Here is a 56,901-nt window from a genome sequence, read left to right as displayed (position 1 = left end):
GGTACAAAGTAACACACCTGCGCCTCTTTTTCGTTCTTCCTCAAGTAGCTTTAAAAAATCCCGCACCGCCGTCGGATCCAATCCAATGAATGGCTCATCCACAATATATATCGAAGGTTTTGCTAAAAAAGCAAGCATTAGCATTGCTTTTTGCTTCATGCCTTTTGAAAACTGTCCCAAGTATTCATGTTGACTTTCTTCCATTTGAAATACATGCAAAAGTTTTAATGCCTCATCCTTCCACGTCTGTGACAATTCCTTTGTAGCAGCAAGCAATTCCATATGCTCCCATAATGTAAGATAATCGTAATATACAGGCTGCTCTGGAACATAGGCATAGTTACTCACCGTAACTTCTCCATCCATATGTGGGAGCATACCTAAAATTCCTTTAATGGTTGTACTTTTTCCAGCACCATTTGCACCTATTAACGCGACTAATTCTCCTGCTTGTACGGAGAAAGCTACATTTGTAATAATTGCCTCTGCTTCCTTGTAGCCAGCAGAGCGAATATGTACCTCAAGCATATATATCTCCCCTTTGGATGATTTTACCACTTTATTATAGCATAAAGACTATATGAATCTTATAATTTTGTGAATTTGTATAATAACAAGACAACATAAAAAAGAGTGACTCACGCCACTCTTTTTATTTCACTAGCTTGGTTGTCACGTATCGTACCAAAACTGATTTTCCGGCACCTCCGAGTACACCGACAGCTTTTTGACCGGCACCTGTGCTGTATAGAAACTTCCGTAAAAAGCTGGGACCAGTTAAACAAAAAAACATAAAACCAAATCCTATAATAAAATCTTTTAAATCTGCTGCATCTCCAATTGTATTAAGCGCAAGCCAAAGCGTCATCATTTGTAAGCTTTGTGTAAAGATGGTCGCAATGGTTTCGCGCCACCATACGCTCCATATATTCATATCTTCATTGACAATTGACCAAGCTGCCAATGGGCTCATAATTAATATAATGAGCAATTCCACAGTACGAATAATATACTGAATAGCTAGCAGTAAGAAAATAATTGCCATTGCCAAGCCTGAAAATAAAATCGCCGTCGATACAGTACCAGGAACGCCAACAAATTTGGAAAAAGCATCAATCGTAACACCTTTATCTAGAAAAATTTGTACAATTGCATTGTTAAATGGAAGCAATACTTCTTGCAAAATAAATGGTGCCAATACAGCTAGCACCCCTCCTAAAAAAGTCCGCACGATAATGGTTTGTACCCCTCTTTGACTGTACCCCCCTACTTTCTCAATAATCAACTTGAACATATTGAATGTAAAAAACACACCGCCAAGCGTAACAGAAATCATAAAGATGATATCATATGCCTCTGATACGTACGTATATTTTGATAGATCTGTCGGAGCGAACAAATAGATTTTTAACCAACTAAAGGCAGCATTCGCAATATCATTCATCAATTCATGTAATAATTCCTTTATATACTCAATTGGACTTTTCAGCATCATTGCCGGCCCCTTTACAGAATTTGCGATATGAGAAAGCCCATGCAGGACTTTAGTCCGCCTTTAGGCATGGGATGAAAGTATCGCTTTTGCTACGCAAAACATGGTACAATATCCACATAGACAAGTATAAGTCTCTAAAACAAATCGTTCTCTGAAAACTGGATATTGTATGAGGTTCGACAGCCTAATACAAGCTGTCGGTAAAACGATATGTGTCGTCACGCACAAGACGCTAAAACGCATATGAGAACTCAAAATCTGTACGGTATGGTCACAGTACCGTAGCCATAGGTGCTATACGCACTGCCTATGGAGGGGTGATGGCACACCCTAATCTCAAAGACTGTTCAAAACAGAAATGAACTGCGAACGCTTCGTCATTTGAGAATCCCACTGGCGTTAGCCAGCTTGCCCCTTTAGGGGTGGGAGTGTCAATTTGGAATATCAGCGATTACGCGTACCTCATCTACTAGCCACACCTTCTCCTTGTGCATAGATAACTCCAAATAATGGGTTGTATCAATAGATTTGCCTTTTACTTGAATGGTACGCTCCACCACCGCAATACTTTTTGTTATCCCTTCTCGCTGTTTACTAACAAAAACAGAGATATTACGAATGCGTATATTGGCTTCTTTCTTTGACTCTCCCGGCGGTATTACAGAAGCAACTACTTGCTCTGTTGCGTATGTGGCTAAAACTTCATAGTTTTTATTGTACAAAGCTTCACAGAATGAACGAGCCGTTTCTTCTACACTTGGCGTTTGTTTTACAACCACTTTCTCTTCATACAGACAAAAGTAAAAGACCCAAGCGGATATAATACAAATGAGTGGTACAGTGAAAATTAACCATGTAAGCCATCTCACTGCTTTTCCCCTGCCCTTCCGTACGCGTAGATTTTTTCACGCCAAACCGCTTTATGTAAATCACTGTATTCTACGCCCGCACTATTGCTGTTATACATCATACCGTTTCCTACGTAAATACCGACATGACTGATAAATGCATGGTCGCTTGTACCGGTAAAGAATACCAAATCTCCCGGCCTAAGCTCCTGTTCAGAAATACGTTTTGTATATTGAAATTGCTCTTGTGCTGTTCGCGGCAAATAAATACCAGCCGCCGCAAAGGCCCATTTTGTAAGACCGCTACAATCAAAGCTCGTATCCGGTGTTGCACCTCCCCAGCTATACGGCCAGCCTTTATATTTGAGCGCTTCTGCCATCACTGCTTGAAATGTGTCTCCCGGCCCTTGCAAATATTTCATAACCTTTTTAGCATACGTATAATCGCCGTAACAATGAGGTGTTCGCCAGCCACAACTCGCTGATGTGGCATGTGATAGGGAAAAATGCTTGCGTAACTCTTCCGTACCAATACGTCCCTGTTCCTTCACATAATAAAGCCAACCCGGTCCGTAGTTGTAGCTTTGTATAATAGTGGCAAGGTCTGTAATACCAAGCTTTCGAGCTGTATCGAGCATACTTTTCCAATGCTTTACACCTTGCCGAATGCTCACCTCAGGGTCAGTTATGGCGCCGGGAGGTAAACCAGCTGATTCACTGCTTTGCATAATATCTGCCAATTTTCCGCCGCTTTCTTGCATCATAATTGCAAGTAATATAGGTACATGTTGTTCTTCAAGACCGGCATCTTGTACAGCCATTCGCATAACCGGTTCCCATACCGATACGCTAGTTGTCTGTGGTTTACTTTCCGACAATTCACTACCGCCAAACAGTAAAATAAAGCCAAGCATACAAGTGAAAATCCCGCCTACCAATAGCTCTTTCCAATATTTCAAAACAACAAAGCCCTTAATCATGCATGACTCCCGAATCGTTCTGCATATTGCTGCGGATCGATGACACGCAGCTCTTCCGGTGTGACATCAACTCTCATGTATACACGATGATTGCCAGCAACGTAAATACCCTCTCCTTGTTTACGACGACCAATGATTGCTTCCTCTTCTTCCGAAAGGGGTAGTACATCATGCTCTTTTAAATCACGAATATCATTATCTTGTAGTCCTAAGAGCAGCATACCGATGCTGTTATTCAAAATTGCCTTTCCAGCTGCTGCACCTAGAAAATCAATCGGTTGCTGCGAAGCGACGATAGCTTCTCCTTCATATTTACGGATACGTTTATACACATCGAGCAAGAATAGGGCACTTTTCTCACTGCGCATCAGCAAATGTGCTTCATCTACATACAGCTTTTTAGGTGTTGTCGTATCACGGGTAATTTCCTCCCATAAAAACGACAATACATGAAACATAACAACCGGTTGACTATCGCCGTCCTGTTGCAAATCACGAATATCAAAACAAATAAGCGGATTATGCAAATTAACGTTCGTTGCACCATTAAAAAGCTTGGCGTTCGTTCCTTCTGTATACGTTCGTAAAATTTCCCGAAAATCCCGCAAGCGCTCATACCCTTCCTCAATATGATGATACAGGTCGCTCAGCGTTGGAAAATCCTTAGCATTCCTTCCTGCAAACTGTGTATGTTCAGTAATATCATATTGTTTATACACAGCAAACAAAGCTCTCTCCAAAAGTGCACTTTCGAGTACACTCATATTTGGATAAATAAGCTTAAAAAATATTTTTAATCGCTGCATCTTTAAAAATAAAACACTACCACGCATATCATCGTCAGTTATATCATGTAAGATATGAAACGGATTAATAACATGCTCGGTATTGTTGCTAAGCCGAATGACTTGACCGCCAATTTGTTTTACAACACGCGCAAATTCACGTTCAGGATCAATGAGAAAAAAGCGGGTGTCTTCTCGCTCAAGTACCCATTGCCGCAGCAGATGCTTTTGCATGAAAAAGCTTTTGCCCATTCCTGTCGTCCCTAAAATAAGCATATTCCGAGACGGAAACATTTTTTTATCATTCATATCAACTAACACAACGTTATCGGTATGCATGTTTTGCCCCATAATAATACCGCTTTGCATAAATAATTCGCTCTCATCAAAGGGAAGCATAGAAGAAACGGCTGCGGCATGCATATTTTGATGTGTATAATGCGGCAAAGTAATGTCACAAATTGGGAGTACGCTTTTAAACGCATGCATCATATTGTCTCTAGCCGGTGCTACTGAAAGACCTGTTTGCCAAATGATGCTCTGCAGACGCTCTGTCAATCGCTCTAGCTCTTCCAGACTCATCGCCTGCAAGTGGATATATGTATGCACGAGGAAAATCGTTTTATGATTATGTGCAAGTAATATATCCAGCATATGTTCTGCGCTTGTCTTCTTCTTTTCCGTTTCCTTACGCCGAACTGGGGAAAGTGGTTGATCCAGCCTTGCTTCATACTCTTCTATAGATTGATTTAAATGACGAATCATCTTATCGCTGGCAATTGGTACAATATGTGTACTAATATTCATATTTCCTGAAAAGCGATATAATTTGGTAAGCCAATTGCCACGAACACTTCCAGGGTAATCAACAACAAGTAAAGTGCGTGCATAATTGTTGCCAAGTATAATATAATCCCGTTGCTCTTCAGCAACCCCAGGCGCGATTTTATTTTTTAAATCTGTGCATGTTCCTATATATAACTCAAGCTCTGACAACTTCTTGCCCGAAAAAACCATATGTGTTCCCCCCTGTTGTATACGGATGAAAGATATGTTCAATCGGACTGTGCTGTGACCCTTCGTAATTAAACAAGGTATGAAGATACCTTGCAATCTCTAAGTCATTGGCTTCTCGTGCCATAAGACCTATTTCTTCTAAGCCCGTCTTCACATGCTTTTTCTTTTGCTCAAGTACAAGCATCCCCTTCTCATAGCACTCCTTCGTTGTACCCTCTATGGATTCGCTCATCATTACGTAGCGCTGTCTTTGAATGATAGCCGCACTCGTTTCTATCCCCTTTGCATATGCGATATATCCCTTTAATAATTCCTGCTTCATTGTGCTCTCAGCTTGTTTAGCTTCTAGTGATTTAATATAGCCCCCCATATCCACTGGCTGTGAAACAATGGCTGTTTGCAGAGGAAATGATAAACTCCTTAAAAACAACTCGTACTTTTGCATGGTCTCATTTAATTCACGATGACTCATTAAATCTAAATTGAAAGAAGAGACGCGAAGGAGTTGAACAAGTCGAAAATTCTCAGTTACAATAATGCCCCCATCAAGCGCCCGAACCGGAATAAGATTTTGGACGCTCTGTTCCTTTCCGCGTTGTTTCCATCGTTTCCACATATATACTCTCCTTTCGATAGTAATACACTCGTTGTCTATTAAAAAAACGCAAACACTCCCGCGCATGATGCCAAAACGGAATGTTCTCTCGAACAGGTCTTACATACACAAGAACAGCTGAAACCATGAGTGTAATTGTAATGATTGGGATTTTAATGTACATAGAAATTGGCATCAAGAATATTGGAATATCCAATAAGAGAGATGGAACAAAACAAAGTAAATCTCGCAATGTCACATGTGGTAACACTTCAAATTGTCCATTTACATTTCCAGGAATGGTATACTCTTGTTTCTCTTCCATTCTGTCACCCAAGTAAACTTAAGAACCACTTCATAATAACCCCAGCACTCATCACCACAGCAACAATAATCAACGTATCTTTCATTCCTTTTTTGTACTCACCTTTTTTTCCAGAAGAAGTGGACATCGTATACATCACACCCATTGCCATAATAGCTGCCGTTCCAATAGACGGAGCAACCACCATAAAAAAATTAATAAGACCATTCGCAACATTTTTTACAATTGTGGTAGGGTCATCTGCAGCCCATACCGACTGAGGAACCAATCCGATACAAAACAAAAATATAAACACTAGTAAACGCCGGTACGTATTCATCGCTGTTCTCCTTTCGGCAGGGTATGCTTATCCAGATACTCCTCCAAAGCACGGGCTACAACATGATAAATAAAGCGATCATGCAGACTGCAATACACATCAAGCCGTTTTTTCAGCTCAATTGGGATTTCCGCATTCAATTTTTTCGTTTCCTCCTGTTTCATGCGTGTTCTCCCTTCTTTATAAGAAATCTTCCTTTCTTCCTCTATGTATATCCATGTCAGTCCACAAAGACAACTTTTATAGCACAGCTTCTTTTCGTAAAATCTCGACATAACTTTCTACGATAGAAAACTAGTAACATTTTTCAATAATATTATTATGTTAACTGTATTCAAATAGACAGAAGCAGGTATGGTATGTTTGACCAACAAGCGTTCGTATCTTATAAAACTGTACATATTAAGCGAATTGTCCTTCCTCTTTCTTACGCTTATAATAGACGGCTTTTTTCTAAAAGATTGCTATTTTTAAATAAGTTTCTTTGTTTCAGGTTGGTTGAAGCAGAAGGTGCGAGACTCCTGCGGGAGCAGCGGGTCAGGTGAGACCTCACAGGCTGTAAGTCGAGGAGGCTCACCGCACGACCCGCGGAAAGCCAGCACCCTGGAGCGGAAATCAGCCACTCACGACTACTTGCTACATCGCAACAAAGTTTGCGAAAACAGCCTAATAGAAAAACCGCCTCCTGTTACGAGGCGGCTAGTTACTATAAGTCACGGCGAAGTGCAGCCAGTACGTTAATTCGTGTTGCCTTTAGCGCCGGACGGAATCCGGAAACCAGCGCAACAAATAAACTAATTCCTACCGCAATTAAAACAAGACTCATTGGAATATAAGATAGCGTAAAATCAATTTCTCCTTGTGCTTCACCGAGCTGTCGTAACACGATGGGTAAAAGTATATTCACACTCCAGCTTACCGCATACGCAATTAAAATACCAAATAATGATCCAACGATACCGATAAACGCACTTTCCATTAAAAATAATCTACGAATTAAACCAGGATCAGCACCCAAAGACTTCATAATTCCAATTTCTTGCGTTCTTTCAGTAACGGCCATTGTCATTGTATTGAAAATGCCGATAGAAGCAATTAAAACAGCAATGGTACCAATAAAAATCAGACCGATTTTAAAAATAGTGAAATACAAGTTCATTTGATCCAGCTCTTCACTGACAGAGTATACATAAAAGCCCTTTTCCTTTAAGCTCTCCGTAATGCCCTGCACCTTATCCACAGATGTTGCATACAGCTTATAGTTCGGCATAAATAACTCTTGTTCTGTAACTCCTTTGCTTTGGAGAAACGATAGAATATCAGTTTTTGCTGTATCAGGTAACAAGATTGCATCATCCTGCATCCAATCTTTGGCTGGTTTTTTTCCTATCCCTACAACACGTAGCTTATATTCTTTTTTATCTTCAGTACCTTCTTTTGGATTCTTTATAGTCAGAGTAAAACTTTTATTGAGCAACTCACCTGTATACCCCTCAGGCTGTACAGGCTTTTCTGACATAGGAGTTTCTAACGCTTTTCGTTCCTCTTCGCTTAATAAAGCTTTGCCAAAATTGTATCCAACAATTACTTCATCTGCTGCTTCTGGCAACCTTCCTTGCGAAAGCTCGAGATTGGATTTTTTTTCTTCTTTCATATCCGAAAATCGAACGGGCATAAAACCAGTACGACTTTCCCATTGCACTTCTGTTGCCCCCATAAATTCTTCTCTAAATACAGTTGCTTTTATATTTTCTGTAGCTCGTAATACATCCAAATCTGCCTGCGTAAACGTACCACCATCTTGTTTACCATGTATACTAACTTCTGTTAAGGTTTGCGTTGAAAGCATTTCCTGTGTGGCACTCTTTTGAATCCCGAATCCGATGGATGCTAGCACAACTAAAAAAGCACATCCAATAGTTGTCGCAAAAATCGTCATAAATAAACGTAATTTGTTTTTCTTCATATTTTTACCGGCAAATGCTAACTGATCTTTAAGCTTCAAGAAGAACACCCTCCTTTACAAGCTGACCGTCAGCCAAATGCAACTTGCGATGTCCAATAGACGCTACTTCTTCATCATGAGTAATCATGACAAATGTAATGTCTTGTTCTTCATTTAACTCGCGAATGAGCTTTAAAATCTCTTTCTCCGTTTCAGAGTCCAAACTGCCCGTCGGTTCATCTGCAAAAATGATAGATGGCTTTGTCACGAGTGCACGAGCAATACTAACACGCTGTTGCTGTCCGCCTGAAAGTTCGTTTGGAAAATGATCTTGTACCTCCGTCAAACCGACACGTTCTAAAATTTCGGTTACACGTTCCTTTCGATTTGTCATCCCTTTTAATGTAAGCGGTAATTCAATATTTTCATAGGCGGTTAAACCAGGGATCAACTGAAAATTTTGAAAGATAAAACCAAAATGGTCCAAACGAAACTTGGCCCACTGCTTTTCATTAAACTTCGTCACATCTGTCCCGTCAATGCGAATAGAACCCGTATCAGGAGAAATAAATCCGGAAAGTAAATTTAGCAGGGTCGATTTCCCCGATCCACTTTTGCCGACAATCGTCACAACTTCACCTTTATGTATCGTTAACGAAACCTCTCGTAATACAGAAATGATTTGTTCTTTTCCTTTTCTTCCAATGCGAAAAGAATGTGATATATGTTTCATTTCAATCATGCATACTACTCCCTTCTATTTACGACAATGTCTTTAACATATTTAAACTTGCTACTTCAAAACCAAGGCTTTCATACAAATTACGAGCAACCGTGTTATAAGAAAACACATGTAGCGCTAAATGCATCATACCTTGTTCTTTTACCCATTCTTCTAGCAAAGTCATGGTCATGCGGCCATAACCTTTTCCCCGTTCTTCTTCTACTAATCGAATGTTGTATAAAAACGCTCTTTTTTTCTCTTGATCCAGAAAAACCCATACATTCCCAACCTGTTTTTCACCCACTACATCAAATAAATAATGATGCTTTGTCAGGTGGCCATCTGGTAATAACTTATTGATTTGTTCTTTCGAGCGCTGCAAAGCTTGCTCCTCCGTCAACAACATGCTTTTGGCAATACTTTGGGCGTAGCTTTGAATTTCTTCCTGTAAAAATACTTGAAATGTCTCTTTCGTCATAGGTTGCAGCGATAATTGCATAGATAATTTCTCCCTTCTTTTTTCGACAACCTATCTTTAATTCTCCATATTTTGCTAAACACCTCTTTCTAGAACAGCACATTATTAATTGTGTATCACGCGTCGCTATCAAGTTACTTTTAAAGCAACACCATGTATGTAGTGTAAGAGATAAATCTTAATATCTATTTAGGGAATTTCTTAAGAGTTTCTTAAGGAAAGGCTCCGTTAAAGCTTGCTGCTGATTTCCGTTACAGATGCTCGCTTTCCGCGGGGAGTCAGGGACCTCCTCAGCGCTATGCGCCTGCGGGGTCTCCCTTTGACTCATTTTGCCCGCAGGAGTCTCGACCCCTTTACTCCCATCAACAAGTGAAAATAATCAACATTAGGCTTTAGCACAGTCTAAGAAAAAAGAAACATTTAAAACCTGAAATTTGTTTACATACCTGTTTTACTGCTAAACTGTAGCTAATTATATCGTGTACACGAGGTGAAGTTTGTGAAAAAATGGTTGATTGGATTGTGTCTCTTACTGATGGTAGGCTGTAAAACACCGCCTTCTACTCCTAGCATCAAACAACCCCCGGAAACCTTTAGGATAGAAGAGAAAATCATGGACATTGATGGACAAACGATTTACTTTAAGAAAATTGGGGACGACAAGCCGCCGCTTTTAATGCTTCATGGCTACGGCGGCTCATCTGACGGCTTCAAAAAAATTTACCCCGCTTTGGCAAAGCGTTTTACCATTATTTCTGTTGATATATTAGGGTTTGGAAGATCTTCTAAGCCAACTGACTTCCGCTACTCCTTTCCTGCACAAGCAAATATATATTATAAACTTATGCTTAAATTAGGGTACGTGAAATTTTCAACCCTAGGACACTCTATGGGTGGTGAGATTGTTATGAATTTAAGTTACCTTTATCCAGAAGCGGTAACGCATCTAATTTTATCTGATGCACCAGGAGTCGAAACACTTACTACAGGAAAAGGCAGTAAAAAACCGAATCTCAGCACCGAGCTTACTACTGTTTCTGATATGAAAGCATATGATTTGAATCAGGTTCGCAATAATCGTAACGATAATGCCCATCATATTGAGCTTCATAAACAACGTTCCCGCCGTCTGCAAATTCCCGCAAAAGAGCTTACTGTTCCAACCCTCATTGTTTGGGGGCGAAAAGACAGCAGCGTGCCATGGCAGGATGGCGAAACATATGATCGCTTGCTTCCAAACAGCGAGCTGCGCATTATTGAAGAAGGCTTTCATGCACCATTTCGTCAAAAACCTGATGAATTCATTGCTTATATAGATGAGTTTTTTGCGATGTATCCAAATACAAAATAAAAAAGCCAAACGATGGCTTTTTTATTTTATAGCAAACAACCTGCTCACATTTGTTTTTCAAATAAGGTATTTCGATTGTTGTACTTGGCAATTTTATTTAATACAAAGATATTTCCGACCAATAAAACCACTCCTATAATGAATAATATGACGGGATTTAATAGTAATAGCCCAGTCGCCTGTGCAACAACTAAAGCAATGATTGGAATGACAACAGTACTACCGAGCTGCTGTGCTGCCTGAAAACTTTGTACACGTGCCGATATTAATACGTTAATTAAAATTGTTAGCAAAGCCACAAGGGGTGCTACCCAAAATACAAGGAGCAGCCAATTTGCATTTGGAAAGATACGCGACTCAAACATACCTATCGTCGCCAATGTAATGACTATACCGAATAACAGAAAGCTTACAAAGGAAATCAAAACTGCCGGAATGAATGCAGACAACACTTTTCCGATAAATAGCTCCTTTATTCTAATTGGCGCAAACAAAAGACTCTCTAGTGTACGACGCTCCTTTTCGCCTACAAAGCTGTTGGCGGCGACCATCATGGCGTTAAGACACGGAATCAACAAAAACAAGGAACCAAGCATATAATTTGTCATCACATATACAATTTGATGATTCATACTCGGTAATTCTTCTAGCATCTGCCTTGTTTCACCTTGCGGTAAAGCGCCCATAATCGTTTTCACAAACATTTCAATATCTTTATCAATGGGTGCGTATTTCGCCGTTAGGGTTAATACAAGCGGCAAAATGACGCATACAATAAACGGCAACAGAACCATCCCCAGCCAAATCTGACTATTGGACGTAATGGCCTTCATGTCTTTTTTTGCAATCGTCCAGATTACCGTCCTATTCATGTTTTCCCCTCCTGATTGCAAAATACAACGATTCTAAATCACGATTTTCAATTTCCACCTGATGTACCCATGTTTCCTTTGTCAAAGCAGCAAGCAAGTTCGTAATTGCATCTTTACTTGGTAACTCGAAACGCACTGTTTCATGATTTACTCTTTCGTACGAATAGCCAGCATATTGTCCTGACCCAGCCAAGCCAGTTTCAACTTTAACGCTAATTTGCTGCACATGACGTGCTTCCAGCTCAGATTTTGTACCACTTTCCAAAATGCGTCCTTGCTCCAAGAATAAATATGTATCGCACACCGTCTCCATTTGATGCAAAATATGTGAGCAAATCAAAATAGTCGTGCCCTCTTCCTTGCTAAGCCTACGAATATACTGCATAACAAGCTGAATGCCTTCTGGGTCCAATCCATTTGTTGGTTCATCTAAAAACAATAAAGATGGTCTATGCAAAATGGATTTAATCATCCCGAGGCGCCGCTTCATCCCGGTGCTGTATGTTCCGACCTTTTTATGCTGATGATTCGCTAACTGAAATTCTTCTAATAGCATTTGTATTCTTCTTTCGTCATACATTCCGTATAGCTTTGCAAAAAATTTCAAGTTTTCAAGTCCACTCAGCTCGTAATATAAGCCCGCACTTTCCGTTAAAATACCACTCATGCGCCGAATTTCATGTCCGTTTGTAACAGGATTCCAATTTCCAACAAGGATGCTGCCTCCATCTGCATCAATAACGCCATTTAACAATCGAATAATGGTCGTTTTACCAGAACCATTCGGTCCAAGTAACCCAACCGTCTCTCCCTCTTTCACAGCAAAACTAACATCTTGTAAAACAAGCTGCTCTCCATAGCTTTTCCTTATGTGTTCAGCTGTAATAAACAAACCTCTCAACCTCCCGCGTCTTGCTTCATTCATCTTTCATATACGATGTTAATGAGTATTTCTCGTGTTATTTCCAACCTAATTATACCATTAAATTACAAATATTTATCACAAACATCACCTTTTTCCAATATAAAACATTCACTTTACAGTATATACTATAAATATAGTGAAAATACACGTAAGGAGGTACACTATGACAAGCTCTTTATCTATAAAAAAACTATGTTGGTTCGCAGCGTTCACGGTTCTCATTGTTAGCTCTAACATTCTCGTTTATCAATTAGAAGCGCTTCAACCTGTTACACCCGCAGTTGCCGTTGGTTCTCTCCTTGACTTTATTGTTGTTATCCCTTTACTCACGTACTTCTTTGTTATACGAAAACGATATTCGTTAAAATATATTCCCCTTGTTGCAATTGTTGGCTATGGTATCGCTCATCTTATTATTCCTGCTCATCACCTTACATCTTATTCTTTTCTCAGGTATATTTTATTTGCAGGAGAGGGCGCGTTTCTCCTATTAGAACTATACATTTTATACAAAATTATTACCAAAATCCCTCGTGTTATAAGGAGTTTTAAGTCACAAACGAATACATTAACATTTGAGCAACGACTAGAATCCTCCTCTGCCGCACACTTAAAATCTTCTCGGATACTAGATGTGTATTACGCAGAATTAGCTATGGTGTATTATAGTTTATTTTCTTGGCGAAAAGCTGTATCGCCAGCACCGCTTCAATTTACGTATCATCAAAAAACCAGTATGATTGCACTATATGTTATGCTAATTCATGCGATGGTAATTGAAACAGTTGGACTGCACTTTATCCTTCACAGCATCAGTCCTGTTCTATCTATCGTAACGTTAGTACTAAATGTATACACCGTTTTGTTTTTCCTAGCACAAATACAAGCTACGCGTTTGTGCCCGTTTACGATTACACAACATACACTTCACCTGCAGGTGGGTCTAACTAAAAGGCTGACTGTTCCCCTTTCTGAAATCAAACAAATCGTGCGTTACGACGGACCGGAACGTTTGTCCAAGCAAGAAGAAAAAACAGTATTTGATGGCTTAGCACCTGATTTTATTCGTGAGAAACCCGCATTCGAAATTGAATTTTATACACCACAACAGGCTAAGCTCATGTATGGCTTTACAAAAGCAATAACGAAGGCACATATTCGCCCTGACGATCCGGAAGCCTTTTACACAGCTCTTACTAAAAAACTTAAAGAATTTCAAAATCTATAAAATTCGGGGATTCTGTATAGAATCCCCAGGCTGTGGAGAAAGTGTTCTCCACAGCCGTTTTTTATGTTTATGACTTCTTTCCACTGTGCAAACTGATTAAAAAGGAGAGAAGGAGAGATTTGATATGATGGGTGCACTGAAAAATCACCGAGATGAGCGTGTTACGACTTCAATCGAAGAGCTTGTTCCACAAGATCACTTTTTACGAGCTGTAGAAGCCACAATAGATTTTGCTTTTATTGAGGAAAAGCTTCGCCCGTATTACTGCGAAGATAATGGGCGTCCTTCCATTCATCCCATCACTTTATTCAAGATGATTTTTATCGGTTACTTTTATGGAATCCGTTCCGAACGTCAGTTAGAGAAAGAAATTAAAATGAATCTAGCGTATCGGTGGTTTTTAGGCTTTTCTTTATCAGATCCTGTTCCTGATCACTCTACTATTAGTTGGAACCGACGTACTCGCTTTGTTCACACAACCATTTTTGAAGACATCTTTCAAGAGATTGTCAGACAAGCTCAATCCCACCGCATGGTGGGCGGTCGCGCTCTAATGACAGATTCTACGCACGTAAAGGCGAATGCAAATAAAAATAAGTATGTACAAAAGCTAAAAAAAGAACAGCCCAAAATCTATCTAGAAGAATTAGAAAAGGCTGTAACTGAGGATCGGCAAACAAACGGAAAAAAGAACTAAAACCTCGAAAGGAAGGCGAAGCCAAACAACCTACTTATATCCGTTCTAGTACAACAGACCCTGACAGTGGATTTCTAATGAGAGACGGAAAACCAAATGGGTTTCACTACCTCGATCATCGCACTGTCGATGCAAAATACAATATCATCACAGACACATATATTACGGCCGGGAATGTATCCGATTCTGGGCCGTATTTGGCACGTCTTAAAGCGCAAATAAAAACCTTTGGATTTCAGGTAGAAGCTGTGGCACTAGATGCGGGATACTTTACAGGTCATATTTGTAAAAATTTAGCGAAACAAAACATTTTTATGGTCATGGGATATCGTAGATTCGGAAAAACAAATAAAGAGGTACCAAAACGTTCTTTTCATTATGTAAAAGAGTCAAATCGCTTTGCTTGCCCGATGGGTTGTATCTTATCTTATGTGACGACAGACCGTGATGGAAATCGACAATATAAATCGAATCCAGATGATTGTGCGGCTTGTCCTCTTCGTCCCAAGTGTTTTTCTAAACAACAAAAAACGCGTACCATTACTCGACATATTTGGGAGGATTATAAGGACTTGGCTCGCGCCAACAAAAAGACAAGTGCCGGTAAGCGTCTGTACAAGCTACGTTGTTCTACAATTGAGCGCAGTTTTGCCGATGCGAAAGAACTTCATGGCTACCGGTATGCACGTTTTCGAGGGCGGGAGTCTGTCCAAATGCAGGCTTTTCTCACCGCAGCTTGTCAAAACATGAAAAAAATTGCCCTTCATCTGACCAAACAGGTCAGATGAAGGGCAATTCCTGTTTATTTTTACTTCATTTCAGACATAGTTTCCATAAAAATTGAAACTAGGGACAGAGTATTAAGAAACCTTTTAGGTTTCTCAACACTCTGGGGATTCTGTATAGAATCCCCTTACTTAATTTGGAGGTATATTTATGAAGCGTAACAGATTGTACTACAGCTTATTTCTGTTTCTCACAATGGGACTGGGTTTGCTTGTCCGAAAGTCCAGCTTTGCTTTGCCTGCTCTTGTGAATACCTACGCTGGCGATTTGTTATGGGCTTTACTAATTTTTATTGGATTTGGTATTTTGTTTCCACACTACCGAACGAAAACGATGATGCTGATAAGTATATCGTTTTGCTATGGCATTGAGCTGAGTCAATTATATCAAGCTGATTGGATTCAAGAACTGCGACAAACACCGCTGGCTCTCGTGCTAGGACACGGCTTTCTATGGAGTGATTTGCTTGCGTATACGCTGGGAGTTGTGCTGGGAACATTTATGGAGAAAAAGATAGACGGAAAATATTGATTTCCTTTTAATCATTTAAGATATAGAAATTAATAAAAGGCGTGAGAGACCAGCCAGTCGTCACTTTATTTTACCCTATCACATCTATTAGAAGCACATCAAACAACTTTTGATCAATGTAAACTAATAATGCCCATTCTCCAGCCTTTGGAAGCATTACATTAGAAGGTGTATGTAAATTAGCACCATGTATCGCAGAGCCTAGCCCATTACGTGACCAAATTGCAGCTTCGGTACCGTCATATAAAATGGGCTCAAAAGTGCCACTGTTCTTATGAAAGGCTGCTATTGTCATCAGACTTCCGCTCTCTTTCCAAAATAACCACATCCATTTTTCTGGTTGATTCACTTGTAGCTGCGGCCCTAAATATGCCGACTTATTCGGATTACCTGTTAGTTCTACTTTTTCAGAGGCGAAATGCTGTACCTTCTTGCTCCAATCAATTTTCTTGGTATGTTCTAGCTTGACAAACGAAGGCAACTGCCCCGGCACATGTACTTGTGAGCTTGTTTTAACAGGTCTAGGATTAACCTCTTTTTCAAAGCAGCCTGCAGTTAAAAGACAGCTGGCGGCTATGAGAGAAAGTCGCCTCTCCAACATGATCTCCTCCTTATCCCTCCAAAAATGTTAAAAACCAATTTGCATATTCATATGTATCCTTCCACCCTAAACTATTTTCTTCTACATTCCAGCAGGTATACAGAATTGCCATCGCAAATCCGGCCTTCAATATCCGCTCTCGATTCAACTGCAGCTCTTCGCTCAGCATCGAAACACGGTCGTTCAGCACGGCTTTGGCATTGCTCACATCCTTTAACTCGTTTACCAAAAAGGATGTAACATCAAAATAACGACTTCCTGCCAAACCCTTTGGATCAATTGCTTTCCAGCCTTCGTTTGTATATAAAATATTTTGATGATGGAGGTCACCGTGCAATAGCTCTTCAGGCTCTGATGAAATAATTTCTCCAAAAAACATCTTGGCTTTGTAAACAAGTTCTACTAAAATCGTAGCGTCTCCTGTTTGATTTTGTAAAAAACGATCCAACCCCTTCATCCAATCAGCTACTTTTGGAACTAACATATGTGATGGTAATGGACGGCGTAAAGCCTTCCACACCTCTGCATAATGTAACAGGGCTGTTCTTTCATCCTTCTCCTCTCGCAGCATTACGCCCGGTTCCAAACATTCTAAAAGCATCGCACCACCCGCCGCATCTACCTGAAGCAACCGAGCGCATCCTTTACCTTCATAGATTTGTAGCGTCTGAACCTCGTTATTAAATTCATGACCAGGGATACCTAGCTTTAAAATGACCGGTGTTCCGCCGTGTATCTGTGCGCGCAATACATAGTTATAAGACAAATTTGATATTGGTTCACCTATATAAAGGCTCCATTTTTCCTCGTACGTATGAACCGTATCATCTAGATGCATCAGCCATTGTGTGCCCTTCTCCCCAAAGCATGCCGTAATTTTTTTACAAAAGGCATATGGAACCGATGACGGAACAGATGTAAAATCTAGCAACGCTTGTAGCTCTCCATTCTGATACATACGGAGCACAGTTTGTGCTGTTTTCTCTGCACAATCATATTGCTTTTTTGTGATGAGATTTGCGTCTAACGCATCACATAATTCATCTTCATCTAGTAACACCGCTTCTCCATCAGGAAAACACACCACATCCAAATACAAATCATCGTACCACGGTACACCATCTGCACGAATACCGTGAGATTCGCAAATATCAATATACCACTGTACAACTTTTCGATTAGCATCCAGCATAGTAGTAATTGTGTAGGGCTTTCCTTTTGGAAAATACTGCAGCCACGTATAACCGTTATCTGCCACGCATATCTTTCGATTTCCCTGCAGCATCCAAAGCGGCTCGCGTACTTCTCTGATAAACAGTTCACAAACTATACCGGTGAATACACTGGTATTTCGCTCATACACTCGATAATCTTTACTAATAATGCGTGACCAATCTGCTCGATCTCCATACTTTCGCTTCATGCTCTCTCCTTTAAAGACCATTCCTGAATTATTGGTGCTGCTACTATTTTTCCGTTTACTTTCTCAGTGCGAATGAGCGCCAGCTTTGTTAGAAAAGCGTTCTGTACAGGTAGCTTATTTGTACAATACAACAACGCCTCCGCCAATTTGTCCGCTTTTAGCCTGCTGGCAATCGTACAGTGCGGCACCCAGCGTCCAGGTTCATATAGAGAAGGTTCCTCAGCAGCGAAACCACTCAGCAAATCATGATGCCGTTTATGAAAGTCCAGGAGCTCCTTCGTCGGTATCGGTGCCCAAAACAGTGCTCCAGAGGATATAAATGTACCAATTGTACACAGTGTAATCGGTACACGCTGTGTCGCTTGGTAACACATATCCATTCTTTTGATAAATGAGATTTCGTCTAACTTGTCGTAGCTTGCAAGTGTAATATGCGGCTGTCTGTTTTCTATCTCCTTTGCATAGTGAGAAATCTGTAAACCAGCCAATTCATTCCAAATACGTATTACTTGTTGATGTGTTTCTTTATCAAATAATGCAATGATAGCGTACATACGAACTCCTTTGATATTAGTTTATATTCTCCGTCCTTTATACAGAATTGGTTTCGTATTCTCTACCTCTTATTCAATTCAGAGTGTTCCTCTTACGTTTTATATAAACGAAAAAGGTCCTCATTCTCATCAGAAGACCTTTTCCATACTAAGCTTTAAAATGCTGTATAACAGTTCCTTTTCCCTTGCTTACCTGTACTTCGGCGTAAGCGCCGTTTACAAATGTGATTTGCGGCGGCACATGACCGCAATCTACATCATAGACAATCGGAATCTGCAGTTCATCTTGTAAATCACGATACACGTCCTCAATAGTGTATCCGCCAACTTCCTTGTTCGCAGCGCTTCTGCCAAACAAAATACCACTGCAGTTCTCAAACCATCCCGCTAGCTTCATCTGTACAAGCGTTCGGCGTACATCAGTCGTAGTCAATTCACAGTTTTCAAAATACCACACAATCGGTTCATCATGAATATGCTCTTTTTGAAATTTGGCTATATCACCAAAAGGCGTACCAATGATATGACGAATCACATCAATACAGCCTCCAAGCAAGCGACCTTCTATATGTACATCGTCTCCTGTGATTGTTTTCCATTCAGTTTGCTCAGTTAAATGAAATACACAAGGTGAAGGATTTTCATGATTCCATTCTTTTTGATAACGTTTCGATGAATGTTGTACAATTGATGCGCCAGTTGTTGTCGTAACAACCTGCTCCCACATCGCTGTTGTTTCATCAACGAGCTCACCACGCAAATCGACGAGGTTTGTACCATGCGCTGTTGCTATACCCGTCTGTAGCGTAAGCGCCAGCAACAATAAGCTCGTATCAGAATAGCCTAGCACCCATTTTGGCTGCAGTCCTTTAAAATCAACGTACTCTAACATTTCTATAAGTAATTCCCCGCCCCAAGGGGGTATAATAATTGTAGTCTCTTGATCTCGTATCATACGATTAAACTCGTCAGCACGCTGTTTAGCATCAGCGGATTTTGCTTTATACTGCGTCCACACTGTATCACCGCATACAACTCGAAAACCTCGCTCCTCCATACGCCGGCATGCAAGTCGAAACATTTCATGTAGCACTTTTGGTACACCTGAAGAAGGAGCAGTAACACCAAGCGTCCGATGTCTTAAAGCTGGATATTGTATCATATGTATCCCTCCAAATCTTTACATGATTTTACCAGAGGAGAAACAGATATACAATGAATTTTTCAAAAAAACTGATTTTTAACCCCTATTTATTTACGCAAAATACTTCCAATACGCTGCGATAACATAGAAAAGTGATAGTATCGTATACACAATAGAACCAATGAACACCGCATTCGCTCGAAATTCATATTCCTCCTCATCCACCTTAATCCCGCTCTGTGCCTGCGCCTGTAAGCGCAGACTATTACTAGAAAAACCACCCTTACTGCTGAAGAAATACGTAATAACAATAAACAGAAGCCCCACAAAAAAGGCAAGATCTTCATATTTCCAGCCGACTACCTTCGTTAAACCATATACAAGCATTGCCTCAATGAAAATAGTAAAAATAATTCCTAGAAATTTTTTCATGATGGCCCCCTACACAATCCTTTATACATATTATAACATTAAAAGAAAGAAAATTCAGTCATTAACTTAACCAAAGCATGGTCTGTATTAACAAAAAACATCCCCAGCTCACTATTCCTATCAGTAGGGAGAATAACAAAGAAACATGCTTTAATGAAAGGGAACAAGCACCTTTCTCTTTGAAAGATGGCGAGTTGTATGGCGTTTATTGTAGGAACTCTCCTATTTCAGCAGGCAAAACCTCTTGCTCCCATGGCATCCAGTAATATTGATCCTGACTTTGAAACACGGAGTAGGTATAAGCAACTGGCTCATTTGTATAGAAGCTAACTTCATATTCCTTAGCCTCCTCACTGATCGCAACCTCCTGCACATGCCCTTCCTCTAGCAAGCTAAACATTCTCTCTATTTCACTTGGATCTGTAATCTCACGGATGAACTGTATGTTTGCGTTATCACGTGCGTACACCGTTATTTTCTGTACTTCCTGCTTTGGCATATCTTTATAATGCCACTTATAGTTCTCTAGAGACTTATCTTTATAATATATACAATATCCATTCACTTTTTTAGTGTCCTTTACTGCAAGCAATTCTGGATGACCCTTTACCTGATACAGCACCGTACCCGCTTCTAAAAAGGCTGCGTCTCCATTTTTGGCTTTATATTCCGGGTCATGAATATTGTCGCTGATACGGAACTTTATTTTTCCGACTTCCTCACCTATTAAACTTGGATCAGCCAGCGTTCCTGTTGAAATCCCATGGTATTGCTCATTGTTCCACTTGATAAAGTCCACCCATTCAATTACGGCATGCCGTTGCTCCCCACAGGCCGTCAACAGCAACAAACATAGTATCATGACCCATCTATCTTTCATCTGTTCCTCTCCTATTTGTCTACAGTCAATTATTCTATACCTATAAAATAATTGCTTGACTTTTTATCCTACTTATCATACCTGTAATTGTTCCTCCACTATATTCATCATTTGAAATGCACCTGAAGATTTATTTGAAAGCACCGATAGTATGGTTTGAGATGCAGGGTAAACGACAGAGTGAAAACTAACACCCGGATCGTATCCCATAATATGATACTTTTTCACATGCTTATTTTCTATCTTCATCCAAATGCCATACCCGTAATACACATGCTCTTTCACCTGCACATGCGGCTTTAAAAGCAGCTTCGTAGATGCCTCGCTAAGTATTTGATAGCGAAGTAAAGCTCTCCAAAATTTCGTCATATCCGGCGCCGTTACATAAGCCCCCCCATCAGCACCACTTTGAATGGGAATGGAGTATATATTCGTACGCCACGCACCGCCATCTTCATCAATATACCCAAACGCAGTATTTTTCGGCAAACAATCTAGTGAAAAGTACCCGGAATCAAACATATCACAGCGTCGTAACACATGTTCTTCTATATACGTAGAAAAAGGCGCTCCGGTCACCTGCTCAATAATCATTCCAAGCACAATGAAGCCAGCGTTGTTGTAATGAAATTGTTCACCTGGTTCAAACATCATGCGGCCATGCTGAAACATCGGTAAAAAGTCTGAAGGACGCTTCAAGGTATACATGGGGTATTCCTGCCATAAATCCTCAAAATCGCTCATTATTGCTTCATCAAAATAGTCAGGAATCCCTGAGGTGTGCGTTAATAAATGATGAATTGTCAAATCACCATTTATATGGGGAAACGCTATAGGTAAGCAATCCTTTAATTTTGTGTCAAATGCTAATAAATCCTGTTCAATCAAGCGGCATATAGCAATTGCAGTAAACAATTTACATCCAGAAGCGATACCAAAGCGAGTTTGCAGGGTATTGCGGAGCCCTTCGGAACGATTGTAATAGCCCTGTGCGTGCTCAAATAAAGTGCTTCCTGCCTGTTCGATTGTAATCACACCAGAAAACTCAGGGTGTGATGCAACCTGCTGCTGCATCTGTGTAGCATTTAGAATCTTCATATAAACCTCCTTCAAACAATAGTGCAACTCATCACGAAAATAACCTCTCTTTGTATTCTCGCTTTGGCGATTAATTCCTGCAAACAAGGTTGACAGTACATAAGGTAATTGCGTTGTGAGTAAAGTATCAATAAAAAATAATGACTGTTTTCCCAATCTTTGTTGCTATGTAACACGTAGTGGGGAGTGGTTGATTTCAGCTCGGGGTTGCTCGCTTTCCGCGGGGCGTGCGGTGAGCCTTCTCGGCTTACTGGGGTCTCACCTGACCCGCTGCTCCCGCAGGCGTCTCGCACCTTCCGCTCCAACCAACCTGAAACGAAGAAACCTATCTAAAAACAACAATCTTTTAGAATGGATATGAGGGACTTGCGTTTATACCAGATGAAATCAGCTGGCGTTTCAAATTGTATTCTTCACCCGAAGAAGCTCCGACCTGGTCTGGGAAAATTGACATTATTACCGCTAAAATGATAAATGTACAAATTCAAGTACGCCCATCCAACTCTAAAACAGAAGAGTTGGGACCACCGGTGTTAACAAATAAGATTTCCGACTACAAACCTTAGGCTACGCACATCTATACCAGACACTTTATGATGATTTAAAAACGGGAGCTCACACTTGTGAACTCCCGCTTTCTTTCTGATCTTAGTTTCCTATTGTTCTGCAGCATCTAACAATATGTGTTTCTGCTTTAGCTTGATTTGCTGAATTATGTTTTCACTTTGCTTATTCACTACAGCTTTGATAGTTAGAATCGTTCAAAGCAGTCGTAGTTTCGTTGCCGAAATATCTTTCCGTTTTTGAATTCAAATACACAACAAAAATAAGCCTTTAATTTTTGCCCCATCCGAAACACTCCTACGTCCGTAGCCACCTCTGCAGTCCAGATTACTTCTGTCACTACAACATCTCCCGATTCAATCACACCTTGTATATCGTACTTTTGCTGCATAAGCAATTTTTTGCCGGCGGGCATTCTTTGCAGCAGCATATCCCAATTACTGACCACGACGCGATCTGTAATCCAATTTGGAAATTCAGTCTGCTCAATGTCTGGATGCAACAATGGCTTATAATCTTCTGGCGAGGTACTGAACTGTTCACTCAGTTCAAAAAAACGTTTCACTGTCTCTAGTTGCATGCTTTCCACTTCCTTTTAATAAAAGTAGCGCCATTCTCTTGTAACCGTCATGCTTAGGAAATATGCTATTACACACCTCTTACTCCAGTTCTATTCGCTTTAAAGGCTTTTCCGCTGGTCCCTCAATTACATCGCCATCCACTGAAAACCTAGAACCATGACAAGGACAGTCCCATGTACGATCTCCGCTGTTCCATGCAAGCTCACAGCCCATGTGAGTACACGCAGAGTCCACAATATGTAGGTGCCCGCTCTCATCACGATATCCACAGGCTCTTTTTCCGTTCACATTAACAACGGCTCCTTCGTCGCTACTCAAGTCACTAGGACTTCTACGCACAATCCCTATCTTGTCGCCAATCAAATGCTTCGCCACATCAATGTTTGTCGTAATAAAGGCTTTAATATTCGGATCAGCATGAAATCTAGACGGACTATACAGCTCTTGATATGGATTGTCTCTTCCTACAATCAAATCTCTTAATAACAAAGCCGCTGCAGTTCCGTTTGTCATCCCCCATTTCCTGTATCCTGTCGCAACAAATATATTCGACTCATCAGCTGAAAGACGACCAATGTAAGGGACTTTATCCAAGGTAATTAAATCTTGAGCGGACCATCTATAAGGAATCTCTGTAATGCCGAATGATTCCTCACCAAAGGCCTCTAGTGCTTCATAGTGCTTGATTGTACATATTCCTTGCCCCGTTTTATGGCTTTCTCCTCCAATTAAAACAAGCTTTTCTCCGTTGACGTTCGTATATCGCAGCGAACGCTTCGGAGAGTCCGCACTCAAATACATACCGCCTGGGAAGGCTTTTTCTGTCTTTACACCCAGCACGTATGAACGTTCTGCATACATGCGTGTAAAGTATAAATTAGGCATTTCATAAAAGGGAAAATGCGAGCAGGATACTATATGGTTGCAGGTGACCCGGTAACCATCTCTTGTGATAACGCTCGGCCGCTCCCCTTTTTCAATATCGACAGCTGTCGTGTTCTCATAAATAATGCCTGATTTTCCTACAAAAGCTTGAACAAGCTGAAGTAAAAACTTCAAGGGATGGAACTGAGCCTGTTGCTTCATCACAATGGCTGCCTGCATTTCAAGTGGCAGCGGCATACTTTGTACGTATTCACTCACAATGCCAAGCTTCTTATAGGCTTCATACTCCACCTGTATTTGTTTAACACCTTCACCTGTATTGGCATAAATATAAGCATCTTCTTCCGTAAAATCACATTCAATCTGATGTTCGTTAACCATATTTTTAATAAACTGCAAAGCATCGCTGTTAGCTTGATAATATAGCCTAGCTTTTTCTTCCCCAAAATGATGAATCAGTTCGTCATAAATTAAATCATGCTGCGCAGTAATTTTCGCGGTAGTATGACCCGTTGTTCCGTTCAATATAGTACTTGCCTCTAAAAGAACAACATTTAGCCCTTCTTGTGCAAGTAAATAGGCGGTTATAATTCCAGAAATTCCCGCACCAACTATTGCTACATCGGCTTCTATATCCCGATCTAGTTTAGGGAAAGACGGAATGTCCAAACTAGTTCTCCAATAGGGCTCAGGATATTGCGGCATTTTACTAGTTCCTGTTTGATGCTTCTCCATGACTGTACCTCCACTTATGGCTGTCTTTTCCATATAATTTGTCCAAGCATAGAGAATACATGTATACATTTCCTATTTCGTTTTCCTGCGTTAGATTAACAGTTTGTGAATGTAAATGTAATGCGTTTGATACTTATACATACTAAAACCCTCGCCCTAACATGTAGGACGAGGGTTTATATTATTATTTTTTAGCTCCGTTGTCGCGATACAAAGTCGTTCAAATTCTCTAAAGATGTTATGTTTTGATTACATATTATAGTATCTTGACAGATATAATTTCCTCGCTTCGTATAGGTTCCCATAACCGATCCTTTTACTTCAGAGATGAACATCCCGATCTCCGCATGACGTTTACAGATCGTACATATCCCCTTCTGATGTGAGCTTGTAAATACGCCCTTTACCCCAACAAGTCCATCCTCATTTACAGCGATGATATATCTTTGGTTAGACCCTTTATCATCCCAGCTAATGTATGAAGTTTCTTGTAAATTCCACCCTGCCAGGTCGGGCTTTTTAAGACGTTTGACCTTTGGAAATACCCTTTTTAACCCCTGCTCTGTCAATTCTGGAAATGGTTTAACATAAGGTGCAAGTTGCAGGAAAAATCGTTCTGCATCCTCTTTATCTCGAATCTCTTCAATCGTATGCAGTAGCTTCATCTGTTCTTCGTTGAAATCATGACAAACATCTAAAACACGCTCTTTTACTAGAGACACAAGTGCTTGCAGAACATCCTTATCACTTGACGCTGCATATCCATTTACAATATTGCGTATTTGCATCTTAATAAAATTAAACTCATCACTTCTAATACATGTATGCATTATTTCCACTCCTTTTACAGCCGACATTCTCCTCTATATTATAGGAAATCCTTTTGCCCCTACGCTAATGCAAATACGATTTATAAATGAATTTAACCCAAAAAGCGACAACTCGTACACGAGTTATCGCTACCTTGATTACTGTGCATATACAATTCGTTTGATTGTATCCACCGATAAAAAGTATTCCTGTGATAATTGCGTTATATGCTTACCGCCCTTATAGGCCAGTCGAATCGCTTCATTTCTTTCATCCAATTGCTTGCGCCCGCCTGAGCGCGAGCCCCATTGTTCATGATTTTCTTTTCGTTTAGGGATATACAGTAATTCCCCTTGTACGTACTTTTGCAGCTCTTGCAGTAACTCTTCAGGTAATACCGCCGCAGCTTTTACATATTTCATCGGTTTGCCCGCTCCTTATTGTAAGATAAATAATAAGGTGCAAAGCCTGCGTTAATACCTAAGGCGATCTAAATTCTTTGTTCTTACCCATGCAAAAGGATCGCCCTTTTAACATCAGACTTTGCATGGGACACTGAAGTTTCTGGCAATAAAATATTTGCCATCATGACACCCCCTTTATTTAAAGAGTAAGAAAGAATCCTATATTTGTCAATGTAACAATCGTCAGCATCTTGCACAATAATTGTAAGCGTACTATTTTTACACCCTTCAGTTTACATAATAAAATTATTTGTTTGAAAAATATCACTCCGATGATTTCAAAGAGCTAATTTCTTTATAAAATACAATTTCCGGATCACCTTCATCTAAATTGTCAATATAGCCACTTTGTTTATAATGAAGTGTATCAAACACATGTTGCATACTTTCATTAGACTTGTTCGTTGATGAGAAAATCTTCTTTGATGTACAAGCATTTTCCACATACTCTATCAAAGCCTTTGCGACACCTCTTTTTCGTAACGCTGGATGTACAATAATCAAATCAATAAACAGCTGTTCAAAAAAGTGCTTATGATAAATTAAAAAACCTGCATTCTGCTTTTCTATTTGTGCCAAAATGCATCTATCTTCTTTTATGGCTTCTAATAATTTTTCCTCTCTACTGCGTCCTATAACCTCAAAATCAATATGTACTAAGCTTTCTAAATCGTCACGTATCGCTTTTCTAATTTGAATCATGTCATTATCTCCTGAATCTATTGTGGATAGTTTCAATATACAGCTCCATCTTTCTTAGCCACTATTTTATGTTTTCCTTACTTATCTTTGAAGGGAGCTCATCTTGTCTTTCACAATGACAAGATGAGCTCCGGTAAGAACAGTTATTCATAATAAAATACACGTTCTCATACAAAACACTCCATCTACTGTTCCTTATTACAGTTCCTAGCAACTCGGAAACCAATGTCGTCTATAGAAAAATCCGGCATGCTTTTTCGGCGACAAGTAGCTCCACAGCCGCGTTCTTCTTCTGCCCAGCTTCCTCCACGAATGATTCTATAATCACCAAACGTTTCTTCATCATATAAATCCCAGCACCATTCCCAAACGTTGCCAATCATATCATATAAGCCCCAAGCATTGGGCTGTTTCTTACCAACCTCATGTACTTGTCCATGAGAATTATCTTTATACCAAGCAATTTTAGTAATGTTATCATACCGATATCCCGTTGATGATGCCTGACATGCATATTGCCACTCCGCATCGGTCGGTAAACGGAAACCATTGCTGCTTGTATGACAGGTGACCAACTTACCTTCATCATCCACCCCATAAAACTTCTCATATCCAAGTGCCTCAGACAACACATTGCAAAAATACACCGCCTCTAACCAAGATATATTGACAACCGGTTGGCGCCCTCCAGTTTTTGAGAAGCCCATCACTGCTTCATACAGCTCTTCTGTTACTGTATATTTGGCAAGGTAAAATTGCTTTACCTCTACATCCCATACAATTTCCTTTAAATTATTTCTAGTACCAGGCATTCCAAATTTATAGTTTGAACTAATCCATTTTTGCTCGTTTCGAAAATCTCGCAAGCGAATTTGTCCCGCAGGTATATGAACCATAATATCTTTTAAGTAATCATGTAAGTTAGTTAACATAATCCCCTCCTAATGCTTTAATTCTATAACATTCATTCCATTCAGCTAACAAAGCAAACATTCCTTATATAGTGTTATTATTCTCCCTTCGAGACCAGAACACGACTGGAATGAGCAATAAAGCTAGCAGCCCTCCGGCCAACGATAATGCCGAGTAACTTGCATGAGCTACAACCATTCCGGACAAGGCACCACCTGAAGCACCCGACAGCGCAATTAAAACATCCACCGTACCTTGTGTTTTAGCTCGCGTTGAAGCTTTGGTTGAATCAATGAGTAAAGCAGTCCCACTTATCAAGCCAAAATTCCACCCTAATCCTAATAAAGAAAGCGCAATTACTAAAAGGATAACAGAATCACCAGGGATAATCGCCGCTAGTAAACCAGCCAAAAGCAACGTAACGCCAGAAGCAACAGCCATCGTAATACGACCTATCTTATCCACCAAAATTCCTGTAACTAGTGATGGAAGATACATTGAGCCGATATGAAATCCAATAACAAGACCTATTTCACTTAAACCATGTCCATGATGTCTCATGTGTACCGGTGTCATTGTCATAATAGCAACCATGACAATTTGCGTAAGGACCATCATGGTTGCACCCATTATTACTCCCTTGTTATTTTCAAGCTGATCCGTGTGTGAATACCCTTTTTGACTATACGCTTGGTTAGAAACTTCTATTGCTTTTGCGATAATTAATGGGTCCGGGCGAAGCATAACAAAAAGGATAAAGCCTGCTAAAAGATAGGCTGTTGCTGATAATATAAACGGGCCAGAAAGTGATGGAAGACCAAGAGATAAGGCGAAGCTGCCCATTGTATTTACTAAGTTAGGCCCCGCAACTGCACCAAACGTTGTAAACACCATAGCCGTACTCACAGCAGTGGCTCGTTGTTTATCATTTGCTAAGTCCGTACCTGCATAACGAGCTTGCAAATTTGTCGCTGTTCCAGCACCATAAATAAGTAACGAGACGAATAGTAGAAGAACACTCTCCAATACAGCTGCTGTCACGACACCAATTGCTCCAATTCCACCTATCATAAAGCCAGTCGTAAGTCCTATACGGCGACCATAGCGCTGAGAAAGTTTTCCCACCAGTAAAGCAGCTCCTGCCGATCCTAGGGTAAATAAAGCGGATGGAATGCCAGTAACTGCATCTGTCCCAAGCATTTGCTGTGCAAGAAGCGCACCTACAGTAATGCCAGCAGCTAATCCCGCTCCGCCAAACACCTGCGAAATACTTACAATGAGTAACGTACGCTTGTATAGCTGTTTTTGTTTTTCCTGAGAAATATAACTCCGATTTGTTCCATAAGCTGTGCTAGACATATAACACCTTAGAAATTGATAGCATCTTTTTATCCCCCAATTCCTTACTATACGAATGTCCTATTTGTGTACATTTTTTCTACCTAAAAAGACTGTACTGATTTTATTATACATCAGTACAGCTGTTACTGAACCTGTAATTCACCCTCGAATAAAACCGCCCTCAGAGTGAATCACCTGCCCTGTCATCCATTGGTCTTCTTCACTCACAAGAAACGCAATAATCTTTGCCACATCCTCTGGTTCACCAATGCGGCCCATAGGCAATTTAGGTAATAGATGTTCCCTTATTTCATTGTTCATCCAAGTTGAATCTGTCGGCCCAGGGTTAACTGCATTAACTGTGATTCCTAATGGCGCCAGCTCCTGCGATAGCGACCTGGTAAAGGCTGAAATAGCCCCTTTAGTTGCTGCGTATGCTAACTCACCAGGCATCGATCCTAGCTCTTGACCAGATGTCATATTAATAATCCTCCCTGCTGCTAAACCAGTTTTTTCAAAGCGACGAGCAAATTCTGTACAAAGAAGAAAAGTAGATCTCATATTTACTGCATAATGTTCATCCAATGTTGTGGCATCTAACTCTTTATAGCTGCTGCTTATCGAATATGCCGCGTTATTAACTAATGTAGATGGAACGCCTAACTTTTCTTGCACAGTATCTAATAGGTGAAAAGCAGCATGTTTGTCAGCCAAATCAATATTCATATGAGCGCATAAGACACCCATATTCATAATCTCTTGTTGAAATACTTGAATCCATGCAGCTTCTGCATGCCAATGCGTAAAGAAAATATGAATGCCACGAGAAGCTAGTTTACGACAAATAGCCGTTCCAATATCTCTAGGATCACTGGCTCCTGTAATTACAGCAATATTATTTTTACCAGTCATCTTCATCCGCCTTTCTCAGGCGCTTACTTTCATTTTTTATTACAAATTTGCTAACATACGCTTATACCGCAAGGAAACACCATCTGTTTCCTCGTCAACAAACAGCTTGTAATACTGAATTGACAAAAAAACAAAGTATTCAGAATTTATAAACTAGACTTTGCTACTAAACTATGTATCTACACATCTTTAGCCTGCGCTAATCCTTCTTGTACAAGCAATGCATCAAAGATCTCCTTGTGAACAGGAAGCAAGTTTTCCGGAAAGTTATCTAACGGAAAGAAGCGGTTGTCAAGGGATTCCTCATTTGATCGCTGCAATTCCCCTTCAAATTCCTTACATATGAAGACAATCTTTACCTGCGCAATTTGATCGCCATTGGCAAGTGTCTTTTCGTATTTAGGACCTGAGTAAATATGGAAGAATTCTAGCTTACCAAGACGAAGTCCAGTTTCCTCAAATACTTCTCTTCTTGCTGTGTCCTGAACGGTTTCTCCTAATTCCATAAAGCCGCCAGGATGCCCCCAATACCCATTATCTGCGCGCTTTTGGAGAAGCACGCGCTTTTCACGATCAAGCACAAGTGCTCCTGCCGCTACCATAATCACTTTCTCATGTCCTACCATGCTTCTTATATATGAAATGAAATGTAATCCATCTATATCCTCTCCCATTTGTATTTTCATTCATAGTACTCTATTAACCGCTTCTTTAAAACCATATTATACCATGGTAATTAATAACATAAAACAGAAAAGAACAATTCTTTCTAAACTATAAAGGTGAGCCCTTCAAAAAAAGTGCCCAGCTCTATGGTTAGAGAGCTGGACACTTTCATACGTTTAGCGCGATGGTTTAGGCGGCTGACACACATCGCATTTGCGTTGGTTATTGTTTTTGAACTTCGTAAATGTTTTTTCAAAGTTATTGCCACATGCGCATTTGAATAGCAGCTTTTGTGAAAAGCCACGATATTCTGTTGTCAGCAATTTGCTTTCAGAGTTCTTCTCGACAAACTCTTTAATTTTATCTATTGTCCATTTTTTATTCATTGTCTACTACCTCCGTATCTTTTCGCTGTGCGGAGGCTTCTAGCTTCCGTAACAATAAGCAAAAATTATAGTTATGTTAAGCATCTTATTATAACATGAGCCTGTGTACAGTGAAACAGAAGGTTATTATGTGATTCGTACTTTACTAAAAGATCGCTATTATCAAACCCAATCATTTATATACAATCAATTTCTCGTTCTATCGCGAAGCAACTTCTCAGATCCAACATGTTGCAAAAATAGGCTTGGCTCCCCTACACTGTAGAGATACAGTTCATGCAAAGCACGAGTGCAAGCCGTATAAAATAATCTGCGTATACTCTCATTTCCGTATACTTGCATTGACGCGTCATAAATAATAACTGCATCAAATTCAATTCCTTTTGCTAAATACGCAGGTATAATTAGAACCCCTTGTTCATATTCAGCTGAACCGCTCTTAATAAGTTTGATTGCTTCAATATTATTTAAGGCTTCGTATGCAGCCGTGCTTTCTGCAATGGATTTACATATAACTGCAATCGTATGATAACCGCGCTTCTGTAACTCTATGACCTTAGAAATGATGTAACGATGCAGCTCTGTATGATTAGACACCTTCATTAATATAGGCTTTACTCCGTCTCGTGCAAAAGTATTAATGTGTTCACCGTCAGGCACAAGCTCTCGTGTGAATTCTGTGATAGGCCGTGTAGACCGGTAGCTACGAGTCAGATTGATGATATTCGTTTCACTTGGACCATATAAATTGGTTAGCATCTGAAAATCAATTTTCTCGCTGGCATGCGCAAATATCGCCTGATTGAAGTCTCCTAGTACAGTCATCTTTGCTGTTGGAAACAACCGCTTTAAAAACTCGAACTGAAACGGTGAATAATCCTGAGCCTCGTCTATCAACACGTGTTTAATTAGATTGTTTGTGTGGAATCCTTGCATCAATTCTTTCAAAAACAAAAAGGGTGTTGCATCTTCATAAAACAGCTTCCCTTCGTCGAGCACCTTTGTCGTTAATATACAAATATCTTCCCACTCCTTGGGCACTTCCCTAGAGGTCCATGACGAAACCTGCCTTGGGTTCGTAAATAACTGTTTATATATGCGCGTAAAGTCAATAAACCGAAGTGCTCGTATCCATGTGCGCAACGGCTTTAGTTTTTTTCGAACAATCATACGTCGAAGCGCTTTATGCTCTTTTTCATAGTCATCGAGTTCGCTTTCCGCAACTTCGTTTGATAATACTTGCCCAAGCTCTTGAACTGGCGCATAATCGCCAACACTTTCATTGGTAAGACCTTGTTTTTTCTGTAAGTAAATATATATCCTTTGATACTCATCTTTGCTCAATAACTCGATTTCTTCTTGTACCCATGACCTTGTTTGCTCTACCCTCTCCATTTCATCCACCATTTCGCTCAGCCATTCTCTCAGTTTTTCTATTTTGTTTTGAAAGCTAAGTGAGTTGTCACTGCTATAGAATTTTTCGGATATTTGACGGGCAGTAACAACTGGTTTCCCTCTAAATTTAATTCCCTTAAATCGCATACCGGATTCTTCTAAAGATAGTCTATATGCCTTAATAATCTCAACAAACTGAGTGGATGCTTTAAATTTGATACTCGCAGTCCTAGCTTGATAGAAAGGGGCGTTTGTTGCAGTCAATACATATTCTAATTGTTCATAAGGATCTTCAACTTGAAATGAACGCCCCAACCTATGATTCAAATACTCCTGAAACGTCACCTGCTGCATGTTCTCTTCACCAAGTTCAGGTAAAACATTAGCTACATAGCTGTTAAACATGGGATTAGGAGAGAATAAAATAATTTGGTCAGCTTTTAACCTGTCCCGATATTTATAAAGCAAGTAAGCAATCCGCTGCAAGGCCGCCGACGTTTTACCGCTACCGGCTGCCCCTTGCACAATCAGTAATCGACCGTGGTCATGCCTAATAATGTGATTTTGCTCCTGTTGAATAGTAGCCACTATGTTATGCATATATTTATCCGTGCTTTTACCAAGCACCTGCTGCAGAATTTCATCTCCTATAGTTAAACTCGTATCAAATAGAGACTCAACCACACCATTACGGATTATATATTGCCACTTTTTCTTTAACGTACCATGAATCTCTCCCTCTGGCGTGTCATATTTGGCTGGACCAGGCCCATAATCATAATAAACACTGGCCACTGGCGCACGCCAGTCGTAGATAAGAAATTCTTCTCCACTTGTATCCGTAAGAGTAGCGATGCCGATATATATTTGCTCCGGGATAGCATCCTCTTCTACAAAATCAATTCGACCGAAATAAGGAGATTTTTGCATGCGATGTAGCACAGAAAGACGATGAAAGGCATGTCTGTGAATACCCTGAGTTACAGAAAGAGCTTGCGCCTGCTGTCTTAACCCGATGACCGTCTCAAGATAATCGTCAAACGTGTCCGTATTAACCTTAAGATCATCCCAAAAGTGCTTGCGAATATCAACCACTTCTTTTCGGCGCTGTTGTGTTTCCTTCTCTAGTCGGCCTGTTTGATCCGCAATAACTGCCATTACATGATCTAATCGTTTTTGCTCCTGACGAATTTCTTTGCTCATAGCATTCACTCCTCAAAAAATGAAAATAAGAGTTGACTAAAACAAGTTTTTTTAGTATGATTGAATTAGGGTATTAATGTTTTTTTAAAAAAAGTAATGTTTCTATACTACTTTATCATAATACCTTTATTTTATCAACATATTTGATATGCCCTTCTTACATAATGAAAGTGATGTATATCTAGAATTAATAATAAAAGAGCTAGAATTCTAGCTCTTTTTTGCTTTATACATATAATGAATTCCTAAGTAATTAAGGTCTCATACCAAAATATAGTTCTCACAATACCTATTGCACATTTATTACAGATGGTGTGAAAATTCAAAAGCAGTTAAAGTGTTTCGTAGTAGAAGACAGGTTTCTTTTATTCAACTCTCCCTTTAGCATGATGAAACCGACTTATATCCCCCAAGCAGCTTTTAGCTTTTTTATTCCCTCTCGTATGCAGCTCTCCGAAACGCCTGCAAAACCGAGCAAGACAGTGGTTGTAGGTGGTTCTTTTTTGTAAAACAGGGAGGCAGGATAAATCTTCACTCCGTATTCTAAAGCCCTCTCGATTAGCTCTTGTTCACTAAATGGCAAGTAAACATTAAGTAAGATTCGAAGTCCAGAGTTTTCTCCGCAAATCCTCACATGTTTTCCTAATTCAATTTGTACAGATTCCAGTAGATTTTCTCTTTTCTTCCAGTACAGTTTTCTCATTCTGTTAATATGCTTTTGCCAACTTCCGCTTTTCATAAAATCAATCAGCGTCAATTGACTATGACAAGACACCGTTTGTTTATACATGGAAGTAATATTATAGCCTTTTTCTAAAAGAGACAGAGGAAGAATCATGTAACTAATACGCAGCGACGGAAGAATTGATTTGGAGAAAGTGCCCATATAAATGACACGATTATGCTGATCAAGCCCTTGTAAAGATGAAATAGGCTGTCCGCTGTATCTAAACTCTCCGTCATAATCGTCCTCAATAATGAACGACTGCGTTTCTCTCGCCCATGTAAGCAGCTGCATTCTCCTGTTGATTGTCATGATGGTCCCGAGAGGAAATTGATGAGAGGGTGTTACATGCACAATACTTGGGTGTTGCTTTTGAATCTCTTGTATACAAATTCCCTCCTCATCAATTGGGATAGGGAGAATATGTTTGTGATTGGCTTCATAAATCTCTCTTGCTCTTGGAGATCCAGGATCTTCATAACCTATGGAAATATCCGATACAAACATTTGACATAAGATCTGCAGAAGAATAGGGGTGCCAGCACCTATAACAACTTGTTCAGGAAGACAATTAACGCCGCGCGATTGATACAGATGCTCCGCGATAAGTGTTCTTAGTTCGAGCTCTCCTAACACATCACCTGGTCGATACAGCTGATGACCGTACTGATCCCAGCTATTAACCATGCTTTTTCTCCAAGCAGAAAAAGGAAATTGTGTAGAATCCACATTGCCGAAATGAAAATCAATGAATTGTTCGTTTTCTTGTACGTTTCGTTTAACTGATAATCTGCTGGATCCGTGGACATGGATAAGGTCAGAATAATCATAATCAGAAAACCAGCCGCTTCTTGGTTTGCTTATAATATAGCCTTCAGCAGCCAATTGCTCATAGGCGCGCTCCACAGTTTGCTGACTGATAACAAGCCGACTTGCAAGCAGCCTTTTGGAAGGAAGCTTCATTCCTTTTTGAATGCGGCCCTGTTGTATATCTTCTTTAAGAGACTGATAGAGCTGCTGATAAAGAGGAAGCGCCAGATTCCGATTTAAAAACGGGATGATATCCATTTATATCCCCCTCCCAACTGGCATGTATTTTTTTATGATAACTGGCTATTGATAAAAGACCATTGTCAATTTAGAGTTTATTGTAATCCATAAATGGAGCGAAAAGAACGATTCAGATAAAAATTTATTTATTGATTTAATCAAGAAATATATTAGGGAGAGATTGCAATGAACAAATCGTCTAGTGGCTGGGCCAATGGGTTTTTAGGTGTACTTATCTTTAGCGGATCACTGCCTGCCACACGCTTGGCTGTGGTCGATTTTAGTCCTTTATTTCTAACTGTGTGCCGCGGTGCCATAGCTGGCGTATTAGCAGGAGTGCTTCTCTTCATCTTTCAGCAACAACGCCCTGGGAGAAAAGACATCATTCCGCTTTTAATTGTAGCATTCGGTGTGGTCATTGGGTTTCCATTGTTGACAGCCTTGGCGCTTCAATATATGACGGCTGCGCATGCCATTATTTTCGTCGGACTTCTCCCACTCGCAACAGCTATATTTGGTGTACTGCGCGGCGGTGAACGCCCTCGACCGGCTTTCTGGGTCTTTTCCGTGATAGGCAGCTGTCTCGTAGCAGGATTCGCTCTAATCCAGGGAAGCTCGTCTTCACCAATAGGTGACGCATGCATGCTAGCTTCCATCATCGTATGCGGTCTAGGTTATGCAGAAGGAGCTCGTCTCTCACGCAAGCTAGGAAACTGGCAGGTGATATCTTGGGCTCTCGTTTTATCGCTTCCTCTTATGCTACCGCTCTCATTTTATTTCACACCGAACTCGTGGACAGATATCAGCGTTCCCTCTTTTTTAAGCCTCGCTTACGTATCTCTGTTCAGTATGTTTATCGGCTTTATATTTTGGTACCGCGGTCTCGCTCAAGGCGGTATAGCCGCAGTGGGACAGCTACAGCTTCTTCAACCCTTTTTCGGACTACTGATTGCCTCCATACTCCTACATGAACAAGTGGGCTTGTCGCTTGTAGCAGTAAATGTAGCTGTTGTATTATGCGTAGCGGGCGCAAGGCGATTCAGCAATTGACAAATTAGCCAAATCAAGACCCTTTATTCTGAGTTGACTGACCTAAAAATAATCTAGTTTATTTCTTACTGGAACTATAAGCTTTTTATACAAAAATGTACCCTACAGGTAGACCTTTTCTAAATTGTCTACCCTATAGGGTACATTTTACACGCTTCTGGTTTTTGTTATGGGTTTGTAGTAGAATGAAAGCTTGCAAGCAACTTCCGGATTTCTTCTACCGTACACCCTTGACTTGTCATTTCATACACGGCCTCTCCATCCACTGCACGAAATACATGATGGTATTGCTCTAATAATTTTTTGTGCGGCTCGGCATCGAAATTAGCTTTATATTGTGTCCATTCTAACCCGTTCATTTGAATTTCTCCTTTATCACTCTCGATACCTCTTTTCCCTGCTTTTTTATATAGTATGAGTCAATAGCGCTCAGAAGACGCTACTTCCCTCTGTTTTCATTCCTTATACGCGATAAAATTCCACTAACGTCTACCGTAGCAACTCTTGCACGCATGACGCGTTTTATTTTACAATAAATCAAACGTAAGTTCTTATATGTATCAAAGAAGCTAAGACTCATGGCTGTCTATTACGTACGGAGGGATGAAAGTGGATCATAAACGTTACAGTAATATGTGGTCATGTTGTGGTACAGAATGACCTACACAATTCTTAACTACTCTCCTCTTACCCAATCCCTATTATCATATGTAACATTTTATAGAATTTCAAGTAGATGTAAGCCCCGATCAAAACACTTGCTTTCTAATAAAAATTTGTAGAGGTCTCCCATTCTTGTTCAACAAACCAAGCGTTGCTATAAACAAGGTTCTAACGATTAAAGATAACGTTTTTCCTATTACTGATGCTGGTATTCTAATACTTCTACATGAAAGCCGTGACTACACACAATTTTAGGACTATCACAAGATGGAGAAACTCTTACTTTTACCAGATCTTCTCTTAATTCAATTGGTCCATCGTTTCGTTCTGGAACTTGAATTTTTAAGGAAATATCATAAGAGTGATTGTTGTTATACACAATATTTACAATCCTCTGTTGCTGCCAACCAAAACCAGAAGTTTCTCTTCCACCATACTCCTGTATCACCCTTTTATCAATAGCTGGAAAAATAATGTCTCGAATAATATCTTCTGTTGTCACGTACCAGTCTTCTGTATATGGTTTAATTTCCTTTGGTTCTGGAGATTTAGCATAAACCAAGTTATCTGCAGCAAATATGAATACAATTACAAAGAAAACAATAACTTTTTTCACAACGCTCACTCCTGTAAAGTTCTTACGGATAGATTTTGCAGATTCCATTCACACTATCCACAAACAAAAGGAGGCTAGGTAGTGGTCGAGCTATTTCGTTGCGATACCTTTGAATCGGTTTAAAAATTGTTTCCATTAGGAATGGAGCCATTAACGTTATACAGTTATTTTTATTGGTTCCCACAGCTCGAAATCGAAAAGCAAATAACATTTGAGAACCGTTTGGAGCAGATGCTTATTTCCGTTTACCAAAATCCAACACAAACCATTATGAAATCATTAAAAGTAGCATAGAAAAAACGACCCATATCTGAGTCGTTAATTTGGTCTATATTGTCCAATTATACTTCACCAATCCCCATTGCCAGCAACAAAAAGAAAAAGAAAACCAATGTAGCACTATTTAGAACTACACCAAGAATGATATTCGTCCGTTTTTTTGATAGGACAGCAAAAATAACCCCGGTTATCGAAAGTATACTGACTATTACAGGAACATGCCTGCATACTTTCCATTGATGAAAAAGGAAAGTAATATACAAATACCAACCATCAATAGTTAAAGTTTACCATGTGTATTCACTTAAGCCCCCCAATAATATTCCTTTCTATCAATTGCTTTGTTAGTTTCTTTGGAACAAGCTGTCATGCTTACAAACAACATGGGTATGAACCTAGTTGTAACCAGTAAAGCTTTCATATTCCTCTCCTTCTCTCCGTTATATGTCTACAATTACTACTTTTACATGCACTTCATTTATGCCCCTTTTTCACATACGACTTGTGTGTCAGATTGTACAAAACGATTGACTTGACGATGAATCTCCTCCCGTACCACATCGCTCATTCTTTTCGGATCTGAATTTGATGGGGATCTTCACTTTTTTAACTTAACGACAGTATATTTTAACAAAAGAAGGATTAATAGGTTTTATATGGAATAAAATTTCATTAAGGATATTTTAACACACATAATAAAATAATGAGAAATTATTATTCAAAGGATGTGTTTAATAATGATATGGGTGATTGTAGGTATGATAGTTGTATTTATTATTATTGGATTAACGAGACCAAAAAACAACCCATCGCAGAAACTGACTGATTATCAATTACAAGAATTGGAACGTACAAAATCTAATACACTTCCACCAAGCGATGGTGGCCCTTCGCAATAGGTTTTTAATTTTTAAGAGTTCTTCATATGAAGAACTTTCTTATTTCTTATGGAACTAACGATGGTTATATTGGAGCAAGAATGTAAAAGGACTGTCAAATGACACAGCCTTTTTATCGAATATTGACTATCAATATTTTCCTTTAACAGCACCTTTACTAAAAGAAAATTCCCTCTTTTCAACTTTATTAATCTTTAAGAACTGTAAACAATAGCTGAGTATTTGTAATTGCGCCGCACCCTTCTAAAATATAATCCATCGAATTGGCATGTTCTACTTTTGTAATATTTTTGCACATACAATGACACAGAATTGACTTTATTCCATTTGATTTGCCATATCAATTACACTTTCTAGTTTATCTGTATCTTTGCCGTCAGGTAAGGGAAGGTATTGTATATGATATTCCAAACTGGCTTCTTTCCAGAATATCTGTCCGTTTTTATAATATGCAGTTGTTCCGCTTTGTAATTTTACTGTTCTTTCGTATTCCTTTTGTTCAATCATGCTAGAAGCAACATCAGTAAAGTTTGCAATTCGCAATGTGTATATTCCGACTCCCTTTTGTTGTGGGTCTTTAGAAAGTATCTTCATTTCTATTGCTATTTTTTCTTTCCCCAATCTTGAATATCTACCTCTTGAATTGCTTTGTAATCTTCAGGAATATCTACGGGGAACTTCACAGTAAACGGAATGACTTCTTTTGCCTTTTCTAATGAAACAAGTTCATAATGTTTTGGGTTTACTTCTTTTGGGGCTGTTTGTAACGTGAGTGTGCTATCATCTAACGCCGATTTTTCATTTGACTGACACCCGACCATTAACAACAAACAAGAAAGCAATACTAAACATACATACTTCATGAATTTCCCCCCTTGTAATCTAAATCCTCTAATATACTACATATTATAAAATAATGAGTATTAATATATAGCAGTAGCAACTAATGCTTTCATATTCTCCTTCTCTCCGTTATATGCCTACAATTACTACTTTTACCCACACTGCATTTACGTCCTTTTTCACACACGATTTGTGCGTTAGATTGTGCAAAACGGTCGACTTGACGATGAATTTCTTTCCATACAACACCGCTCATCCGTTTCGGATCTAAAAAACTCGCCTTTACGCGGATTGCAAACGGTGTTACGTCCCGATTGCTTTTAGCTATCTCTGTTGCTGCCCATTGGATGCGGCGAATTTGAAACGTGATCACCGTTTCTCCTACTGTTTGCAAGTAGACCTCTGTTTTCGGAAGATGATATAAGGGGAAACGCAAGGCGTATGGAGTTTGTGCCATTTTCATCAGACGTGTTTTTGTAATCCTTATGGGCTTTTCGGCCTGCAAAAGCTGTTTTACTGCATGCTGTAATTGACGCACCAGATGCTCATCTCTTTCTTGCCAATTCCGCCGTTTGTATTCCCAAGGGTACTTAAGTTTTTAACCGCATGAAGAGAGTAACTATACCATGCGTAAACATAAATGGTCATACTTTTTGGAAGCTCGTTTGTATTACTGATTAGCGCCGTTTCATCTGAAATGTTTCTTTTACTCCATTCCATTCCACGATTACCTCGTACGGCTCACCCTCATCTTGCATCGCACACTCTGTACAGCTACCGTTTATTCTGATAATACCATCCGTCAAATAGTCGTTGCCCCCGCGTTCTCCGTGCATACCTTGCACTTTCCATATCACGCGTTTGATTTCCTGTTTGTCTTTTCCTTTGTATACGATGGTCCCCTCTTCAACTTCTTTACCACCTGATTGAGTAAGATGGAGTGTCCCTTTCCAATTCTTGCTTTCTCCTACATACGAATGGGTCTTATTGTTTTATTGCTTCTTTAAAGGTTCTGATTTAGCGATTGGTCTTTTGGTTTCAGCATCAACAATAAGATTTCTGATACATTTCCCATCTTCTGACACAGTTAAGTAAACGTATACTTGTCTTTTAGGATGAAACCCTCCTCCTGAAATTCGATTTTCACCTAAAAAACGATCTGCTTTTGATAATACTTTGTTTATATCTTTGAAAAATACTTTTTCTCTAATGTTCATTTTTGCATTTTGATACTCAGCATATTGGTTCTTTTATAAAGAATTATAAAAAAAGCCCGTTAAGGGCAATTTTTAAAATGTTCCGAAGGTTACTTCAAATTCCAGACATATCTAAATTCAACTCTTCTCTTCTGCGTTTTTATGTAGAGGCAGGAAGCGAAACAGTTTACGTTTTATGAAGTTTAGTATGTCAGTAACTTTGATTTTTTATATCATCATGATTTTTAAAGTATTATTGGACATCCACTACAATTTGGCCGAATAATTCTCCCCCAATATAAGCATTTAGTACCCACAAACCTTTTGACGGTAATACCATTTCCGCCGGCAAGTCCGAATGATTTTGCGAGCTCGCAGGAATACCGCCTCGGCCGCTTGTCCATTCTTGTTTATCACTGTCCGGGATGAGTAACACTTTACGCACTTCATTTGTTCCCTTTTTCACAGCTACAACTGTTAATTGACCTGTTGGGATGTTGTTGCCAAAGAAATGCCACATGTACTTATTGCGAACACCTGCTTTCCAAGGTACAGATAAAATACCTATCTTCCCTTCTGTACCACGTAACTCCATCCCCTCATAAGAAAAGACAGAGCTTTCTTTCCATTTAACATTTTGAGTCACAGATATCTCAAAAAATGACGGCACTTCTGATGCTGTGCTGTTCACCTGTTTTACCTTCGTTGCATCAGTAGATTTAGTTTCTGGATTACAAGCTGTAATAGATAGCGCAACCAATATGATGTATCCCAACTTTTTCAAAACACCTCTTCCTCCTTTACACATTGATTTAATACATATCAACTCTGTTTTTAATTCACATCCCATGTTATTTTTTGTATTTGGACCTGATTTTAAAACTTTGTTATTAAGAACCATACGTGTTACTTTTCTATTGTTATTTGAAAATTATTGTTCATGAAAGGAATCTACATACCAAATACCTTCTTTTCGTTCAAGACTTACACTCATTGAACCTTTTAGTGGAATATACCCAACGTCAGATTGCTTGCCACCTTCTTGCGTGAACGGATCTTTTTCACCAACAAACATCTTTCTATATTGCTTGAGTACATCTGGTGTAGCTTCTTTCGGTCCGAATGCGGTGTTAATTGTACCATCCTTGTTTGTATCGTAAAAAAGAGAGCTTATACTCCAATCTTCTTTTTTAATGGAGTATAGAAATAACCTTATTGTTTTTTGTGCTTCTGCTTCTTTTAGAGAACTTATATCCCTAGACGTTTTTAAGTCTTGATATAACTTTTCTTCTGAACTAGAAATACCTTGTAGGTAAGGAGAATAAAAGAAGTAATAATAAACGCCTGCAATTGTGGCAAGGATAATAGCTAATATGATTCCTGTCTTCCAAGGTCGTACATTTGTAGCTGCTTGTATTGCTTTTAGTGTCATAATGTTTCTTCTTCCTTTCAATTTGCAAGTGTATTGTTATGTCTATGTAGAAAGATTTAAATTATTTTCTGCAGCACTACATATGTACTATCAAATCGACGAATCAAGGTAAGTGGCTGTTCAATAAAATTGTATTATCCCAAAAGATAATATTATTAAGTTAGTGCATCAAGAAAGTCACCCAGTGTATGTACCACAACTGCAACAACAGTTCATATAAAATTGAAACTATCTACATAGATACCTATATCGTTGTCTTATTATAGCATAGAATAAGACAGTGGAACTTACCGTTATCTGAAAATTATAATTTCTTCACCTTTTTGCTTGCATTCGTATTGGTCAGGAGTTACTGCATCGTTGCAGCCAGTGTTGGATAAATATCCTAGCCAAAATACTCTATAAGAAGAACACCCATCTTGGCATGATGGGCGTTCTTCTGTTTCAACATTGTATGAAGTTAAGGATATAAATTACTTACAATAGTTCCTTGGTTGCTCTGTACTGTTTCATGATAACTATTTGAATAACATCAATCCCTCTTTGAAAGACTATTCGAAAAGGAGTGATTAGATGAAAAAGTTACTGATATTCGCATTATTTTTGTTATCTTTGTGCGTATATTACATACCGGCAAATGCTGAAAAGCAACATAAACACGATTCGAAAAGAATGGAACAAGCTATCGACCATCTTATATTAGACCAGTTTACTGATGAATTAAATCAGGCAGTAGCAAATTATTATAAAAAGGATACCATTAAAATTCAATATAACTGGTGGAACAAAAATTATGATGTTGTTGAGTTAGACCAATCAGAAAAAGAGAATCAACTAGGTCATCCTTATGTAATTAAATTTACCGTTCAAACATATGACGGTAACAAAAAAGAACAATTGGGAACTGACACTGTGACATTTGGACTATCCCCCGTTCAATTTAACAAGGAATTTGATCAAAAAGATTTAGCTGCCGTTAAAGTAGAGTTATTAGATTATACTCACGTTGAGCCATCAAACTAAAATAGAATAAAAAAACGCTGTTGATGTTTAATCAACAGCGTTTTTTTGTGCAAATAATGTTGTGCTTTTCTACTTAATTAACAATGTAAATCAATATGTTATTTATAGTGCTTCTTAAAATGGTAGTTATAATAACTGTGTAGGTTGTAATTCATCTCCACCCAAATGTAACTCTTCAATCATATAGACCGGTTTATACAAAATCATTCCTGTTACAACTGAATAAACGAGGGAAATGATGAATGCAGAAAAACCTACACTATGATCTTTAATAGAAGCTCTTATTTTAACTACAGGAAGAGATTGTTATTAGCGTCGTTTCATCTGAAATGTTTCTGTTACTCCATTCCATTCTACGGTTACCTCGTATCGCTCATCCTTACCTTGCATCGCACACCCCGTACAGCTACCGCTTATTCTGATAGTTCCATCCGTCAAATAGTCGTTGCCCCCGCGTTCTCCGTGCATGCCTTGCACTTTCCATATCACGCGTTTGACTTCCTGTTTGTCTTTTCCTTTGTATACGATGGTCCCCTCTTCAACTTCTTTACCACCTGATTGCGTAAGATGGAGTGTCCCTTTCCAATTCTTGCTTTCTCCTACATACGAATGGGTCTCATTGCAGCCTGAAACTAAACTAACAGACCATACAATTATTATAAGTAAGCATAATGATTTTTTCATCTTCTGCCCACCTTTCTTCCTTTGAAAGCATCTATACTGATGTATATTTCCATTCAAAAAGAAAAATGTCCTTTGCCAAATATGCAACATAAAAGAGCGCAATCTGTTAAATATGACTAGCAGGTTGCGCCCTTCTCTTTACAAGTTGTTTTATTTACATCTTACCATCACTAGGTTTACAAACTTCTTCCGTGATATTCATCCACCACTTGCTGCAACAAAACATTAATTTCCGGAGAAATGATGCGGCATTTGGACAACTGTCTCACAATAGACTTTTTTACAATATCTCCGTTTTTAAAAAGATGCTTTGCAACCCACCGAATGCGCCTTTCTTCGAAGTGCATACTCGTTTCTATGATGACCTTACCATCTAGACGTTTATATAACATCTAATCCTTTTCTACTCAATTGATATATTCTTTTATCACTTATCTTACATCTCAGACGGGGAATCTACCCCAAGCAATCTTAGCCCCTCCTGCAGCACTACTGTCACCGCATACACAAGCGCCAAACGTGCTGATTTTTCAGCATCCTCTTCTAGAATACGCACATGACCATAATACTTATTAAAAGCCTGCGCTAGGTCTAGTACGTATTTGGCAATATGCGAGGGTTCATAGCGTGCAAATGCTGTAGCGACAACAGTGGGAAAAGCCTCTAGCAGCTTGACGATGCTCCAGCTATTATCATCTGTGAGGGCACTAGCTTCCTGGGGTTCGTATGGAGCTTTTCTTAGCAAGGAGCAGGCACGCGCGTACGTGTACTGCACATACGGCCCTGTTTCTCCTTCAAATTTTAGCATTTGCTCAAGAGAAAACTCGATATTGTGAATACGCTCGTTTTTCAGATCGTGAAATAAAATAGCACCTACACCAACTTGTCTGGCTACCTCGTCTTTATTAGCAAGCGCTGGGTTTTTCTCCTCAATGTTTTTTTTCGCCAACGCAATTGCTTCTGCAATCACTTCTTCCAATAAAATGACCCTTCCTTTTCGCGTTGACATCTTTTTACCATCCTTTAAAATGAGCCCGAACGGTACATGAGTCATTCCATCTACCCACTTATAGCCCATTTTGCGCAGCACAGAGAATATCTGCTGAAAATGAAGACTTTGTTCGCCGCCTACGACATAAAGAGCACGGTCAAACTTATACATACCTTGGCGATACATAGCCGCTGCCAAGTCTCTGGTTGCATATAGTGTGGCGCCGTCAGACTTACGAATTAAGCACGGCGGCATCTGTTCATCCTCTAGCATAACAACCTGGGCGCCTTCTGATTCTGTTAAAAGACCTTTTTGTTCTAGAAACTCCGCCATTTTATCCATCTTATCATTGTAAAAAGCCTCGCCGTTAAAACTGTCAAACTTTACACCCAGCAAGTCATAAATACGTGAGAATTCCTGCAAAGATTCGCTGCGGAACCATGTCCATAGCTTCAATGCCTCTTTATCGCCATCCTCCAGCTTTTTAAACCATGCTCTCCCTTCATTTTCAAGCTCAGGATGCTCCTTTACTTCCTCATGAAAGCGTACATACAAGCGAAACAACTCTTTTATTGGATGTTGTTTTACCTTATCCTCCTCGCCCCACTTGTGATATGCGGTAATCAACTTACCAAACTGCGTGCCCCAGTCGCCAATGTAGTTAATGCCAACGACTTGATAGCCGCACTTTTCTCCAATTTGCTTTAAAGAATTGCCGATAACGGTAGAGCGCAAATGCCCCATGGAAAATGGTTTGGCAATGTTTGGCGATGAATAATCAATTACCATTGTTTTGCCGATGCCGTTTGTATGACTTCCATAGGCTTCTTTTTCTTCTAAAACGATAGCAATAATGTCTTTACTCACAATATTACGATTTAAAAAGAAATTGACATACGGACCAACAGCCTCTGTTTTGGTGAATATGTCAGCATGTAAGTTTTCTGCCAGCGCCGCAGCGATTTGCGCCGGCGCCTTGCGCATCGTTTTTGCAAGCTCAAAACAAGGAAACGCAAGGTCTCCGTGCTGTTCATGCTTCGGTTTCTCTAATAGAGACTCAATTGTTTTAATTGATAACTCCGGTAATACGCTGTGTAATTGTTTGGCAACTTCACTTTTATATCTCATCACAATCCTCCTTTAAAATAAAAAAAGCTCGTCTCTTTGTTAAGAGACGAGCTTTGCCCGCGGTACCACCCTTTTGGTTCTGTGAACCCCTTTCCGTTTCATAACGGGGGATCGGATCCCCGGCTCGTCTTACTTTCTTTCAGACAAGCATCTCCGAAGTGCGCTTCATCACCGCTTCGCATCAGGCTCACACCATCCCTGACTCGCTTTCGCTACTACTAATGACTACTCTCTTCATCCTTGATTTTCCTAAATTTTCTTATAGCTTATTATATACAACTTTTTTTGTTTTGCAAGCTATAACAATCATTTTTTTATATCTCCCTTACACCAAAATGAAATTTGGCAGTTTTGCGGCGTATCGGTGTAAATCCGTATCTTGTAAAGCGTTCACTGCGAAAGTGATCTTTTAGCACAATGCGCTGCTTTGCGACGCGCAACGCCTCTTCTATCGTGTCAGCGATGATATCGTCGTATAAGGCATAACGCTTCAATCCTTTGAGTCCATCGGATTCTAGAATACTTTCTTCAAACATCGGATCAAAGTATACGACGTCAAAGCTATCTGTTTCACAGGTTTGCAGATAGGTAAGGTGCTCTGTATGCATCACGGTAACACGGTGCATCGCTTCATTAATTTCTGGAATATCCGATTGCCATGATAGCAAGCCTTTTTCTACAATATAGGCCATATAGCGATTGGCCTCTGTTCCCACAACTCGTCCTGCTTCTTTGGTTATATAGCTCGCAACAATACTATCGGATGCCATACCGAGCGTACAATCAAGAAATGTCATCCCAGCTTGCAAGCCAGTTGCCTGCACAAATGGATCGTGTTCACCGCGCATAAGACGCTTAATACGAAAGCTTGCAGAGTTTGGATGAAAAAAGAACGAGCTGTCACCGCCCAGTGGATACATTTCCAGCCGGTTCTTTCCTGCTACCAATATATCCTCTTCATACTTCGTATGCATATCATGAATGGTTGCATCGTTTCGTTTCACAAATGTACCATTTAGCTCATCAGCAACCCGCCTCGCATATGTTGTCATCTCCTTGTTCGTACGTCCTGCTGTCGTTATAATCATATCATCACCTCAAAACAAAAAGGGAGACATCTCTCCCTTTTAGCAGTGCTGCTCAAATGCCTCTAGAAGGTTGTTCATAATACCTTCTAGACTGTTTCCTTCGATTTCGTGACGATGGATAAAATGAACCACTTCTTTGCCCTTTAGTAAAGCCATGGACGGAGAAGATGGCGGAATTTCTTCAAAATAAGAACGCATCATTGCAGTCGCATCTTTATCCTGTCCAGCAAATACTGTCACAAGATGATCTGGGCGCTTGTCTTCTGCACGTAGCAACGCTTGTGCCACCGCCGGGCGAGCCAACCCTGCTGCACAGCCACACACCGAGTTGATCACAACAAGCGTTGTGCCAGTTGCTTGCTCAAGGTAATTTTCTACTTCTTCTGCAGTAGTTAACTCATTAAAGCCAGCACGAACAAGTTCTTGACGCATCGGCATAACAATTTGTTTCATATATTCTTCGTAAGCGTTTACCATGATTACTCTCTCCTTAAACCTTTATACTTCTTTATCATACCATGAGAAAGAAAGGCAATGCTAGTGCTTTGCCTTTCCGATTGGACATACACCTTCTTGGCAATGACCTGTCGGGACAATAGAGCGGCGCGATGCAATATAATCATATACTCGTTGTCCAAAGCCAAAGGTAATGGCGAGCTGTATAAATGGAATAAGCAACCAGTACGTAGGCACTTCTTTTGCCAAGCGTTTTACCGCGTAAATGCCTTCTTGCCACTCTCCGTCATATACGAATAGACGCTGTTCCATTTTGCGTAGCATATCTTCTGACAGTTGATATGACTTCACTACGTTTTCATCTCGAAAAGAGATGAAAACAACACGCTGTCTGCGATCTAGGCGCCGCGTCTGCTCCGTCACCCCGGTGCATAGTGGACACCAGCTATCATAAAACACAGTAAGCATGGTATATCCCCCATTCTTCTCTCTCATCTATACAATAATAGTTTCCCCTTAAGCTATCTTATTCCTGCGTTCGCGATTCGGTCATTTGCTTCCATACCGAACCCTTCGCCTCTTCGCCGCCTTCAATACGCTCGATTGCTAAGCGTGCCTGCATCGCCACTTCAAATTCAGGATCATTCTGCGCTACTTTTAATGCCGGCAATGCGCTTTCGTCTCCTTCTTCAAATAAAAACATCGCTGCACGCCAGCGGACAAGCTTACTCGTATCCTGCAGGGACGCAATCATTGCTGGCATGGCTTCTTTATCACCAATATCCGATAAACAATCTCCCGCTGTTCTTCGTACACTAACAGCTTTATCCTGGAGCGCCTGGTATAAAAGTGGCATAACAACCTTTCCTTTCACCATGCCTAGATACGCTGTTGCCAAGCGACGAATGGACACTTTTTCATCACCTAATGCTTTTTCAAGCACCGGCAAATCAGCCTCCGTCGGCTCCATTTGCTCCAGTGCCGCATAGCGATTTTTCCAATCGCTGTCCTCCATCATTTCTAGTGTAACCTGATACGGTACACGTTTTTTCACAACCAACTCCTTCGCTCCGCCTTGCTTCAATAAATCGTTCATCAAAGTTTGCACGCGTTCTTCTGGATAAGCAGCTGTAATTTCATCAACCACTTCTTTCCCAATATCCGCAAGTTCGCCATAGCGTGTACCTTGCTCGGCCCATTTACGCTCTTGCACCACGTTCGGTGCCGTCATTTGTAGCTTCATAATGGCTTCCTTAAAGTATGGAGGTAAACCGAAACGCTCTTCCGCTTCACCGTCTGTTAGCTTAACTTGCATTGGAATGCCGTAAAACATTTGAATAAACACCTTAACTTCACCGTAATGAGCATTAGCAGCTTGTACATCTGTCGCTTCTGCTTCGCCAAATACAGCACGGACATTTTGTAAAATGGGCTTCCAGTCATATCTCGCATTGCGCTCAACCGCTAAAAAATCGGCAACATGATATACACCTTTTACACCTTCAACTGCCAAAATAGCACGAATTTTTTCAGGCGCTTCACCTTGGTTGTCTTTTGTATAGTTATTTCGTTTCCCTGCCGGTAATGCTTCATCTAGAATAACCTTCATCGTGTTCGGACTTGGGGTCGGTTCAATTGCTGTAATTCTCATCTAACTCTCTCCTTCGCGATTTCCTACCTCTAGTGTAGCACGATGCAAAGGTTTCATGCTAACGAGACGTTTGTATCTTTTTTCGCTCTAGAAATGATACGTTTTCTGCGGTAATCTCCGTTCGGTACATGCGTTTCCCTTGCTCATTTTCAAAAGAACTTGTTCGAATGCGGCCGCTAATACCGATTAAAGCACCTTTTTTGCAATACAACGATACATTCTCCGCCATCTTGCGCCATACATTACAATCAATAAAATCCGTCTCTTGCTCTCCTTGGCTATTGCGATACCCGCGAGACACTGCAATACGTACCTTCATATATGCAATCCCTTGCTTTGTATACAGCAGTTCCGGGTCCTTCGTAAGACGACCAATTAACACGACACGATTCATCATATTTATCTCACTCCTATCCTGTTTTCTACATTGTAAATAACAGATAGAAGTTTGAAAAACGCCTGAAAGCGTGTATTTAAATAAGCTTGTTCGCAAGTCGCAGGGTAAAAAATAGACTTTCTTCTAATAGGAATATGTGTATTGCATATATTTTGTCGTTATATGGGCGGGTTGTCCATACCATTTTGTCCGAACTTGTATATATTAGCAGTAGATTGCTTGAAGGAGTGAAAAAATGGCTGCGAATCATAAACGGCGCAACATGCCGTACGTTTCTAATAAATTAGGATATCAATATACAAGTGACGATTTACATTGTATTAGTGAGTACTTTAAACGCAATTTTCCTGAATTATGCGGCGTCACCCCCAACCAGCAGGAGGATGATGTCTTTTCTGACTTTACGGACGATACATTTGATGATTTTACCGATGACTTTTTTGATTATTTTTCTGATAATTGCCACAATAACAATACAAATCAAACCGGAACATTTACACTTCCGGATTCCATCATCCCTGTCCGGCATCAAAATAATTCCCCCGCTCAAAACATTGTTAGTACGAATACAATTCGAAACCGCAATAACACTTCTGTCACAACAAAAGACGTTTCTAGACTAGCCAATATAACTGTTACTAAGAAACATGTAAATCATTCTCATAATAGACAAGATCGCAAAACGCTGCTTACGTTAATTATCCTTGTTTTAATTGCCCTGATTATTGCGCGCAGATAATTTACAGCTAGTTTGGAAGAGGGGCAATTAGCTCTTTTGCATGATAAATACTTTCTATGCAAAAGAGCTGTACATATTACAATGCACAAACAGAAGTCTATATAAAAAAGCACCTCTCTAGAGAGGCGCTTTTTTAGTCATTTCTGACAAAGTACGAAACAAGACGCAAAATTTCAAGATACAGCCATACAAGTGTAAGCATCAGACCTAACGCGCCGTACCATTCCATATATTTTGGTGCACCGGAGCGCGCGCCGTTTTCAATGAAATCAAAATCCAATACAAGATTTAATGCTGCAATGACAATAACAACAGCACTTACGATAATTGCAATGGTTCCGCCATCATGCAAAAATGGTACCGATACCCCAAATAATTGCATCACGGCCACAATTAAATACATAAACAAAACGCCAAGCGTAGCGGAAAGGACACCCATACGAAACTTGTTTGTTACCTTAATAACACGGGTTGCATACAAAAGCAGCATGGCAAACATAACTGAAATTGTCAGTAGTACCGCATATAATACAACCTGATCTCCAAAGCGTTGCATATACATAGCTGAAATCGTCCCAAGTACAATTCCTTCTACTGCCGCATACACCGGTGCGGTAACAGGCGAAATTTTAGGGACAAACGCCGTAGCAAACGCTAAAATCATTGCGATTAAGAGCGCGCCAATCATAACACCCATACTCATTTTATTTTGTACTACCTGCATATAAGCGTATACAGCTGTTCCAAGAAGCAGGGCTAACATAATAAATGCTTTCCCAGCGGTACCGCCTACCGTCATCGTCCCGCTGCTCGCAGGAGCTTTGCGAAACGCTTCTTCTTTTAACATCGGGTTGTTTGTCCTCATATCGTGCCTCCTTTGTAGTAAGTGTACAGAGTTTTTGTCCTCATTTCAATATATGAGGATTTACTTCAAACCTTCCACAATTTCTGAAAGCTCTTCCCAGCGCGTCATAGCTTGCTCTAATTCCGCTTCTACTTGCTCTTGTTCATTTGTAAGCTGTTGTGCGCGCTCAAAATCAGCTCCTACCTTTTCAAGTGCAGCACCAATTTCCTCAAGTTTCTCTTCCAGCGTAGCAATTTTATCTTCAATACCATCCCATTCACGCTGCTCTTGGTACGATAGTTTGCGTTTTTTCTGTTTCGGCTGTTCCGCTACTTTTCTCTCTTTAACAGCGTCCGCTTTCTTCAACGCTTCTACCTGCTTTTTCTCCTCCAAATATTCACTGTAGCTACCAAAGAATACGCGAACATTGCCTTCTCCCTCAAAGACAAACAACTCTTCTGCTGTCTTATCTAAGAAGTAACGGTCATGCGATACAGTAATAACGACACCCGGAAAGTCCTCCAGATAATCTTCCAATACAGTGAGGGTTTGTGTATCCAAATCGTTCGTTGGCTCATCCAAAAGCAATACATTCGGCTCGCCCATTAAAATGCGCAGCAAATACAATCGTCTGCGCTCACCGCCAGACAGTTTTCCAATTGGTGTACCATGCGTGCTTGGCGGAAATAAAAAACGCTCTAGCATTTGCGAAGCACTGATAATTTTGCCATCTAATGTATGAATCACTTCCGCGCCTTCCTTGATATACTCAATCATGCGCTGATTTACATTCATACCTTCATTTTCTTGTGTATAATAAGCAATTTTCACCGTTTGTCCTATTTCAATCTCACCGTGATCTGGTTCTAATTGTCCAGTCAGCATATTTAAAAGCGTAGACTTTCCGCTTCCATTGGCACCAATAATCCCGATTCGATCACCTGGCTTAACAATATAGCTAAAATGATTTAGCACCATCTTTTCGCCGAAAGATTTGGTAACATCCTTTAGCTCCAATACTTTTTTGCCAAGACGACTGCCGCCTATGGAAATATCCACTTGCCCTTTCAATGCGGGCCCATCCTTTTTCTCTAGCTCTTCAAATCGCTGAATACGCGCTTTTTGCTTGGTCGTACGAGCTTTTGCACCGCGGCGCATCCAAGCGAGCTCACGGCGATATAAATTTTGTCGCTTCTCTTCTTGCGCGATTTCATTTTCTTCTCGAACAGCCTTTGCTTCCAAAAAAGCACCGTAGTTGCCTTCATAGCTGTATAACTTGCCATTATCAATCTCCAAGATACGATTTGTAACACGGTCAAGGAAATAACGGTCATGCGTTACGAGTAATAAAGAACCGTTATAGCGTGATAAATATTCTTCCAGCCACTCAACTGTCTCATGATCCAAATGGTTCGTTGGCTCATCCAATATCAACAAGTCCGGTGTTTGAATAAAGCACTGCGCCATCGCAACGCGCTTCTTTTGACCGCCTGAAAGCGCACCAACTTTGGCAGTAAAGTCATGAATACCTAGCTTTGTAAGTAAAGTCTTGGCATTCGCATTCGCTTCCCATGCGTTCATCGCATCCATTCGTTGCTGTAGGGTAAATAAATTCTGTTGAACGGACTCATTTTCAGGCTGCTTCTCAAGCTGCAGTAACACTGTTTCATACTCACGTAGCAAGCGAATGAGCGGTGTATCTCCGTAAAACACTTGTTCAAGCACCGTCAAATTTTCATCAAATTCCGGTTGCTGCGCCAGATAGCTAATTGTATATCCTCGTGTATGGCTGATATCACCAGCATCTGCTTGCTCAGCACCGGCGATAATTTTTAGCATGGTGGATTTTCCTGTCCCATTGACACCAATTACGCCAATACGCTCCCCTTCTGTAATGCTAAAAGTTAAGTCTGTGAATAAAGGCTTTTCTCCATATGATTTTGCTAGATTTTCTACTTGTAACATCTTCATGCTTTGGCATTCCACTCTTTCATAAATTGTTGTATAAAGGCTTCCATATAGGCATGGCGTTCTCCTGCCATTCTTTTGGCTGTTTCTGTATTCATTAAAGCTTTCAGCTTCAAGAGCTTTTCATAAAAATGATTTAGTGTCGGCTCGTTGGCATTCCGATACTGCTCCTTTGTCATATTCTCACGCGGCGGTATATTTGGGTCATACATTAAACGCCCCTTCGCTCCCCCGTACGCAAACGTCCGTGCGATGCCGATAGCACCAATTGCATCCAAGCGGTCTGCATCCTGTACAATTTTGCCTTCTATTGTATCCACTTTGCCCCCATGTCCGCCTTTAAAGGACATGTTTGCAATGATGGCTATGATATGAGAATGGTCTTCCTTATGTACTTCTAAACAATTCAGCCAGTTCACAACCCTTTGTAAACCAGCCTCTTCGCTTTCATTAAGCTTCTCATCAGCCACATCATGAAGAAGCGCGGCCATTTCTATTACAAAACGATTTCCCCCTTCTTTTTCATGCAGCACGAGGGCTAGCTTATGTACACGTTCAATATGATACCAATCATGTCCTGTCGCATCTTTGCCCAATATGTCTTTTACAAAAGCAATGGTTTTCTCAATATATATATTCATCTCTATCACCCAGTTTCTTATTGTACCATAACGCCTTAAGATACACATCTTTTCTCTATAGCTCATACTTTGGAGGGGAAAATTGCTACTGGTGGCGGATTTTAGCAAGTAAGAAATGAAATAGAATAAAAGTATCAAACCGTACAAAGGAGAATGTCTTCGTTTGTCTGAGGAGTTGACCATATACCGTTTGGCTGGACACTTTAAAGGGGGGCTGTATTACATTGGACTGCAGGGAAAGGTACCCTTTTTACAGGTGATATTATTCAGGTGATGGCTGATCGAAATTGGGTCAGCTTTATGTACAGCTATCCAAATCTGATTCCACTTCCAGCCAAGACAGTACCTCATATAGCAGACCGTGTAAAGCCTTTGCGGTTTGATCGTTTATATAATGCATTTCATAGAGTCATAGAAACCGATGCACACCTTGCCGTACAGCGGTCTGCACAGCGCTATATTAGCGCTTTAAACAGTTCACTGTTTCACACATAAAAGAGTGCGCTCTCTTTTTGTATGCCCATTTTTCAAAAGTCGTGACAAGGAAACAAGCCGCTTTCAAAGACAAGCATTTTATATCATATAGCTACTCTTTGAAGGAGGAATATAAATGGTTTCTATCCCTCGTCCCACAGATCTCGTGCTCATCACCTTCGAACGAAATCCATTGGATCCAAGCGCCCCCATTACAATTGTCACAGCAAATGTAGTTGGCAGTGCTTCTCCTTGCACGCGCAGATTGCGCCCTGGCCGCTCAGCGCAGCGCGCAGTCGACTGCCTACTCGCAAACGGCTTTGTTGTGGAATGCGCCGGTCCATCCACTGATGTGAGCGGGTATATTTTGCTACAGCGCGGATGAATATATCGATGCTACCAAAACTAAGGGTGTCCAGCTAGGGCACCCTTTTCGGCTTTAATCTTCTTTGACATTTCTCTGTGCATGGAGCTTCACTTTTATTACAAGTGCTTTTCGATTGCTGACTTTAAATCTTCCGGTGCCGTTTGCGGCGCAAAACGCTCAATCACATTCCCATCTTTGTCTACGAGAAACTTGGTAAAATTCCATTTCACTGCCTTTAGTCCCAACATACCAGGCGCTTGCTCGCATAAATACTTAAACAATGGATGTGCATTGTCTCCGTTTACATCTACTTTGGCAAACATCGGGAATGTAACACCGTAATTCAACTCACAAAAGCTGGCAATTTCCGCTTCATCCCCTGGCTCTTGGGCCATAAATTGATTACATGGGAATCCAAGCACTTCAAATCCTTGTTCCTTGTATTGCTCATACAGAGCTTGCAGCCCTTTATATTGTGGTGTAAATCCGCATTTACTAGCCACGTTTACAATTAACAGCACTTTTCCAGCATAATCCTGCAATGTTTTTGTTTCTCCGGTAATCGTTTTAACTTCAAATTGATATACAGACATATGTAGTACCTCCTTTTACTTTATATCTGTATGATAAATGTTTTCAAATACAATGTCTAAAAAAATGAACTCTAAATAGTTTGAATATTCTAACTAAAATAGACTTTCTCTTTATTTTGCCTTATACTGTAAATATATATTACTAGATCCGAGGAAAACCCTGTTTTCTTCTGATTTTTTTGTGAATGTTGAAGGGAGAGGATACACATGACAATACCGAAACAAGTTGGTGAACAACTGTACTTAATTGATGATTACGATTTAAACCGACCAGGTCGTACAGGCACATATGTGTTACTTGGTGAGTATGTTACATTGATTGAAACATGCGCAAGCCCATCTGTTCCAAATATTGAGCAAGGATTACATGCACTTGGTATAAATAAAAATGATATCGCTTACATAATTGTAACACATGTACACTTAGACCACGCCGGAGCCGCGGGACTGATGATGGAGCGCTGTCCAAATGCAAAGCTACTTGTTCACCCTCGGGGCGCGAGACATCTTATTGATCCGACAAAGTTGATTGCGGGCGCTAAAGCAGTGTATGGAGACCAATTTGACACATTGTTCTCACCAATTCTGCCAGTTCCTTCTGATCGTATAATAACCATGGAAGATCATGCTACTTTGCGTATTTCACCGAAGCGACTTCTCACGTTTTATGATACACCAGGACACGCCAATCATCATATCAGCATTCACGACTCTTTAACGAACGGTATTTTTACCGGTGACACAATCGGTATTTATTACGGAGAATTGATGGATTGTGGTGTCGAGTTCTATTTACCTTCTACCTCTCCTACTCAATTCAATCCGGAAACCATGTTACAATCACTGCATCGCATTCATGAGCTTGGTGTGCATCATATCTATTTCAGTCATTTTGGTGTATCTTCTCACGTTCGTGGGGTATGTCGTCAAATTGAAACATGGCTACCTCACTTTGTAGAAACAGGAAAAGACGTGCTTCAAAACGAACAAAATCCAGAGCGGGCAGCAAATAAAATATCCGCCAAATTACTTGCAGATATCCGAGCCTATCTAACTGCGCAAGGTGTGCCTGCTTCTCATGCTGTATATGAAATTTTACAATTGGATATAGATGTTTGTGCAATGGGTATTGTGCATTATCTTCTAACTGCGGAAGCAACAGAAAAAGCCTAGGAATTTACCTAGGCTTTTTGCGCGCTGTAAACGCAGGTCGCTTTTTCTTAGCTGGTGCTGGCTTTTTCTCAATAAAACCACCCTTATAGATTTCTAACTTCTCAAATTGAATACCGAGCTTTTTCGCAAATTGCAATAGCTTTTTTTCTTCGTTTGGTGTAACGAGCGATATTACTGTTCCTTCGTTGCCCATTCTGCCTGTTCGACCAGAGCGGTGAATATATTGGTCAACTGTCTCCGGTAGGTCTAGATGAAGTACATGTGTTAGACCTTCAATGTCAAGACCTCTTGCTGCTACATCTGTGGCTAACACAACTTGAATTTTCCCTTGACGAAAAGCTCT

66 protein-coding genes, 2 pseudogenes and 1 other annotated feature (2 of these 69 running past the window's edge) are annotated in these 56,901 nt (G+C 40.1%); of the genes and pseudogenes, 12 read left to right on the top strand and 56 right to left on the bottom strand.

What is annotated here, in order from left to right; all coding sequences use genetic code 11:
- The 12 genes from MUG87_RS01515 to MUG87_RS01460 form a co-directional block, all read right to left on the bottom strand.
- A protein-coding gene (locus tag MUG87_RS01515) for an ABC transporter ATP-binding protein (protein WP_247084895.1) crosses the window boundary here: on the bottom strand, nt 1–528 show its 5' portion. Its footprint begins 165 nt before the window's first position; only the first 528 of its 693 coding nucleotides appear in the window; it begins with the start codon at nt 526–528; its stop codon lies beyond the left edge, outside the window.
- 124 nt (nt 529–652) lie between these two features.
- On the bottom strand, nt 653–1,495 hold the full coding sequence (locus MUG87_RS01510) for a conjugal transfer protein TrbL family protein (RefSeq protein WP_124564623.1): 843 nt from the start codon (nt 1,493–1,495) through the stop codon (nt 653–655).
- A gap of 431 nt (nt 1,496–1,926) precedes the next feature.
- Entirely contained in the window at nt 1,927–2,364 is a 438-nt protein-coding gene (locus MUG87_RS01505) for a hypothetical protein (RefSeq protein ID WP_247084893.1), read from the bottom strand.
- The gene (locus MUG87_RS01500) at nt 2,361–3,323 is read right to left on the bottom strand and encodes a bifunctional lytic transglycosylase/C40 family peptidase (protein WP_247084891.1); all 963 of its coding nucleotides are present in this window, start codon (nt 3,321–3,323) and stop codon (nt 2,361–2,363) included. The genes MUG87_RS01505 and MUG87_RS01500 overlap by 4 nt, the downstream gene beginning before the upstream one ends.
- Nucleotides 3,320–5,125: a VirB4 family type IV secretion system protein gene (locus MUG87_RS01495; protein WP_247084889.1), complete on the bottom strand. Its 1,806-nt coding sequence runs from the start codon at nt 5,123–5,125 to the stop codon at nt 3,320–3,322. Before MUG87_RS01495 ends, MUG87_RS01500 begins: the two co-directional genes overlap by 4 nt.
- On the bottom strand, nt 5,091–5,741 hold the full coding sequence (locus MUG87_RS01490; protein ID WP_247084887.1) for a hypothetical protein: 651 nt from the start codon (nt 5,739–5,741) through the stop codon (nt 5,091–5,093). The genes MUG87_RS01495 and MUG87_RS01490 overlap by 35 nt, the downstream gene beginning before the upstream one ends.
- Entirely contained in the window at nt 5,671–6,045 is a 375-nt protein-coding gene (locus tag MUG87_RS01485) for a hypothetical protein (RefSeq protein ID WP_247084885.1), read from the bottom strand. The genes MUG87_RS01490 and MUG87_RS01485 overlap by 71 nt, the downstream gene beginning before the upstream one ends.
- A 4-nt stretch (nt 6,046–6,049) precedes the next feature.
- The gene (locus MUG87_RS01480) at nt 6,050–6,364 is read right to left on the bottom strand and encodes a pilin (RefSeq protein WP_247084883.1); all 315 of its coding nucleotides are present in this window, start codon (nt 6,362–6,364) and stop codon (nt 6,050–6,052) included.
- Complete coding sequence (locus tag MUG87_RS01475; RefSeq protein WP_247084881.1) at nt 6,361–6,528, bottom strand: hypothetical protein; 168 nt, start codon at nt 6,526–6,528, stop codon at nt 6,361–6,363. Before MUG87_RS01475 ends, MUG87_RS01480 begins: the two co-directional genes overlap by 4 nt.
- A 542-nt stretch (nt 6,529–7,070) precedes the next feature.
- Nucleotides 7,071–8,369 (bottom strand): ABC transporter permease, encoded by a 1,299-nt coding sequence (locus tag MUG87_RS01470; protein ID WP_247084879.1) that lies wholly within the window; start codon nt 8,367–8,369, stop codon nt 7,071–7,073.
- Nucleotides 8,359–9,051 (bottom strand): ABC transporter ATP-binding protein, encoded by a 693-nt coding sequence (locus MUG87_RS01465; RefSeq protein WP_124564615.1) that lies wholly within the window; start codon nt 9,049–9,051, stop codon nt 8,359–8,361. The genes MUG87_RS01470 and MUG87_RS01465 overlap by 11 nt, the downstream gene beginning before the upstream one ends.
- Before the next feature lie 19 nt (nt 9,052–9,070).
- Nucleotides 9,071–9,532, bottom strand: a complete 462-nt coding sequence (locus MUG87_RS01460) for a GNAT family N-acetyltransferase (RefSeq protein WP_124564614.1) — start codon at nt 9,530–9,532, stop codon at nt 9,071–9,073.
- A 514-nt stretch (nt 9,533–10,046) separates the two neighbouring features.
- Between MUG87_RS01460 and MUG87_RS01455 the strand changes: the two genes are divergently transcribed.
- On the top strand, nt 10,047–10,862 hold the full coding sequence (locus tag MUG87_RS01455) for an alpha/beta fold hydrolase (RefSeq protein ID WP_247087424.1): 816 nt from the start codon (nt 10,047–10,049) through the stop codon (nt 10,860–10,862).
- 44 nt (nt 10,863–10,906) lie between these two features.
- Here MUG87_RS01455 and MUG87_RS01450 read toward each other — a convergent pair whose 3' ends face one another.
- Nucleotides 10,907–11,734 (bottom strand): ABC transporter permease subunit, encoded by an 828-nt coding sequence (locus MUG87_RS01450; RefSeq protein WP_247084877.1) that lies wholly within the window; start codon nt 11,732–11,734, stop codon nt 10,907–10,909.
- Nucleotides 11,727–12,626, bottom strand: a complete 900-nt coding sequence (locus tag MUG87_RS01445; protein ID WP_245999868.1) for an ABC transporter ATP-binding protein — start codon at nt 12,624–12,626, stop codon at nt 11,727–11,729. The genes MUG87_RS01450 and MUG87_RS01445 overlap by 8 nt, the downstream gene beginning before the upstream one ends.
- A 196-nt stretch (nt 12,627–12,822) precedes the next feature.
- On the opposite strand from MUG87_RS01445, the gene MUG87_RS01440 reads away from it, so the two are divergent.
- From MUG87_RS01440 to MUG87_RS01430, 3 genes are all read left to right on the top strand, one after another.
- Complete coding sequence (locus tag MUG87_RS01440) at nt 12,823–13,887, top strand: hypothetical protein (RefSeq protein ID WP_247084874.1); 1,065 nt, start codon at nt 12,823–12,825, stop codon at nt 13,885–13,887.
- A 124-nt stretch (nt 13,888–14,011) separates the two neighbouring features.
- Nucleotides 14,012–15,372 (top strand): IS1182 family transposase gene (locus MUG87_RS01435; protein WP_247081727.1). Its coding sequence is split into 2 segments (ribosomal slippage): nt 14,012–14,573 and nt 14,573–15,372, totalling 1,362 coding nucleotides; the frame shifts between segments, so codons are not numbered across the junction.
- A 142-nt stretch (nt 15,373–15,514) separates the two neighbouring features.
- Nucleotides 15,515–15,901: a ribosomal maturation YjgA family protein gene (locus MUG87_RS01430; RefSeq protein ID WP_247087422.1), complete on the top strand. Its 387-nt coding sequence runs from the start codon at nt 15,515–15,517 to the stop codon at nt 15,899–15,901.
- Between the two features lie 70 nt (nt 15,902–15,971).
- Here the strand turns inward: MUG87_RS01430 and MUG87_RS01425 are convergent, their stop codons facing one another.
- The 7 genes from MUG87_RS01425 to MUG87_RS01395 all read right to left on the bottom strand — a co-directional run bounded on the left by MUG87_RS01425 (nt 15,972) and on the right by MUG87_RS01395 (nt 22,033).
- Nucleotides 15,972–16,502 (bottom strand): DUF4871 domain-containing protein, encoded by a 531-nt coding sequence (locus MUG87_RS01425; protein WP_247084872.1) that lies wholly within the window; start codon nt 16,500–16,502, stop codon nt 15,972–15,974.
- A gap of 10 nt (nt 16,503–16,512) precedes the next feature.
- Nucleotides 16,513–17,925: an aminoglycoside phosphotransferase family protein gene (locus MUG87_RS01420; protein ID WP_247084860.1), complete on the bottom strand. Its 1,413-nt coding sequence runs from the start codon at nt 17,923–17,925 to the stop codon at nt 16,513–16,515.
- Nucleotides 17,922–18,479 (bottom strand): 2'-5' RNA ligase family protein, encoded by a 558-nt coding sequence (locus MUG87_RS01415; protein WP_247084859.1) that lies wholly within the window; start codon nt 18,477–18,479, stop codon nt 17,922–17,924. Before MUG87_RS01415 ends, MUG87_RS01420 begins: the two co-directional genes overlap by 4 nt.
- Before the next feature lie 148 nt (nt 18,480–18,627).
- On the bottom strand, nt 18,628–19,641 hold the full coding sequence (locus tag MUG87_RS01410) for a S66 family peptidase (RefSeq protein WP_247084857.1): 1,014 nt from the start codon (nt 19,639–19,641) through the stop codon (nt 18,628–18,630).
- 93 nt (nt 19,642–19,734) lie between these two features.
- Nucleotides 19,735–20,055 carry a hypothetical protein gene (locus MUG87_RS01405; protein WP_247084855.1) on the bottom strand — a complete coding sequence of 107 codons (321 nt, stop codon included), beginning with the start codon at nt 20,053–20,055 and terminating at the stop codon, nt 19,735–19,737.
- A gap of 205 nt (nt 20,056–20,260) precedes the next feature.
- The gene (locus tag MUG87_RS01400) at nt 20,261–20,935 is read right to left on the bottom strand and encodes a hypothetical protein (RefSeq protein WP_247084853.1); all 675 of its coding nucleotides are present in this window, start codon (nt 20,933–20,935) and stop codon (nt 20,261–20,263) included.
- A gap of 75 nt (nt 20,936–21,010) precedes the next feature.
- Entirely contained in the window at nt 21,011–22,033 is a 1,023-nt protein-coding gene (locus MUG87_RS01395) for a serine hydrolase domain-containing protein (RefSeq protein WP_247084851.1), read from the bottom strand.
- Between the two features lie 350 nt (nt 22,034–22,383).
- Between MUG87_RS01395 and MUG87_RS01390 the strand changes: the two are divergent.
- A pseudogene (locus MUG87_RS01390) lies at nt 22,384–22,599 on the top strand (hypothetical protein); the annotation flags it as partial.
- Between the two features lie 185 nt (nt 22,600–22,784).
- Here the strand turns inward: MUG87_RS01390 and MUG87_RS01385 are convergent.
- From MUG87_RS01385 to MUG87_RS01330, 12 genes are all read right to left on the bottom strand, one after another.
- A complete protein-coding gene (locus tag MUG87_RS01385; RefSeq protein WP_247084849.1) occupies nt 22,785–23,177 on the bottom strand; it encodes a nuclear transport factor 2 family protein in 393 nt (130 codons plus the stop codon).
- A 79-nt stretch (nt 23,178–23,256) separates the two neighbouring features.
- The gene (locus tag MUG87_RS01380) at nt 23,257–24,798 is read right to left on the bottom strand and encodes an FAD-dependent oxidoreductase (protein WP_247084847.1); all 1,542 of its coding nucleotides are present in this window, start codon (nt 24,796–24,798) and stop codon (nt 23,257–23,259) included.
- A gap of 191 nt (nt 24,799–24,989) precedes the next feature.
- Complete coding sequence (locus MUG87_RS01375) at nt 24,990–25,628, bottom strand: FusB/FusC family EF-G-binding protein (RefSeq protein ID WP_247084845.1); 639 nt, start codon at nt 25,626–25,628, stop codon at nt 24,990–24,992.
- A 138-nt stretch (nt 25,629–25,766) separates the two neighbouring features.
- Nucleotides 25,767–26,030 (bottom strand): CD3324 family protein, encoded by a 264-nt coding sequence (locus tag MUG87_RS01370; RefSeq protein ID WP_124564598.1) that lies wholly within the window; start codon nt 26,028–26,030, stop codon nt 25,767–25,769.
- Between the two features lie 306 nt (nt 26,031–26,336).
- Nucleotides 26,337–26,774: a GNAT family N-acetyltransferase gene (locus MUG87_RS01365; RefSeq protein ID WP_247084843.1), complete on the bottom strand. Its 438-nt coding sequence runs from the start codon at nt 26,772–26,774 to the stop codon at nt 26,337–26,339.
- Nucleotides 26,775–26,959: 185 nt separating this feature from the next.
- Nucleotides 26,960–27,706, bottom strand: a complete 747-nt coding sequence (locus MUG87_RS01360; protein WP_247084841.1) for a formylglycine-generating enzyme family protein — start codon at nt 27,704–27,706, stop codon at nt 26,960–26,962.
- A 64-nt stretch (nt 27,707–27,770) separates the two neighbouring features.
- Nucleotides 27,771–29,045 carry an MFS transporter gene (locus MUG87_RS01355; RefSeq protein WP_247084839.1) on the bottom strand — a complete coding sequence of 425 codons (1,275 nt, stop codon included), beginning with the start codon at nt 29,043–29,045 and terminating at the stop codon, nt 27,771–27,773.
- A 141-nt stretch (nt 29,046–29,186) separates the two neighbouring features.
- Nucleotides 29,187–29,939: an SDR family oxidoreductase gene (locus MUG87_RS01350; protein ID WP_247084837.1), complete on the bottom strand. Its 753-nt coding sequence runs from the start codon at nt 29,937–29,939 to the stop codon at nt 29,187–29,189.
- Nucleotides 29,940–30,118: 179 nt separating this feature from the next.
- Complete coding sequence (locus MUG87_RS01345; protein WP_247084835.1) at nt 30,119–30,625, bottom strand: NUDIX hydrolase; 507 nt, start codon at nt 30,623–30,625, stop codon at nt 30,119–30,121.
- A 156-nt stretch (nt 30,626–30,781) separates the two neighbouring features.
- Nucleotides 30,782–30,991 carry a hypothetical protein gene (locus MUG87_RS01340; protein ID WP_247084833.1) on the bottom strand — a complete coding sequence of 70 codons (210 nt, stop codon included), beginning with the start codon at nt 30,989–30,991 and terminating at the stop codon, nt 30,782–30,784.
- A 186-nt stretch (nt 30,992–31,177) separates the two neighbouring features.
- On the bottom strand, nt 31,178–33,589 hold the full coding sequence (gene helD / locus MUG87_RS01335; RefSeq protein WP_247084831.1) for an RNA polymerase recycling motor HelD: 2,412 nt from the start codon (nt 33,587–33,589) through the stop codon (nt 31,178–31,180).
- A 400-nt stretch (nt 33,590–33,989) separates the two neighbouring features.
- Nucleotides 33,990–35,381, bottom strand: coding sequence for a MocR-like pyridoxine biosynthesis transcription factor PdxR (locus MUG87_RS01330; protein WP_247084829.1), 1,392 nt, complete (start codon nt 35,379–35,381; stop codon nt 33,990–33,992).
- Between the two features lie 168 nt (nt 35,382–35,549).
- On the opposite strand from MUG87_RS01330, the gene MUG87_RS01325 reads away from it, so the two are divergent.
- Nucleotides 35,550–36,413, top strand: a complete 864-nt coding sequence (locus tag MUG87_RS01325) for a DMT family transporter (protein WP_247084827.1) — start codon at nt 35,550–35,552, stop codon at nt 36,411–36,413.
- 167 nt (nt 36,414–36,580) lie between these two features.
- Here MUG87_RS01325 and MUG87_RS01320 read toward each other — a convergent pair whose 3' ends face one another.
- Nucleotides 36,581–36,772, bottom strand: coding sequence for a hypothetical protein (locus MUG87_RS01320; RefSeq protein WP_247084825.1), 192 nt, complete (start codon nt 36,770–36,772; stop codon nt 36,581–36,583).
- Between the two features lie 500 nt (nt 36,773–37,272).
- Complete coding sequence (locus tag MUG87_RS01315; protein ID WP_247084823.1) at nt 37,273–37,692, bottom strand: hypothetical protein; 420 nt, start codon at nt 37,690–37,692, stop codon at nt 37,273–37,275.
- A gap of 1,016 nt (nt 37,693–38,708) precedes the next feature.
- Between MUG87_RS01315 and MUG87_RS01310 the strand changes: the two genes are divergently transcribed.
- Nucleotides 38,709–38,870: a hypothetical protein gene (locus MUG87_RS01310; RefSeq protein WP_247084821.1), complete on the top strand. Its 162-nt coding sequence runs from the start codon at nt 38,709–38,711 to the stop codon at nt 38,868–38,870.
- Between the two features lie 318 nt (nt 38,871–39,188).
- Here the strand turns inward: MUG87_RS01310 and MUG87_RS01305 are convergent, their stop codons facing one another.
- The 8 genes from MUG87_RS01305 to MUG87_RS01270 all read right to left on the bottom strand — a co-directional run bounded on the left by MUG87_RS01305 (nt 39,189) and on the right by MUG87_RS01270 (nt 42,341).
- Entirely contained in the window at nt 39,189–39,491 is a 303-nt protein-coding gene (locus tag MUG87_RS01305) for a hypothetical protein (protein ID WP_247084819.1), read from the bottom strand.
- Entirely contained in the window at nt 39,473–39,733 is a 261-nt protein-coding gene (locus MUG87_RS01300) for a hypothetical protein (RefSeq protein WP_247084817.1), read from the bottom strand. Before MUG87_RS01300 ends, MUG87_RS01305 begins: the two co-directional genes overlap by 19 nt.
- A gap of 89 nt (nt 39,734–39,822) precedes the next feature.
- On the bottom strand, nt 39,823–40,251 hold the full coding sequence (locus tag MUG87_RS01295) for a hypothetical protein (RefSeq protein ID WP_247084815.1): 429 nt from the start codon (nt 40,249–40,251) through the stop codon (nt 39,823–39,825).
- A complete protein-coding gene (locus tag MUG87_RS01290; RefSeq protein WP_247084813.1) occupies nt 40,227–40,433 on the bottom strand; it encodes a hypothetical protein in 207 nt (68 codons plus the stop codon). Before MUG87_RS01290 ends, MUG87_RS01295 begins: the two co-directional genes overlap by 25 nt.
- Entirely contained in the window at nt 40,391–40,570 is a 180-nt protein-coding gene (locus MUG87_RS01285) for a hypothetical protein (protein ID WP_247084811.1), read from the bottom strand. Before MUG87_RS01285 ends, MUG87_RS01290 begins: the two co-directional genes overlap by 43 nt.
- Nucleotides 40,571–40,705: 135 nt before the next feature.
- Nucleotides 40,706–40,930, bottom strand: coding sequence for a hypothetical protein (locus MUG87_RS01280; RefSeq protein WP_247084809.1), 225 nt, complete (start codon nt 40,928–40,930; stop codon nt 40,706–40,708).
- A gap of 232 nt (nt 40,931–41,162) precedes the next feature.
- Nucleotides 41,163–41,693 (bottom strand): DUF4871 domain-containing protein, encoded by a 531-nt coding sequence (locus MUG87_RS01275; RefSeq protein ID WP_247084807.1) that lies wholly within the window; start codon nt 41,691–41,693, stop codon nt 41,163–41,165.
- A 147-nt stretch (nt 41,694–41,840) separates the two neighbouring features.
- The gene (locus tag MUG87_RS01270) at nt 41,841–42,341 is read right to left on the bottom strand and encodes a hypothetical protein (protein WP_247084805.1); all 501 of its coding nucleotides are present in this window, start codon (nt 42,339–42,341) and stop codon (nt 41,841–41,843) included.
- Nucleotides 42,342–42,914: 573 nt separating this feature from the next.
- Here MUG87_RS01270 and MUG87_RS01265 point away from each other — a divergent pair.
- Nucleotides 42,915–43,364, top strand: coding sequence for a DUF3888 domain-containing protein (locus tag MUG87_RS01265; RefSeq protein WP_247084803.1), 450 nt, complete (start codon nt 42,915–42,917; stop codon nt 43,362–43,364).
- A gap of 309 nt (nt 43,365–43,673) precedes the next feature.
- On the opposite strand, the gene MUG87_RS01260 is transcribed toward MUG87_RS01265, so the two are convergent.
- The 8 genes from MUG87_RS01260 to ssb all read right to left on the bottom strand — a co-directional run bounded on the left by MUG87_RS01260 (nt 43,674) and on the right by ssb (nt 49,759).
- Nucleotides 43,674–44,048: a hypothetical protein gene (locus MUG87_RS01260; protein WP_247084801.1), complete on the bottom strand. Its 375-nt coding sequence runs from the start codon at nt 44,046–44,048 to the stop codon at nt 43,674–43,676.
- Between the two features lie 176 nt (nt 44,049–44,224).
- A complete protein-coding gene (locus tag MUG87_RS01255; protein WP_247084799.1) occupies nt 44,225–44,440 on the bottom strand; it encodes a hypothetical protein in 216 nt (71 codons plus the stop codon).
- A 44-nt stretch (nt 44,441–44,484) separates the two neighbouring features.
- Nucleotides 44,485–46,167, bottom strand: a complete 1,683-nt coding sequence (gene argS, locus MUG87_RS01250) for an arginine--tRNA ligase (RefSeq protein ID WP_247084797.1) — start codon at nt 46,165–46,167, stop codon at nt 44,485–44,487.
- Between the two features lie 39 nt (nt 46,168–46,206).
- Nucleotides 46,207–46,417: a binding site (T-box leader), on the bottom strand.
- 64 nt (nt 46,418–46,481) lie between these two features.
- The gene (locus MUG87_RS01245; protein ID WP_247084795.1) at nt 46,482–47,255 is read right to left on the bottom strand and encodes a class I SAM-dependent methyltransferase; all 774 of its coding nucleotides are present in this window, start codon (nt 47,253–47,255) and stop codon (nt 46,482–46,484) included.
- 39 nt (nt 47,256–47,294) lie between these two features.
- Nucleotides 47,295–47,732 (bottom strand): BrxA/BrxB family bacilliredoxin, encoded by a 438-nt coding sequence (locus tag MUG87_RS01240; RefSeq protein ID WP_124564589.1) that lies wholly within the window; start codon nt 47,730–47,732, stop codon nt 47,295–47,297.
- Between the two features lie 60 nt (nt 47,733–47,792).
- Entirely contained in the window at nt 47,793–48,179 is a 387-nt protein-coding gene (locus MUG87_RS01235) for a thiol-disulfide oxidoreductase DCC family protein (RefSeq protein WP_247084793.1), read from the bottom strand.
- A gap of 58 nt (nt 48,180–48,237) precedes the next feature.
- Nucleotides 48,238–49,362 (bottom strand): conserved virulence factor C family protein, encoded by a 1,125-nt coding sequence (locus MUG87_RS01230; protein ID WP_247084791.1) that lies wholly within the window; start codon nt 49,360–49,362, stop codon nt 48,238–48,240.
- A gap of 58 nt (nt 49,363–49,420) precedes the next feature.
- Nucleotides 49,421–49,759, bottom strand: coding sequence for a single-stranded DNA-binding protein (gene ssb, locus MUG87_RS01225; RefSeq protein WP_247084789.1), 339 nt, complete (start codon nt 49,757–49,759; stop codon nt 49,421–49,423).
- Nucleotides 49,760–49,994: 235 nt separating this feature from the next.
- On the opposite strand from ssb, the gene MUG87_RS01220 reads away from it, so the two are divergent.
- A complete protein-coding gene (locus tag MUG87_RS01220; protein ID WP_247084787.1) occupies nt 49,995–50,498 on the top strand; it encodes a hypothetical protein in 504 nt (167 codons plus the stop codon).
- A 133-nt stretch (nt 50,499–50,631) separates the two neighbouring features.
- Here the strand turns inward: MUG87_RS01220 and MUG87_RS01215 are convergent, their stop codons facing one another.
- Genes MUG87_RS01215 through MUG87_RS01205 form a run of 3 tightly spaced genes read right to left on the bottom strand, consistent with a single transcriptional unit; the run spans nt 50,632 to nt 53,951 of the window.
- The gene (locus MUG87_RS01215) at nt 50,632–51,363 is read right to left on the bottom strand and encodes a Bax inhibitor-1/YccA family protein (protein ID WP_247084785.1); all 732 of its coding nucleotides are present in this window, start codon (nt 51,361–51,363) and stop codon (nt 50,632–50,634) included.
- Nucleotides 51,364–51,423: 60 nt separating this feature from the next.
- Nucleotides 51,424–53,313, bottom strand: a complete 1,890-nt coding sequence (locus MUG87_RS01210; RefSeq protein ID WP_247084783.1) for an ABC-F family ATP-binding cassette domain-containing protein — start codon at nt 53,311–53,313, stop codon at nt 51,424–51,426.
- On the bottom strand, nt 53,310–53,951 hold the full coding sequence (locus MUG87_RS01205; RefSeq protein ID WP_247084781.1) for an HD domain-containing protein: 642 nt from the start codon (nt 53,949–53,951) through the stop codon (nt 53,310–53,312). The genes MUG87_RS01210 and MUG87_RS01205 overlap by 4 nt, the downstream gene beginning before the upstream one ends.
- 142 nt (nt 53,952–54,093) lie before the next feature.
- On the opposite strand from MUG87_RS01205, the pseudogene MUG87_RS01200 reads away from it, so the two are divergent.
- Nucleotides 54,094–54,446 (top strand): annotated as a pseudogene (locus tag MUG87_RS01200) (hypothetical protein); the annotation flags it as partial.
- Between the two features lie 115 nt (nt 54,447–54,561).
- Nucleotides 54,562–54,810, top strand: coding sequence for a hypothetical protein (locus tag MUG87_RS01195; RefSeq protein WP_247084779.1), 249 nt, complete (start codon nt 54,562–54,564; stop codon nt 54,808–54,810).
- Nucleotides 54,811–54,908: 98 nt separating this feature from the next.
- Here MUG87_RS01195 and MUG87_RS01190 read toward each other — a convergent pair whose 3' ends face one another.
- A complete protein-coding gene (locus MUG87_RS01190) occupies nt 54,909–55,385 on the bottom strand; it encodes a glutathione peroxidase (protein ID WP_247084777.1) in 477 nt (158 codons plus the stop codon).
- Nucleotides 55,386–55,592: 207 nt separating this feature from the next.
- On the opposite strand from MUG87_RS01190, the gene MUG87_RS01185 reads away from it, so the two are divergent.
- On the top strand, nt 55,593–56,558 hold the full coding sequence (locus MUG87_RS01185; protein ID WP_247084776.1) for an MBL fold metallo-hydrolase: 966 nt from the start codon (nt 55,593–55,595) through the stop codon (nt 56,556–56,558).
- A 4-nt stretch (nt 56,559–56,562) separates the two neighbouring features.
- Here MUG87_RS01185 and MUG87_RS01180 read toward each other — a convergent pair whose 3' ends face one another.
- Nucleotides 56,563–56,901, bottom strand: partial view of a DEAD/DEAH box helicase gene (locus tag MUG87_RS01180; RefSeq protein ID WP_247084774.1) — the final stretch only. Its footprint extends 828 nt past the window's final position; the window shows 339 of its 1,167 coding nt (coding positions 829–1,167); the start codon falls outside the window, past its right edge; the stop codon is at nt 56,563–56,565.

It is taken from the genome of Ectobacillus sp. JY-23 (assembly GCF_023022965.1).
GTDB lineage: Bacteria > Bacillota > Bacilli > Bacillales > Bacillaceae_G > Ectobacillus.
Note: the sequence above shows the minus strand (reverse complement) of the source record. Positions and strands in the feature narration are given on the sequence as shown.

Coding starts and splice junctions, on each gene's coding strand:
- MUG87_RS01350 (WP_247084837.1), bottom strand. CDS start 29,939: ATGACTGGTAAAAATAATATTGCTGTAATTACAGGAGCCAGTGATCCT.
- MUG87_RS01330 (WP_247084829.1), bottom strand. CDS start 35,381: ATGGATATCATCCCGTTTTTAAATCGGAATCTGGCGCTTCCTCTTTAT.
- ssb (WP_247084789.1), bottom strand. CDS start 49,759: ATGATGAATCGTGTCGTGTTAATTGGTCGTCTTACGAAGGACCCGGAA.
- MUG87_RS01510 (WP_124564623.1), bottom strand. CDS start 1,495: ATGATGCTGAAAAGTCCAATTGAGTATATAAAGGAATTATTACATGAA.
- MUG87_RS01375 (WP_247084845.1), bottom strand. CDS start 25,628: ATGCATACATGTATTAGAAGTGATGAGTTTAATTTTATTAAGATGCAA.
- MUG87_RS01360 (WP_247084841.1), bottom strand. CDS start 27,706: ATGTTAACTAACTTACATGATTACTTAAAAGATATTATGGTTCATATA.
- MUG87_RS01240 (WP_124564589.1), bottom strand. CDS start 47,732: ATGGTAAACGCTTACGAAGAATATATGAAACAAATTGTTATGCCGATG.
- MUG87_RS01325 (WP_247084827.1), top strand. CDS start 35,550: ATGAACAAATCGTCTAGTGGCTGGGCCAATGGGTTTTTAGGTGTACTT.
- MUG87_RS01215 (WP_247084785.1), bottom strand. CDS start 51,363: ATGAGGACAAACAACCCGATGTTAAAAGAAGAAGCGTTTCGCAAAGCT.
- argS (WP_247084797.1), bottom strand. CDS start 46,167: ATGAGATATAAAAGTGAAGTTGCCAAACAATTACACAGCGTATTACCG.
- MUG87_RS01475 (WP_247084881.1), bottom strand. CDS start 6,528: ATGAAACAGGAGGAAACGAAAAAATTGAATGCGGAAATCCCAATTGAG.
- MUG87_RS01205 (WP_247084781.1), bottom strand. CDS start 53,951: ATGAATATATATATTGAGAAAACCATTGCTTTTGTAAAAGACATATTG.
- MUG87_RS01500 (WP_247084891.1), bottom strand. CDS start 3,323: ATGATTAAGGGCTTTGTTGTTTTGAAATATTGGAAAGAGCTATTGGTA.
- MUG87_RS01485 (WP_247084885.1), bottom strand. CDS start 6,045: ATGGAAGAGAAACAAGAGTATACCATTCCTGGAAATGTAAATGGACAA.
- MUG87_RS01410 (WP_247084857.1), bottom strand. CDS start 19,641: ATGATACAATATCCAGCTTTAAGACATCGGACGCTTGGTGTTACTGCT.
- MUG87_RS01210 (WP_247084783.1), bottom strand. CDS start 53,313: ATGAAGATGTTACAAGTAGAAAATCTAGCAAAATCATATGGAGAAAAG.
- MUG87_RS01320 (WP_247084825.1), bottom strand. CDS start 36,772: ATGAACGGGTTAGAATGGACACAATATAAAGCTAATTTCGATGCCGAG.
- MUG87_RS01235 (WP_247084793.1), bottom strand. CDS start 48,179: ATGCTTACTGTGTTTTATGATAGCTGGTGTCCACTATGCACCGGGGTG.
- MUG87_RS01365 (WP_247084843.1), bottom strand. CDS start 26,774: ATGATTCAAATTAGAAAAGCGATACGTGACGATTTAGAAAGCTTAGTA.
- MUG87_RS01380 (WP_247084847.1), bottom strand. CDS start 24,798: ATGGAGAAGCATCAAACAGGAACTAGTAAAATGCCGCAATATCCTGAG.
- MUG87_RS01260 (WP_247084801.1), bottom strand. CDS start 44,048: ATGAAAAAATCATTATGCTTACTTATAATAATTGTATGGTCTGTTAGT.
- MUG87_RS01490 (WP_247084887.1), bottom strand. CDS start 5,741: ATGTGGAAACGATGGAAACAACGCGGAAAGGAACAGAGCGTCCAAAAT.
- MUG87_RS01185 (WP_247084776.1), top strand. CDS start 55,593: ATGACAATACCGAAACAAGTTGGTGAACAACTGTACTTAATTGATGAT.
- MUG87_RS01480 (WP_247084883.1), bottom strand. CDS start 6,364: ATGAATACGTACCGGCGTTTACTAGTGTTTATATTTTTGTTTTGTATC.
- MUG87_RS01245 (WP_247084795.1), bottom strand. CDS start 47,255: ATGATTATAACGACAGCAGGACGTACGAACAAGGAGATGACAACATAT.
- MUG87_RS01290 (WP_247084813.1), bottom strand. CDS start 40,433: ATGGAATGGAGTAAAAGAAACATTTCAGATGAAACGGCGCTAATCAGT.
- MUG87_RS01385 (WP_247084849.1), bottom strand. CDS start 23,177: ATGCAACTAGAGACAGTGAAACGTTTTTTTGAACTGAGTGAACAGTTC.
- MUG87_RS01340 (WP_247084833.1), bottom strand. CDS start 30,991: ATGAATAAAAAATGGACAATAGATAAAATTAAAGAGTTTGTCGAGAAG.
- MUG87_RS01300 (WP_247084817.1), bottom strand. CDS start 39,733: ATGAAGTATGTATGTTTAGTATTGCTTTCTTGTTTGTTGTTAATGGTC.
- MUG87_RS01465 (WP_124564615.1), bottom strand. CDS start 9,051: ATGATTGAAATGAAACATATATCACATTCTTTTCGCATTGGAAGAAAA.
- helD (WP_247084831.1), bottom strand. CDS start 33,589: ATGAGCAAAGAAATTCGTCAGGAGCAAAAACGATTAGATCATGTAATG.
- MUG87_RS01370 (WP_124564598.1), bottom strand. CDS start 26,030: ATGAAATATGTAAAAGCTGCGGCGGTATTACCTGAAGAGTTACTGCAA.
- MUG87_RS01395 (WP_247084851.1), bottom strand. CDS start 22,033: ATGAAGATTCTAAATGCTACACAGATGCAGCAGCAGGTTGCATCACAC.
- MUG87_RS01310 (WP_247084821.1), top strand. CDS start 38,709: ATGATATGGGTGATTGTAGGTATGATAGTTGTATTTATTATTATTGGA.
- MUG87_RS01400 (WP_247084853.1), bottom strand. CDS start 20,935: ATGAAAGATAGATGGGTCATGATACTATGTTTGTTGCTGTTGACGGCC.
- MUG87_RS01195 (WP_247084779.1), top strand. CDS start 54,562: ATGGTTTCTATCCCTCGTCCCACAGATCTCGTGCTCATCACCTTCGAA.
- MUG87_RS01355 (WP_247084839.1), bottom strand. CDS start 29,045: ATGTCTAGCACAGCTTATGGAACAAATCGGAGTTATATTTCTCAGGAA.
- MUG87_RS01280 (WP_247084809.1), bottom strand. CDS start 40,930: ATGAACATTAGAGAAAAAGTATTTTTCAAAGATATAAACAAAGTATTA.
- MUG87_RS01405 (WP_247084855.1), bottom strand. CDS start 20,055: ATGAAAAAATTTCTAGGAATTATTTTTACTATTTTCATTGAGGCAATG.
- MUG87_RS01220 (WP_247084787.1), top strand. CDS start 49,995: ATGGCTGCGAATCATAAACGGCGCAACATGCCGTACGTTTCTAATAAA.
- MUG87_RS01425 (WP_247084872.1), bottom strand. CDS start 16,502: ATGTTGGAGAGGCGACTTTCTCTCATAGCCGCCAGCTGTCTTTTAACT.
- MUG87_RS01270 (WP_247084805.1), bottom strand. CDS start 42,341: ATGACACTAAAAGCAATACAAGCAGCTACAAATGTACGACCTTGGAAG.
- MUG87_RS01420 (WP_247084860.1), bottom strand. CDS start 17,925: ATGAAGCGAAAGTATGGAGATCGAGCAGATTGGTCACGCATTATTAGT.
- MUG87_RS01440 (WP_247084874.1), top strand. CDS start 12,823: ATGACAAGCTCTTTATCTATAAAAAAACTATGTTGGTTCGCAGCGTTC.
- MUG87_RS01460 (WP_124564614.1), bottom strand. CDS start 9,532: ATGCAATTATCGCTGCAACCTATGACGAAAGAGACATTTCAAGTATTT.
- MUG87_RS01230 (WP_247084791.1), bottom strand. CDS start 49,362: ATGAGAATTACAGCAATTGAACCGACCCCAAGTCCGAACACGATGAAG.
- MUG87_RS01190 (WP_247084777.1), bottom strand. CDS start 55,385: ATGTCTGTATATCAATTTGAAGTTAAAACGATTACCGGAGAAACAAAA.
- MUG87_RS01455 (WP_247087424.1), top strand. CDS start 10,047: ATGGTAGGCTGTAAAACACCGCCTTCTACTCCTAGCATCAAACAACCC.
- MUG87_RS01495 (WP_247084889.1), bottom strand. CDS start 5,125: ATGGTTTTTTCGGGCAAGAAGTTGTCAGAGCTTGAGTTATATATAGGA.
- MUG87_RS01450 (WP_247084877.1), bottom strand. CDS start 11,734: ATGAATAGGACGGTAATCTGGACGATTGCAAAAAAAGACATGAAGGCC.
- MUG87_RS01345 (WP_247084835.1), bottom strand. CDS start 30,625: ATGAAAATACAAATGGGAGAGGATATAGATGGATTACATTTCATTTCA.
- MUG87_RS01265 (WP_247084803.1), top strand. CDS start 42,915: ATGAAAAAGTTACTGATATTCGCATTATTTTTGTTATCTTTGTGCGTA.
- MUG87_RS01255 (WP_247084799.1), bottom strand. CDS start 44,440: ATGTTATATAAACGTCTAGATGGTAAGGTCATCATAGAAACGAGTATG.
- MUG87_RS01415 (WP_247084859.1), bottom strand. CDS start 18,479: ATGTACGCTATCATTGCATTATTTGATAAAGAAACACATCAACAAGTA.